Raw genomic sequence first — 57,671 nt, 5'->3', positions numbered from 1 at the left:
GGCGATACCGCCGCCCATGATGCCGGCGCCAAGCACCGCGGTTTCTTTAACAGGCACAGCCTTGAGTGCTGCTGCTTTTGACGCCTGTTTGACGCGCTGGCCGTTGATGAACAGGCCAACGAGGCTCTGGGTGCTGGTGGTGGCGCCGAGGCGCAGGAAGCTGTCCCTTTCCGCCGCCAGTGCGGCATCAAAGGTCAGTGACGCATGTCCTGCAACCAGCTCGATAATCTCGCCGGCGGCGGGATAGTTCGGGTTAAGGCTCTTCGCAAAGGTGGATTTCAGGGTCTCGAGATCAGCGCTGGCCACCGGCTGCTGCTTCCTGTCACGCAGCACAGGATAGTTAATTTCGCCGTCGATCATGCGCTTGAGCAGCGCCAGGGAGGCGTCACGCAGCCTATCACTCGGCACCGACTCGTCAGCCAGACCCAGTACCATCGCCTTTTCGGCATTTACCGGTTTGCCACTGATCATCAGTTCCAGGGCTGCTTCGACACCGGCCATGCGGCTTGCGCGCACAGTGCCACCCCAGCCAGGACAGAGGCCCAGGGTCACTTCCGGGAAGCCAACCTTGGCGGATTGGTCGATAACGCGTGCATCGCTGGTCAGCGCCAGTTCCAGACCGCCACCAAGCGCCAGCCCGTTGATGGCAGAGACGGTCGGGAACGGCAGCGCTTCCAGCCGATTGAACAGCTGATGCGCCTGCTCCATCCTGCGCTGAAACAGAGTGGAATCGCCTTCAAACAATGCGGGGAATTCAAACACATCGGCGCCGGCGACAAAGGTGGGTTTGGCACTCCTGATCAGCAGTCCCTGGATACCCGGCTCATTTTCCAGCAGATCACAGACATCGCTCAACTCGCTAAGGAAAGCACTACCGATCGAGTTCACCGAGCTCCCTTTGCGGTCAATCACCAGTTCGACCAGGCCCGGTACTGCATCACTTCGCAATAGCGTTAACGAATCACCGCTGAACATGAAAAACCTCCTCTTCGGGGTAAGCGCGCTTACGCCTCGTTTGTGTCGGGCTAGTTTTCCAACTCAGCGGTCGTTATCCAATGTTCGATGAAGCCGATAATTTAGCATTTTCGGACAGGAGACTTAGAATAGGGACTCAGCATCGATTACTCGCCCCGGAACAGCCCATGAGCTTCGAGAAACAGACCATTTCCATCCACTATGCCAAAGCGGTGGTGTCTGCCGCAGAGCAACGCGGCTACGACAGGCTCCAGCTGCTACGGGAGGCATCGATCAATCCAAATCTGCTGGCATCGGAGGAGATGCGGATCACGCCTGAGCAGCTTGCCCGCCTGATGCAGGCTGCCTGGAGACTGGAGGATGACGAGTTTCTGGGGATGTCACCGGGATGCTGTCGACATGGAATTTTCACATTAATGGCCAAGCAGGCTGTCTATTGCGGCAACCTGCGCGGGGTCTACCGCCACCTCACCCGGTTTTATAACCTGGTGACCGACAGCATCTCGCTGAGCTTTGATATGGAGGATGACCAAGCCAGCCTGAGCATGTCACTCAAGGAGCCTGCCGAGGACAGGGATCATATGCTGGTGGATTTCCTGCTGCTGCTCTGGCACCGATTTCCCGCCTGGCTGGCCGGTCAGCGCCTACCGTTAATCCGGGTGGAGCTGGCCTTTCCCAAACCGCGCCATGCGAAGGAGTATCGCCTGCTTTTTCCCTGCGATATCGAGTATGACTGCGACACCAACCGCCTGATCTTTTCAGCAGAGCTGCTCTCTCTGCCGGTGGTACAAACCCCGGAAACGCTGAGAAAGCACCTGGTCCGCGCGCCTCTGGACTGGTTCAAGCGCCAGAGCTATTACCCCACCTACACCCGCCGCGTGCTCGATGCACTGATGCCTGAAAATGAGTTTCTGAACCTGCAGATCGACGATATTGCCGCCAGCCTCGGTATCAATTCACGCACCCTGCGCCGCAAGCTCAGCGACGAGAACACCTCGTTCCAGGAGATCAAAAGCCTGGCCCGACGTGACACCGCGATCCACCTGCTGTCGCTGCGCCACATCCCCATTGCCGATATCGCCCACCGGCTCGGCTTCACCGAAACGGCGTCATTCTCCCGGGCATTCAAAAGCTGGACCGGCATAACCCCCCAGGGCTTCAAGCAGTAGTGGCGGGACCCTCGGCTACTCCCCCGGCTGCGGGGAGAGTCCTGGTCCGGTATAGATGCTCAAGACGATGCCATAGCGGCAACACCAGCCAACAGGCCAGCACAAAGGGCGCGGTCAGCACCGGCAAACCGCTTTGCTGCAGCCACCCGGTCAGGACAACGCTTAACAGAATCGCGGCGAAAAGCAGTAGCGCGCCCTGCTCGCTCCGCGCCGGAAGCGCCATGGCGACCAGTACCGCGTTATAGGCATAAAGGCCGCTAAAAACCGAGTCCCCGGACGCGCCGATAAGAAAAGCAAAACCGCTGCTGAGCACTATGGCAACAGCTGCACAACAGAGCGCACGGACGGAGGCGATCCCGATACCGACCATAATCAGCAGACATGAGAGCGGCTGATCCAGGAACAGCACCTGTCCGAACCCAAGCAGCAGGTTATCCCACCCTGTGCGGCTAACCTCCACCGCCGGCACAGGTTCTACGCCTACAACCGCAGTCACCAGCCAGACAGTAAGAATAAAGGGTGCCGTGTAGACCGGGCAGCCAAGCCGGTCGATCAGGAGCCTCATCAACAGGGTGCTGAGCGAAGCTGCCAGCCCAAGAATAATCAGCAGTTCAGTGCCAACGGGCCAGTACAGCGTGCAGGCCAGCCCCACCAGAGCGCCGTTATAGCCGTACAGCCCCTGATCGAGATGTTCTCTTTTGGCACCCGACACCGATGCAACAACATAAGCGACAAGGCTCCCGCCAATGGCACCCAGGCACATCGGCACCGAGTTCAGCGCGATCGCGGCGAGAAAAAACAGCCCCGTCAGGACATTTGAATGCAGCATGATCTGGCTGAGTCCGAGCAGAAGTGCGCGGCATAATTGATACTCTGCGGTCACCTGTTAGCTCCCACAAACTTGGCAGAACGCCACATGAATAGGCCAAACGAATAAAAAACAGCGCCAACCGGTGACTACATCCAGAGGGCGCTGGGGAAACTCACACCGGCACGGACTGAAAGGGGAAGCCGGGCCGGCGCTGTCGATCTGATCCGTTCAGAAGTGCCACTTCAGCAGCAGCGAGGGGTTGCGCTCATCAACACCCTTGATACCGAACTTGTTGTTCCAGTGGGCGTATTCAACACCGACATAGACCGGCGCCTTGGCACCGAACAGCTTGCCGGCGTTCCACTTGAGCTGAGAGGTGAAGTTCATCTCCGCGGCATGGTCCGACTCTGCCGTAGACCAGTCGAGGAAACCGTCATAAAGGAATTCGGCACGGCCCAGCTCGAACGGCAGGCCCCAGGTCAGGGTCAGCTGCTGATCGTCTTCTTTATTTTCGTTGTTAACCTGGTAGACGTTGGCGTTGAAGTAACGGAAACCGGGCAGATCCAGGCTGACGCCGACACCACCGAGGTAGTTATCAAACCCCTCGCCGCTCTCCCAGGTACCTGCCAGCAGCAGATCCTTCACGGGTCCAAAGGACAGGTCCCCACCCGTGAGACTTCCCAGGCTCAGACGCGGCGACAGCTCCATGTAGTTTTCGGTGTAGCCGTTGGATGATTTCAGACGGTCGAGGAAGAAGAAGTTATCGCCCCAGCTATGGCCGCTGGCGTGCTCGACGGTTACCACCTGGCGGTCATCGTCGCCCACTTCGTACTCGCTGCCGTTCAGGTAGCTCAGGCTGAACGAGCTCCAGAGCTGCTCGGCAGAAGCCGGCGCGGACAGCATGGCACCGGTCAGAATACAGGCGGCTGTTGTTTTTATTTTCATCGTAGTTTTCATCCTTTGTTTTTATTTTCAGATGCGTTTTTTGAAGAACAGATGAGTTCAGCCCTGCCGGCCCGCTACGGGCCAGCATCGCTGAAAATTTTCTTAGGGAATTGCGTCAGGCTAAGAGTGCGAGGGGCACTCCCATTGCCAACGGCCCGGAGGGCTCATCAGGCAGCCAGTTTCCGCGCCAGGTTCTTCTGGCGCTCGATCAACGCCTTGAGATCAAAGCCGTCGATGGCGCCGTCCGTGACCCGCCACTGTCCGGCCACCATGACCCGATCCGCCTGATGGGCACCGCACAACACCAGCGCCGCCAGTGGATCGCCGGCACCGGCAAAGCGCAGCTCATCCAGCTTGAACAGGGCGATATCCGCCTGCATGCCAACCTTCAGAGCGCCCAGATCGTCGCGACCGAGGCAGCGTGCCGAGCCTTCGGTGGCCCAGGAGAGCACTTTCTGGTGGGTTATTTCAGAGGCGTCGTAGCGCAGTCGACCGAGCAGGAACGCCTGGCGCACCTCCTGAATCATGTTGGAGCCATCGTTGGACGCGGAGCCGTCCACACCCAATCCCACCGGACTGCCGGCACGCTCCAGATCCAGCGTCGGGCAGAGGCCGGAGGCCAGCAGCATGTTGGATGATGGGCAGTGACCGATACCGGTACCGGCCGCACCCAGACGACGGATCTCGTCGTCGTTGAAGTGGATGCCGTGGGCCAGCCAGACCCGGTCGCTGAGCCAGCCAACCTTTTCCAGGTAGTCGAGCGGGCGCAGACCGAACATCTTTTCGCAGAAGGCGGTCTCGTCATGGGTCTCGGCCAGATGGGTGTGCAGGCGCACATCGTGTTTTTCCGCCAGCTTCGCACTGGCTTTCATCAGACTTTCACTGACAGAGAACGGCGAACAGGGTGCCAGCGCTACCCGGCTCATGGCACCGGGTTCGGCCTGATGGTAGCGCGCAATCAACCGCTCGCTGTCGGCCATAATGGCGTCTTCATCCTGCACCGTGCTCTGCGGGGGCAGACCGCCGTCCTCTTCGCCCAGGCTCATGGAGCCGCGCGTCAGGTGCACACGCATGCCCATTTTTTCTGCCTGCGCCATCTGGATATCGATGGCATTTTCCAGCCCCTGCGGAAACAGGTAGTGATGATCGCTCGCCGTGGTGCAACCGGAGAGCAGCAGCTCCGCCAGTGCCACCTGGGTCGACACCTCGACCATCTCCTCGCCGAGTTTCGCCCATACCGGGTAGAGGCTTTTCAGCCAGCTGAACAGGGACTTGTTCAACGCTGCCGGAAAGGCCCGCGTCAGCGTCTGGTAAAAGTGGTGGTGGCTGTTGATCAGCCCCGGCAACATCACGTGTTCACGGGCATCGAACTGTTCATCGACCGACGCGGCCGGCACCTCGCCCGCGGCCAGCGCCTCGACGATGCGCTGCCCTTCTATCACCACACCACCGGCAGATGCCTCATCCAGGGTCGCCAGCGGCGTTTTAATCCAGATACGTCGGGATGCGTTCACTCGGTTACTCCAATTTTTCACTTAGGTTTGATTAGCTGTTTGCCGGGCTGGATACCGCAGAGCTGGAGAGCGTGCGGGAGCTCTCGTGCGCAACGTCGCTTTGTGCCTCGGTCGTTTCCGCAGCTGCTTCCGGCGCTGCATCCAGGTCATGCGGCAGCACAAAGTTGAGAATGATCGCGGACAGCGCACCGATGGTCAGCGGCGAGCCGATAATGTTCTTCAGATCCTGCGGCATGGCGGAGAGCACTTCAGGCACGCCGGCAACCCCCAGTCCCATACCGATGGAGATCGCGCAGATCAGCATATTGCGACGATTCAGACCCGCTTCAGCAATGATCTTGATCCCCGCCATCGCCACGGTACCGAACATGATCAGCGTGGCACCGCCCAGCACCGGCTTGGGCATCTGCTGCAGCACACCGCCGATAATCGGGAACAGACCCAGCAGCGCGAGGATGGCGGCAATGAAGATCGCCACGTGGCGGCTGGCCACGCCGGTCAGCTGAATCACACCGTTGTTCTGGCTGAAGGTGGTCATCGGCAGGCTGTTCAGAGTAGAAGCGATGGCAGAGTTCACGCCGTCAGCCAATACGCCGGCCTTGATGCGCTTGATATAGACGGGACCGTCCACCGGCTGCTTGGAGACCATGCTGTTGGCGGTCAGGTCACCGGTGGTTTCCAGCGCGGTAATCACGTAGATAATCGCAATCGGCAGGAAGGCGGCGAAGTCGAAGCTGAAGCCGTATTTAAACGGCACCGGAATCGCAATCAGGGACAGCTCGCTCAAGCCGCTGAAATCCACCTTGCCGATCGACCAGGCGGCCACGAACCCCAGGGTCAGACCGATGATCACCGCGCTCAGGCGCAGCATATGGATCTGAAAACGGTTGAAAATGACGATGGTGATCAGCACCAGGCCGGCAAGACCCAGGTTGACCGGAGCGCCCATATCCGGGGCGTTAAAGCCGCCTGCGATATCGGTCATCGATACCTTGATCAGGGAGAGACCGATCAGGGTGATGATGGTACCGGTGACCACCGGCGTGATCACCCGGCGCAGCTTATTGATAAAGCGGCTGAGGAAGATCTCGACAAATGCGGCCAGGAAGCAGACTCCGAAGATGGTCGAGAGTATCTCCTCCGGCCCGCCGCCATTGCCTTTGACGATAAAGCCCGCAGCCAGAATGGAGCTGAGAAATGCAAAGCTGGTGCCCTGCACACATAACAGCCCGGAGCCGACCGGTCCGATCTGGCGCGCCTGGATAAAGGTGCCGATACCGGAGACGATCAGCGCCATGCTGACCAGGTAGGGCACTTCACTGCCTAACCCCAGTACGCCGCCGACGATCAGGGTTGGGGTAATGATACCGATAAAGCTCGCCAGCACATGCTGGAGCGCAGCGAACACCGATACCGAGAAGCGTGGTTTGTCATCCAGCCCGAAGACCAGATCGATCGTAGAGTCGTGCTTTGCCATTGTGAAAATACCCTAGTTATTTTTTTTGGTCTTTCTCTCGCCGTATTCAGGCTGAAGCGCCTCCACGGTTGAGCGCTTTCACGGAGGAGCGCTTTCACGACGAGACAGTCACAAGCGTTGCAAGCAGGCTTTCAACCCGCAGGGTTAAAACCTAATCGACCGGCCAGGTATTGTCCACAATTTACACCCATAGTTGTATTCACTATATGAAAGCCGACGCTCCTTCCGGCACACCCCCAAAAAAAGCACTTATTTTTCAATCAATAACAAATTAGCAGGGCCGGTTTGCCCAACACGGGGATGTGGCACAGAAACCGTAAAAGCGAGACGCCTGCTGCGTAAACCTGGGCAAAACCCAGGCATTACCGGCACCAATCGTGTACACAAACCACCATGAAAAAAAGTATACGAAACACACTTCAAGGCACTAAATCAGAACTATTTCCCGCCAGAAATTAAATAAACCTGTGATTTATCCACAGAAAACACCGATGGCATTTTTTTTAATGGCAAACAAAGGCAGATAGCTGACTCAAAGGTCAATTTTAAAGTTGACTCATGAGTCAGCTTTTACTTTAATCGAGCCAAACCCAACGAGCCCCGCAACAACACGGCTCCGCAATAAACATAAGAAAAGGAGGCCCTCCTTGATCAGGTTCTTACTCAACAAAGCGCTGCGGGTCGAAGAACAGCTCGACCCCAATATGACGGTGCTGAACTACCTGCGCACCCAGGCCCGCAAAACCGGCACCAAGGAGGGCTGCGCCTCGGGTGACTGCGGCGCCTGTACCGTTGTGCTGGGCGAGCTGGACGGCGACCGCATCCGCTATAAAAGCGTCAACTCCTGCCTGACCTTCGTCTCCGCCCTGAACGGCAAACAGCTGATCACGGTGGAAGACCTGAAACAGGGAGACCGCCTGCACCCTGCCCAGCAGGCGATGGTGGACTGCCACGGCAGCCAGTGCGGCTTCTGCACACCCGGCATCGTCATGTCGATGTTTGCGCTCGGCAAAAACGTGGGACAGCCGGAGAAAGAGGAGATCCACGAGGCGCTGGCCGGCAATCTCTGCCGCTGCACCGGCTACCGCCCCATAGTCGAGGCCACCGAAAAGATGTACGAAGAGGTCACGCCCGACAGCTTCGATACCGAACAGGCCGCCACTGTCGCCCGCTTGCGCGAGATCCAGCCACAGGCCCAGGTCGAACTGAGCGACGGCAACAAGACTGCCTTCAACCCGGCCTCGCTGTCGGAGCTCGCTAGCCTGCTGGAACAGCACCCGGATGCCCGCCTGGTCGCCGGTGGTACCGATCTGGCGCTGGAGGTTACCCAGTTCCACCGCGAGCTCCCCACACTTATTTACGTCGGCGATATCGCCGAGATGAAACAGGTCCGTGTGCTCGATGAGCAGATCGAACTGGGCGCTGCCGCCCCGCTGACCGACTGCTACCAGGCCCTGAGCCAGGACTATCCCGATTTCGGCGCCCTGCTCCACAGGTTCGCCTCCCTGCAGATCCGCAACCAGGGCACCCTGGGCGGCAATATCGGTAATGCCTCTCCGATTGGTGACTCACCGCCCGCCCTGATTGCGCTGGGTGCAAAGCTTGTCCTGCGCAAGGGCGAGCAGACCCGGACCCTTGATCTGCAGGATTATTTTATCGACTACAAGGTCACCGCCCAGCAGCCGGGCGAGTTTATCGAGAAGGTGATCGTGCCGAGAGCGGCCGCTAACGGCGAGTTCCGCAGCTACAAGATCTCCAAGCGGATCGATGACGACATCTCCGCGGTGCTCGGCTGCTTCAACCTCGTGATCCGGGAGGGCCGCGTCGAATCGGCAAAGATCGCTTTCGGCGGCATGGCTGCCATTCCGAAGCGCGCCAGCCTGTGCGAACAGGCGCTGACCGGCTCTGCATGGAATCGCGACACCATCGACAAGGCCAGGCAGGCACTGGCGCTGGACTTCGCGCCGATCTCCGATTTCCGCGCCTCGCGCGAGTACCGGCAGATGACCGCCGTCAACCTGCTGACCCGGTACTTTGTCGAGCTTGAATCCCCAGAACTGGAAACACGGGTGACCGCATATGTCTAATCACAACAAGAACAAAAAAACCTACGCCGAAATGCTGGAGCTGACCAAGCAGAGCCTGGTCACCGGCGTGGGCCGCAGCGTCAAACATGAAAGCGCGGCCAAGCAGGTCAGCGGCGAAGCGATCTACGTCGACGACCGCCTGGAGTTTCCCAACCAGCTGCACGTTTACGCCCGTATGTCGGAGAAGGCGCACGCCCGCATCACCAAATTGGATGTGAGCCCCTGCTACAACTTCCCCGGTGTTGCCATCGCCATCACCGCCCGGGATGTGCCGGGCCAGCTCGATATCGGCGCCGTGGCGCCGGGTGATCCGCTGCTGGCAGACGGCGTTGTCGAGTACTTCGGCCAGCCGGTACTGGCGGTGGCCGCCAACGATCTGGAAACCGCCCGCAAGGCGGCCATGGCGGCCATCGTCGAGTACGAAGAGCTCGAACCGGTGCTCTCTGTCGAGCAGGCGCTGGAGCAGGAAAGGTTCGTCACCGAACCGCACACCCATAAGCGCGGCGATTCCACGACTGCCCTGGCATCGGCCAAGCACCGCACTTCGGCCAGTGTGCATATCGGCGGCCAGGAGCATTTCTACCTGGAGACCCAGATCTCCTCGGTGGTGCCCACCGAAGATGGCGGCATGATCGTGTTTACCTCCAGCCAGAACCCCACCGAGATCCAGAAGCTGGTGGCCGAGGTACTGGGCGTCTCGTTCAATAACGTGCAGATCGACATGCGCCGCATGGGCGGCGGCTTCGGCGGCAAAGAAACCCAGGCGGCGATGCCCGCCTGCCTCGCCGCGGTTGTCGCTCACCTCACCCGCCGACCGGCGAAGATGCGCCTGCCGCGCATGGAAGACATGATGATGACCGGCAAGCGCCACCCCTTCTTCAACCAGTATGAGGTGGGCTTTGACGACAACGGCCGCATCACCGGCTGCGAGATGAAACTGGCCGGCAACTGCGGTTACTCACCGGACCTGTCCAACTCCATCGTCGACCGCGCCATGTTCCACAGCGATAACGGCTACTATCTCGGCGATGCCACCATTACCGGTTACCGCTGCAAGACCAACCTGGCCTCCAACACCGCCTACCGCGGTTTCGGCGGCCCCCAGGGGCTGATCATGCCGGAGATTATTCTCGATGATATCGCCCGCCGCCTGGGCAAGGATCCGCTGGAGGTGCGCAAGCACAACCTTTACGGTGGCGAGGGCCGCGACACCACCCACTACTTCCAGAAAGTAGAGGACAACGCCCTGCCGGAGATGATCGACGACCTGGAGCAAAGCTGCGATTACCAGGCCCGTCGCCAGGCGATCCGCGAGTACAACCGCAAGAGCCCGATCCTGAAAAAGGGTCTGGCACTGACGCCGGTGAAGTTCGGCATCTCCTTTACCGCCACCCATCTCAACCAGGCCGGCGCGCTGATCCATATCTACACCGACGGCAGTATCCACCTGAACCACGGCGGTACCGAGATGGGTCAGGGGCTGAACACCAAGGTGGCCCAGGTCGTCGCCGAAGAGTTCCAGGTGGACTTCGATACCATCCAGATCACCGCCACCAACACCGACAAGGTCCCGAACACCTCGCCCACCGCAGCCTCGTCCGGTGCCGACCTGAACGGTAAAGCGGCCCAGAACGCTGCCCGCACCATCAAGCAGCGCCTGGTCGAGTTCGCCGCCCGCCACTTCAATGTGACCGAAGAGGATGTGGAGTTCCGCAACAACCACGTGGTGGTCCGCGACGAGGTACTGCCGTTTGCCGAGTTTATCCAGCTGGCGTACTTCAACCAGATCTCGCTGTCGAGCACCGGTTTTTACCGCACGCCGAAGATCTACTACGACCGCGACAACGCCCGCGGCCGGCCGTTCTACTACTTCGCCTACGGCGTGGCCTGCAGCGAGGTGGTGGTCGATACCCTGACCGGAGAATACAAGATCCTTCGCGCCGACATCCTTCACGACGTGGGCGCCTCCCTGAACCCGGCCATCGATATCGGCCAGGTCGAAGGCGCCTTCGTCCAGGGCGCCGGCTGGCTCACCTCGGAAGAGCTGGTCTGGAACGACCAGGGCCGGCTAATGACCTCGGGCCCGGCCAGCTACAAGATCCCGGCGGTGACCGATATGCCGATCGACTTCCGCGTGCGGCTGGTGGAGAACCGCAAAAACGCCGAGGACACCGTCTACCACTCCAAGGCGGTGGGCGAGCCGCCGTTCATGCTGGGTATCTCCGTGTACTGCGCCATCAAGGATGCGATCGCCAGTGTCGCCGACTACCGGGTCAGCCCGGCCATCGACGCACCGGCCACACCCGAGCGGGTGCTCTGGGCGATCCGCGCGATGGAAGAGTCTACTCAGCGAACCGATAGTGACGCCGTCACCGAACTGGCCTGAGAGCCCCGTAACGCTAAAGACAACAACAAAAACTGGGGAGCTGAACTATGAACAGCGAGTGGATCAAGGCCCTGAGCCAGCTTGAAGCCGACGCCACCCCGGCGGTGATGATCACCGTCGTGGACGAGCGCGGCTCAACACCGCGCAATGCCGGCGCCAAGATGCTGGTCAGCGCCAACGAACGGTTCGATACCATCGGTGGCGGCCACCTGGAGCACAAATCGATCAAGATCGCCCGTGCCATGCTGGAGGAGAAACAGAGCCAGCCGCGTCTGGAGCGTTTCTCCCTCGGCGCGAGCCTCGGCCAGTGCTGCGGCGGGGCCACCACTCTGCTGTTTGAACCGCTCAACACCGGCATCGTGCAGATCGTTCTGTTCGGCGCCGGCCACGTCGGCCGGGCTCTGGTGCCGATCCTGGCCACCCTGCCCTGCCGCATCCGCTGGGTCGATGCCCGGGAGGAAGAGTTCCCGGCCACGCTGCCGGAGGGTGTGGAAAAAGTGGTCAACGAGTTCCCCGTGGACGAAATCGCGCAGCAACCGGCCGACAGCTACTTCATCGTGATGACCCATAACCACCAGCTGGACCAGGAGCTCAGCGAAGCGATCCTGAAGCGCAACGACTTCAAGTACTTCGGTCTGATCGGCTCCGAGACCAAACGGAAAAAGTTCGAGCACCGATTGAAGGCCAAGGGCTTCGACGACACCCTGCTGGAGCGGATGACCTGCCCCATGGGCATCCCGGAGGTGAAGGGCAAACTGCCGGCGGAGATCGCTGTCTCCGTGGCCGGCGAGGTGATCGCCCAGTACAACGCGGCATTCGGCGCCGAGTCCAAGCCCCCTATCGAAACAGCAGCGGTGGAACGGCTTGCGATTTAACAGGCTGCTTCCCCTCAATACGCAATACCGGAAAAAACCACATGACAGATACAGCCACCCATGCCAGCGGTACCACAGCCTACCGTGCCGCCATACTCCACAGCCTCGGCGACCCGGCCGAGCTCGGTCTTGAGAACAGCTACCGCTACTTTGAAGACGGCATGCTGGTCGTCGAGAACGGTCGCATCACCGCACTGGGTGACGCGGCAGAAATCGCGAAAACCCTGGGTTCAGGCACCAGCATCCACCATTACCGGGATGCCCTGATCACCCCGGGCTTTATCGACACCCATATCCATTATCCCCAGACCGGCATGATCGCCTCCTACGGCGAACAGTTGCTGGACTGGCTGGAAAATTACACCTTCCCCGCCGAACAACAGTTCGCCGACCCGGCCCATGCCGCTGAGGTCTCCGAAATTTTCGTTAACGAGCTGCTACGCAACGGCACCACCACCGCGCTGGTGTTCGGTACCGTCCATCCACAGTCGGTGGATGCCTTCTTCAGCACGGCGGAGAAACGCAATCTGCGCATGATCGCCGGCAAGGTGATGATGGACCGCAATGCACCGGAGGCGCTGACCGACACCCCGGAAACCGGTTACCGGGACAGCAAGGCGCTGATTGAGCGCTGGCACGGCAAAGGCCGCCTGCACTACGCGGTAACTCCCCGCTTTGCGCCGACCAGCAGCCCGGAACAGCTGGCCACCGCCGGACAGCTCCTGCGTGAACATGAAGGGTTGTACCTGCACACGCATTTGTCGGAAAACCGCAATGAGATCGAGTGGGTCAAGGAACTGTTCCCTGAGCAGAACGGCTATCTGGATGTGTACGACCACCACAACCTGCTCGGCAAGCGCTCGGTGTTCGCCCACGGCGTACACCTGTGTGACGAGGAGTGCCAGCGCCTGGCCGAGACCGACTCTGCCATCGCCTTCTGCCCCACCTCCAACCTGTTCCTTGGCAGCGGCCTGTTCAATCTGCCCCAGGCGGAGCAGCACAAGATCAAGGTCGGGCTGGGTACCGATGTGGGCGCCGGCACCAGCTTCTCGATGCTGCAGACTCTCAATGAGGCGTACAAGGTGATGCAGCTACAGGGCACCAAGCTGCACCCATTCAAATCGTTCTACCTGGCCACCCTGGGCGGCGCCCGCGCGCTGGAGCTGGACCAGCAGGTCGGCACCCTGGAACCGGGCAGCGAAGCGGACTTCGTGGTGCTGGATTACAACGCCACGCCACTGATGAGTTATCGCATGCAGCAGGCCAAATCGCTGGAGGAGCGCCTGTTTGTGTTGATGACGCTGGGTGATGACCGGGCGGTAAAGGAAACCTTTGCGATGGGTGAGAAGGTCTATAACCGAGATTAGCCCGGCGCCACAGTAAAGCGCCAAGAATTGCGTGGCCGCGTTGCTCCCGCTTCCCGGCGGAGAACAAAGATGCTGTAGCGCTCTAAATGCTTGCTGTCTGCCTCATCAAGATTGATGCACTCCCTTATGCCGCTTTCGCCTGCAGGCGAGTTAAGGCGCTTGTGCGGACAAGCGCCTTAACAATCCCAAACCGCCCCTGCCGCTTGATCGGCTGCGCCGATTTCCCTGTGCTTCTCGACTGAAAGAGCGGGACAGGAAACTCGGCTACGCCTCAAACAGCCTGTCCCTTGTTTCTCTTTCAGCCTGCGATGCTCGGCTGCGCAGAAGGGGAAACCTTGCTGCACTTAGCGAATTGGGCAGTAAGACTTATAAAAGGTGATTTAGATACGGCCATAAAAAAACGCCCTAGCTAGGGCGTTTTCTTGCGACCAACCGGATCGATTAGCTGGTTTTGCGACTCATCACATTGGAAAAGATCGACTTAAGATCATTCTCTTCCTTTTCATCGCCCAGGTTCAGCTTGTCCTCGATGTGATCCAGGTGATGCATCATCAGCGCGACCGACTTTTCCTTGTCACGCTGTGCGAAGGCGTCGATCAGCTCGAAGTGCTCATCATAGGAGCAGTGGGACTTGGTCTCGCCCTTTTCATACTGGGCGATGATCAGCGAGCAGAGTGAGACCAGGCTGCGCTGGAAGCTCAGCAGCGGCGGGTTCTTCGCGATTTCAGCCAGGAATAGATGAAACTCGCCGGATAAACGGATGCCCGCGCCCAGGTCGCCACGGTCAAAGCAGGCCTGCTCGTCGCGCACCATCTGCTTCAACTGTTCAATCTGGCTCGCGTCGGCGTTCTCACACACCAGTTCGGTAACCGCTTTTTCCACCACGCGGCGGGCAAAGACAATCTGCCGGGCTTCATCAAGGGTTGGGCTGGCAACGACTGCCCCCCGGTTCGGCCGCAAAACCACAACCTGTTCATAGCCGAGCCGGGCCAGTGCGCGCCGTATGATGGTACGGCTGACACCAAAAATCTCACCCAACGACTCTTCGTTCAGCTTGGTCCCCGGCGCCAGCCGCTGTTCCAGGATGGCGTCGAAGATATGTTCGTAAACGATATCGTCCTGGGTTTTCTTCTCTCCCTTCATGGGATCACTTTTCCTTACTTCCGTTAACCGACTCATAAGGCTTCATTCGCTATCTAGTCACGGCACCGAACCGGGAAAGGCCGCCGGCCGGGATATATGGGCAAATCGTACACTTTGGCTCATTTTTTGTACACATTAATCCCTGCATCTATCCCAACAAGTGATCACAACCTTTTCCTCCAGGATTGGCTCAATCCACAAAGCCCCGTCCGCAATAAGTAATTGCCCCCCGATTCCGCTCAATATCGATCTCATTCATCGATTTTAGATTTCGCTGTACGAAAAAACCTGACTCCGGGGTTGAATTTTATGTATACAATTTTAAGATCAAATAAAGCACAATTGAGCATAGCTCGATCAAGGACAGTGCCGAGGGAGGTTACGCCGAATGAAAGATCACTTCGCAGCAAAGCGCTGCCAGATCCCTGAACACTCAGGGTCACGCCAAGAAGGTAAGGATCTGTTCACCGCCTCCCGAGTTCCAGGGAATGAAACACAACATCCCGGCGAGCAGAATTAGCTGCCGTCATTTATAAAAATAAAATTGGGCCCAGAAATCCCCCTCCAGGAGATAACGTTGTGGAACGCATAGAGCAAGAAATAGCACAGGACACGACTCCGCCGGATAGCCGCCGGTTTCTAGACCGTTTTTTCAAACTTCACGAACATAAAACCGATGTACGGACCGAGGTGATCGCGGGTCTGACCACCTTTATCACCATGTCTTACATCATCTTTCTGAATCCAATCATCATGTCCAAAACGGGCATGCCGTTCGACGGACTGTTTCTGGCCACCTGTATCGGCGCCGCCATCGCCACTATTTTTATGGGTGTCTATGCCAACTGGCCGATCGGCCTGGCACCGGGCATGGGCCTTAACGCCTTCTTCACCTTTACCGTTGTCATGGAGATGGATTACAGCTGGCAGATCGCCCTGGGGGCGGTGTTCCTCTCCGGTATCCTGTTTGTGCTAATGAGTGTGACCCGGCTGCGTGAGTGGATGCTCAACAGTATTCCTCTCAGCCTGCGTCTGGCGATGACCGCCGGTGTCGGCCTGTTCCTCGGCTTTATCGGTCTGCGCTTCACCGGCCTGGTCGTGCCGAACCCGGACAACGTGGTCGCCCTGGCTGACCTGACCCACTTCGGCTTCGGCCAGTTCGGCCCGGAAGCACCGGCACTTGGCCTGCTGAGCTTTCTGCTGATCAGCATCCTCAGCTACCGCGGCGTATTCGGCTCGGTTATTCTCGGCATCGGCATCACCACCGCCATCGCTTTCATCATGGCTGCCGTACTGCCTTATGAATTCTTTACCGTCAGTGTCGACTGGGCGCCGGCTTCAGGCTTTGTGGCCTGGCCGGAGGGCGGACTGGTTGCCGTGCCGAACTTTGCCGACCTGGCCCCGGTGTTTATGCAGCTGGATATCGCCGGTGCGTTTGAAGTCGCCCTGATTCCGGTGATCATCACCTTCCTGTTCGTGAACATCTTTGACACCGCCGGCACCCTGATGGGCGTTGCCCAGCGCGCCAACCTGCAGGATGAAAACGGCAAGATCGAGGGGCTGGACAAGTCGCTGAAGGCGGACTCCATCTCCTCTGTGATCGGTACCGCCTTTGGCTGCCCGCCGGTGACCTCCTACGTGGAGTCGGCCGCCGGGGTATCAGCAGGCGGTCGTACCGGCCTCACCGCGGTGGTGATTGGCGTGATGTTCCTGTTCGGCCTGTTTCTGCTGCCGCTGGCACAGATGCTGCCCGCCTTCGCGGTGGATGGCGCCCTGATCTACGTTGCCATGCTGATGATGGGCTCACTGGCGAAAATCGACTGGGAGGATATGACCGAGTTTACGCCGGCCATTCTGACTACGATCATGATGCCGCTGACCTTCTCCATCGCCAACGGCATCGCGGTGGGCTTTGTCTCCTACACGGCGTTGAAGCTGTGCACCGGCAAAGCCGCATCGATCAGCGCAGGTGTCTGGGCGCTGACAGCGATATTTATCGCCAAGTTTATCTTCCTGCCCTGATGGCACGTTGAATGACTAAACCCTGAAACCCTGATGTGGGCCCCGGATGGTGGCCCACTTTATTTGAGTAATCCTGTTATGAGTTTTGAAAGCTGGTCCCTGTTCTGCCTGGCCTCCCTGCTGGTGATCCTGATCCCCGGCCCGCTGTCGCTGTTGATGGTGGCCAACAGCCTTAACCACGGCATCCGACGCAGTCTGCCAGCTTTCGTCGGCGGCACCCTCGCCTCACTGACCCTGCTGACAGCCTCGGCAACCGGACTTGGCGCCCTGCTGGCCGCCTCCGAGACACTGTTCTCGGTGATCCGCTATGCCGGCGCCTGCTACCTGATCTGGCTCGGTTACAAGGCCTGGCGGGAAGCGGCACAGGGCACTCAGGCCGCAGACGCCCAACCGGCCAAGCCACTGGCATCGCGGATGTTTGTGCGGGCTTTTACGCTGGGGATCAGTAACCCGAAGGATATTCTGTTCTTCGTCGCCTTCCTGCCGCAGTTCATCTCACCGGATACGGCGCTGCTGCCGCAGCTGCTGGTGATGTGCCTGAGCTGGTGTGTGCTCGACCTGATCTGCAAGCTGGCCTATGGCGGCGGTGCGCGTCTGCTGACGCCGGTGTTGAAGAACGGTCGTAACCTGGAGCACTTCAATCGTGCCAGTGCGGGATTGTTTGTGGGGATTGGGAGTGTGGTGTTGATTAAGTAACACCTTGGCTACTTGTTTGACTGGTCGGGCTTAGCCAACGAAATCATATATGACTAGCCTGGCGTCTTGGCTGGACGCGGGTTTCGCCTGCTGGCGAGTTAACGTTCTGTTACCTATGTCCCCGGTCCATACATGCGGACAAGTACCTTAACAATCCGAAGCCGCCCCTGCCGCTTGATCGGTTACGCCGATTTCCCTGTGCTTTTCGACTGAAAGAGCGGGATCTCAAACTCGCTCCTACGTCGCTCAGACAGTCGATCCCTTGTTTCTCTTTCAGTCTGTGATGCTCGGCTGCGCAGAAGGGGAAATCTCGCTGCGCTAAGCAAGATCTACTTGAACGTGCCCTGTTATTTTTCTATGCCAGTAATGCCTCAGTACTGACTGAACGATCTTTACTTCCATAGGCGCGTTTGTGAACAGCACTAAAAAAGCCGCTCGGTCTCCCGGGCGGCTTTTTACTAATTGGCGCCGACTCAGCTGCCGCGATAAGTCGAGTAGCTGTACGGGGAGATCAGCAGCGGCACATGGTAGTGTTCTTCTTCGTCGGCGATGCCGAAGCGCAGGACCACTTCATCGAGGAAGGCCGGTTCCGGCAGTTCGACGCCGCGTGCGCGGTAATAAGCGCCGACGCTGAACTGGAGCTCGTAAACACCTTTAACGAAATCCTCAGCGGCGAGTACCGGTTGGTCGCAACGGCCGTCGTCGTTGGTCACTGTCTGCTTGATCAGCTCCCGGCTCTGGTCACTGCCGATTCGGTACAGTGAAACCGGGATGTTTTCGCCGGGACAGCCGTGAGCGGAATCCAGCACATGAGTCGTCAGGTAGCCCATCGTTCGTTCTTCCTCTGTTTACTGTTTTCGGTTTAGCCAGAACTGCTCAAACGCTCTCCAGCCAATTCACACCACTATAGATCATCGGCAGACAAAAACACACAACAGAACATTTATTGTATACATTTTAAGAATTCACTTTGTGAAAACGGCCCAATGCACCGCGTAAGCGCTGGTATATCAAGGAATAACACCCTATCCAGGGTAATGGATCGTGTATTTTTTGACCATAAAGGCAAATTCCGGGTTGTAGAAATCAGAAATTTTTGTATACAATCAATGCACACTAAAAAAGAGCTCCATTGCAACCTGCTCTATCGCCACCTCTACCCTCTATAAGGAGTTGAGCCGTGAACAAAAATTACCCGCGCGACCTGATCGGATACGGCCAGAACCCGCCCCACGCACAATGGCCCAACGACGCCCGTATCGCTGTCTCTTTTGTACTGAACTACGAAGAGGGCGGCGAGCGCTGCACCCTGCACGGCGATAAAGAATCTGAAGCCTTCCTGTCCGAGATGCCTGGTGCGCAGCCGCTTGAAGGCGTGCGCCACATGAGCATGGAATCCTGCTACGAGTACGGCAGCCGTGCCGGTGTATGGCGTCTGCTGAAGCTGTTCAAGAAGCACGATATCCCGCTGACCATTTTCGCCGTCGCCATGGCCGTGGAGCGTCACCCCGAGGTGGCCCAGGCAATGGCTCAGGCCGGACACGAGATCTGCAGCCACGGCTACCGCTGGATCGACTACCAGTACACCGATGAGTCGGAAGAGCGCGACCACCTGATCCGCGCCATCGACATCATCAAGGAAGTTACTGGCGAGCGTCCGCTGGGCTGGTACACCGGTCGCACCGGCCCCAACACCCGTAACCTGGTGATGGAAGAAGGCGGCTTCATGTACGACTCCGACTCCTACGATGACGACCTGCCCTACTGGGTCGACAACAACGGCAAGGGCCACCTGGTGATCCCCTACACCCTGGATGTGAATGACATGCGCTTTGCCACCGCGCAGGGCTTCAACAGCGGTGAGCAGTTCTACCAGTACCTGAAGGACAGCTTCGACACCCTGTATGAAGAAGGCGCCGAAGCACCGAAGATGCTCTCCATCGGTCTGCACTGCCGTCTGGCCGGCCGCCCGGGCCGAATCGCCGCCCTGGCCCGCTTTATCGAGTACGTGCGCAGCCACGACAAGGTCTGGTTCTGCCGCCGTATCGATATCGCCAAACACTGGCATGAACACCATCCGTACAACCCGGAGGCGGCCAAGTGAGCGATATGACCTTTAAAACCTGCAAGCCGAGCGAAATGACCCGCGACGCGTTCGTCAGCCATTTCGGCGACATCTATGAGCACTCCGCCTGGGTAGCCGAGCAGGCGTTCGATCAGGGCAGCGACAGCTCAATCGACAGCATCGATACCCTGCAGCAGCGCATGGCCGACATCCTGCTGCAGGCCGACAGGCAGGCGCAGCTCGACCTGATCAATGCCCACCCGGACCTGGCCGGTAAGGCCGCCGTCGCCGGGGAGCTGACCGAGTCCTCCACCGCCGAGCAGGCCGGCGCAGGCATCAGCGAATGCACGCCGGAGGAGTTTGAGCGCTTCACCACCCTGAACAACGCCTACAAGGAGAAGTTCGGCTTCCCGTTCATCATGGCGGTTAAAGGCAGCAACCGGCACCAGATTCTGGCCGCCTTCGAAGAGCGTATCCACAACACGCCGGACGAAGAGTTCGAACGGGCGCTGCAGGAGATCAACAAGATCGCCCGCTTCCGTTTAGAGATTATGTAAGCGCTTAGAAATCATGTAAGCGTTTAAAAATATATAAAAATCGGGCGTCAGACCCGGATTCGCAATGCCCCTCACGTGCCCTTATTAAGCTTTAGGTAGAACAATAATGAGCAACACGAATTTCGAAAAAATGATCAACCTGGCCGACGCCCGTCTCGGCACCGAGTCCATCTTTGTTACCGATGACTGGTTTGCCGACGTGAACCGCATGTTTCAGCCGGAAGCGGCAGTCTGGAAAGAGGGCGTCTTCGATGACAACGGCAAGTGGATGGATGGCTGGGAATCACGCCGCAAGCGTTTTGAAGGCTACGACTACACCATCATCCGCCTCGGCGTACCGGGCGTGATCAGCGGTGTGGATATCGACACCTCGCACTTCACCGGTAACTTCCCGCCGTCGGCATCGCTGGAAGCCTGCTACAGCCCGGACGGCGACCCGGCCGACGATGCAGAATGGACCGAGCTGCTCGGCGCCGTCAGCCTGCAGGGTAACAGCCACCACCTGCACGCCATCGATAATGACCGCCCCTGGACTCACCTGCGCTTCAACATCTACCCGGATGGCGGCGTTGCGCGTCTGCGCGTTTACGGCACCCCGTACCTGGACTGGAAAAACGTCGCCGGCGAAGAGATCGATCTGGCCGCAGCCCTTAACGGCGGTCGCGCCCTCGCCTGCAGCGATGAGCACTTCGGCAAGATGGGCAACATCCTCAACCCGGGCCGTGGCGTGAACATGGGCGATGGCTGGGAAACCGCCCGCCGCCGTACGCCGGGTAACGACTGGGTGATCGTCGCACTGGGTCATCCAGGCGAAGTCAGCCGTATCGTTGTCGACACCTTGCACTTCAAGGGCAACTACCCGGACAGCTGCTCCATCCAGGCCTCTTACGTGAAAGGCGGTACCGATGCGCAGATCGAAACCCAGAGCCTGTTCTGGAAAGAGCTGCTGCCGCAGCAGAAGCTGGAGATGCACCAGGAGCATGAGTTCAGCTCCGAGATCAACGATATCGGCGCGATCACCCATATCCGCATCAACATCTTCCCGGATGGCGGTATCAGCCGACTGCGCCTGTTCGGCAAGATCTCAGACTGAGCGGAGCCCGGCATGTTGATCATTCGACCGGAACCCCTGACCGCCGAAGCGTTCAAGCCCTTCGGCGATGTGATCGAAACCCGTGATCGTGACTTTTTCATGATCAACAACGGCTCGACCCAGCGCTTTCACCGCCTTGCCGAGGTAATGCTCGGCCAGGCGGGGGATCGCGGCATCATCAGCATCTTCAGGGCCCAGCATACGCCCATGCCGATGCCAGTGAAGATGCTGGAGCGCCACCCGCAGGGCAGCCAGGCGTTTGTGCCGCTGAAACAGAACCCGTTCCTGGTGCTGGTGGCACCGGCCGGTGAGACGCCCGATCCCGCGTCGATCCGTGCCTTCATCACCGATGGTACTCAGGGCGTCAACTACCACACCGGCGTGTGGCACCACCCGGTGCTCACCTGCGTGGAAGAAGATGACTTCCTGGTCGTTGACCGGGAAGGCGAAGGCAACAACTGCGACGAATACTTTTTCGCAGACGAAACACAGATCCTGCTGCAGACCCCGTAAGGCTAAGGCAGGGGAAGCTAGGGGCTTGGCTCCAGCTTCCCCAACGCCCGCAAATCTAAGGCACGTCGTAGGACTTCACATAAAAAGAAAGTGTTGGCTTAAGGTGAGATCGCCAGGGCCAACCGACTATGAGGAGTAGACAATGGATCCGCATATCACTGAATGGCTCAACCTGGCCGTGCGCTGGGTTCATATGATCACCGGTATCGCCTGGATCGGTGCATCTTTCTATTTTGTCTGGCTGGAAAACCACCTGGACCGCCGCAACCCGCGTGACGGCTTGTCCGGCGACCTCTGGGCCATTCACGGCGGTGGTATCTACCACCTGGAAAAATACAAGCTGGCCCCGCCGAAGATGCCGGAGCAGCTGCACTGGTTCAAATGGGAAGCCTACGCCACCTTCCTTTCCGGTTTCGCGCTGCTGAGCGTGGTGTACTACCTCAACGCCCAGCTCTACCTGGTCGCTCCAGGTTCTGACCTGAGCTCCGCCGCCGCCATCGCCATCGGCGTGGGCAGCCTGGTTGTGGGCTGGCTGGTTTACACCACCCTGTGTGACTCTCCACTGGGTAAAACCCCTGCCCTGCTCGGTGCTGTACTCTTTGCCCTGCTGGTGTTCGCCGCCTGGGGACTGTCACAGGTATTCAGCGGCCGTGGTGCGTTTATCCATGTGGGCGCCATCATCGGCACCATCATGGTCGGTAACGTATTCCGCGTGATCATGCCGGCCCAGCGCGCGCTGGTGAAAGCGATCGAAGAAGGCCGCGAACCGGATCCGCAGCTGCCAGCCAAAGGCCTGCTACGCTCACGCCACAACAACTACTTCACGCTGCCGGTGCTGTTCATCATGATCAGCAACCACTTCCCGAGCACCTACGGCGCCGAACTCAACTGGGCCGTACTGGCGGGCATCGCAGCGCTGAGCGTACTGGTGCGTCACTACTTCAACACCCGTCACGAGTCTCAGAAATACGCCTGGACCCTACCCGCTGCCGCACTCGGCATGGTGACCCTGGCCTTTGTGGTTGCCCCGCAGAAAAACACCAGCGCGGCGCAGCCCCAGCAGGTCAGCTTCAACCAGGTATCGGAAGTGATCCACGAACGCTGCACCGTCTGCCACTCCTCCAGCCCAAGCTTCGCCGGCTTCGCCACCGCCCCGGCCGGCATCAAACTCGACAGTGCAGAAGAGATCAAACTGATGGCAGAAAAAATCCACGCCCAGGCCATCGCCACCCAGACCATGCCGCTCGGCAACGTCACCCAGATGACCCTGGAAGAGCGCGACCTGGTAGGCATGTGGATCGCCGACGGCGCCCATATCGACTGAACAATTCCCCCGCACCTTTCGCAGCCCTGTGTAAAAAGCAGGGCTTTTTTTATTGCCATCAAACCAACTGGAACGAAGTAGTTAAAACAGGGCTCGTTTTCACAAAACTACCTGAGCGCACCCAGATTCCCCTTCGACGCAGCCGAGCATCACAGCCTGAAAGAGAAACAAGGGACGTGCTGTCTGAGCCGCGAAGCGGTGAGTTTCGCGTCCCGCTCTTTCAGGCGAGAAGCACAGGGCAGTCGGCGCAGCCGACCAAGTCGTAGATACTCAGTTGAGGGTCAACCTTTCAAATGCTCATCACTGAACAATAAGGTTGAGTTGAATGCGGTTTTTGTCTGTATACAGGCCCATAGCCCAGTCAGGTACTTTCTCATGACCGCGCAAAGGGCCTGGATTTTCTTCTTGCCGCGCGATATCAGTGCTTCGTAGAAGTGCTTTGCCCTCGGGTCATGCCTCACGGCACATAAAGCAGGCATAAATAGTGCCGCGCGTAAGTATGTATTACCTGCTTTTCCCAGGCGGGAAGGTTTGTTCGCACTACTGCCGGACTGCGTTATTCGTACATCTAAACCTGCAAAACGGCTCACCTGCGGTGCTTTCAGATGCTGCGGTAATACACAGAGTTCAGCCAGTATGGCGATAGCTGATGCTTCACCGATACCTTTGGCGGCACGGATGTTCGCCAAGCTTTCTGAAAGCGCAGGGTTCTCGGCGATCAGCACCAAAGCAGCCTTACTTAACCGCTCAATACGTTGGTCCAGCAAGTCGATACCGTCCTGTTCATCCTCAAGTAGAAGCGGCATTGTGGCGCTTTTAGATTGAAGGGCATGCAGCCGGTTTTTAGCTTGTGTACGTGTAGCTGTTAGTCGATTGATTTGCCGGCCAAGATCTCTCAAGCCTAAACAGGCAGGGTCAGGAGGCGTCCAGAGCCTTGGGCTCATGCGCTCACCGTATTCAGCGAGTAGGGCAGCATCAACCGCGTCAGTCTTGCTACCCGTCAGCGTAAGCTTCGCGAAATTGTGGAAACTTTTTGGGTTGATAACCGCTACTGGAAGCCCAGCATGCGCTAGCGCTACTGCTAAATCCAAGTAGTAGATGCCAGTGGCTTCTAGCACGATTAGCTTCGGTTGAAGTAGCAGGAGCGCATCTACCGCTCTCGCATGGCCATCGGATGTTTGCTGGAACTGCTTAGCCCTAGAGGCTCGTCCGTCCACTCGACTGACGAGGTCAAATTTTTTGGCTGAGATATCGATGCCGACAAACACGCTCATTGGCTTTTACACCCCGCTACGCTTAGATCACAATGTTCACCGGTTTCCCGAACTCGTACTTGATGCTGCCTCTTCCTTGTCATACGAAGTCCAGTTTCACTGGCTTCCTGATACTCTTCGAGGTGGGCAATGAGGCAGGGAGCCTCTCTACGGACGAGGTCAGTTTGAACTGCCTCTAGGGGCGGACGGCCTCCCCGGTTACTAGTGAATGAGCTTAACGGTTCCTTGAGATCGAACATACAAGGGGCGGCTTCGGATTGTTAAGGTACTTGTCCGTACAAGTACCTTGACTCGCCAGCAGGCGAAACCTGCATCTATAAGAACCAAGAGATATCCGGCGCTACCGATAGAAAACAAGCAACCCAGCTCCATATAGCTCCGGCCTTGAGGCAACTTTTCCCCAAGTGCTAACATGCGAAAAAAAATAAACCCCAAAGTCAAAAACCGGGAAGCCACCATTTGATGTCGAGAATCAGTGAACACAATCGAGAACTGATCATCCAGGCAGCCAGCGAAATCTTCGCCGACCAGGGCTATGCCGCCACCAAAATCATCGACATCGCCAAGCGCGCCGGGCTGCCCAAGCCCAACATCTACTACTACTTCAAGAGCAAGGAAAACCTCTACCGCAGCGTTATCGAAAGCGTCATCGACCCACTGCTGCAGGCCGCCCAGCCCTTCTATGAAAACGGCGACCCCGCCACCGTATTGGCGCAATATATCCGCGCCAAGATCAAAGTCTCCCAGCAGCACCCCCACGCCTCCAAGGTATTCGCCAGCGAGATCATGCACGGCGCCCCTCACCTGCCCGAGGATATCGCCGAAAAGATGATGGAGCAGACGCTCCAGAGCAGCACCAAGATCCAGGACTGGATCGACCAGCGCCTGATGGACCCAGTCGATCCCCAGCACCTGCTGTTTACCCTCTGGGCATCCACCCAGACCTACGCCGATTTCGACTGGCAGATCTCCAAGGTGACCGGTAAAGAGCAGATGTCCCAGAGCGATTACGATCTGGCGGCAGAGCAGTTGACACAGGTGATATTGAAAGGGTGTGGGGTGAAAGCACCTTGAGCTCGTAACCGTTTACTACAGTCAGGTGAAAATACCAGCCGTTCACACCGCTTCCCTCAAAGTCATTCCCCTTTGAAACTTGGACTTTTGCGTAGGGGTAGCTAAACTCTTTTTAGCGTCAGACAGGCAGTAGACGCAAAACAAAGCACGCAAAAGATCCAAAGGGACTGATTGATGGATATTTGCAACTCACACCCGTTGCTGGCGGGAATTCCAACTCCTTTCGATAGAAGTTCCGAACCGGGCCTTTACACACCTTGCTCAAGTGCGAATAGTAATAACCTTTCACCTGTCTGCCTGTCGGGACGAGTACCCTTTATTCGACTGCCACTGAGCAGCATGTCTTTTTCAAAATCAATTTCAAACAGTTACAGATGATTCGATCATAACCACTGGATTAGAAGGTATTCCCGCTAATAATTATTATTAGGTCATAGACCTCATTAACGGGCTGCTAATCACTTTAAAAAGGAGTTTATCATGCCTACGGTAACCAGTTTTACAATTGATTTTGACAGCCCCGAAATTCGTGAATTTACCCGCTCTACTGAAACTACGTTAAAAGATCCGAGCTATGGCAAACAGCGCGACTATCTGATCCACGAGGGCTATGCAGAGACAGCGCTAACCCGCCAAGGCCCACCTTTTAACCCCGCCGACCACGTTCCCCTGGATCAAACAACTGGGACGAACGGCGTTCTTGGTGTGATGCAAGCTGAGATTCGCACTTATGATCTAGTTGAAATCGCCACCCTCGCCATTCATTCCCAGGTCGAAACCCAGATCATTCATTCTCAAGCTGTCGAGGTGGTTGTTTGGCACGAGCTCTTTCTAGCCCCAGGTCTTAGCGCACAAGAAGCACAAAATATTCGTGACGCCTTTTCCGCTTATGTTGACGGGCCAGGAACTAACCCGGACGACTTTGCCACGGACAACGGAATCCCGGCAGGTAATTATGAGGCAATGGTCTACTTTGAACTACGCAAAAGCGGTCAACCCCACGTGGACGATCGCCAGGACCGTTCCATAGTCGGGTATTACGTGCAGGATGAGGTTTTTCAGTTGAAGTACCGAAACAGCCGTTATGAAGACGTGCGCGAGCGCGATGATGGGGCAGTTGAGGTTGACGACCCCGAGGATACTGTTGGCGCGATCGATATTATCCGGGACATTGTCGAAGACAGCCCAGCAATGAATTGCGAGCATATAGATTACAAACAGGAACGTATTGCAACACTGATCCAATATCCCGAGTTCAAGATCGTCTGGCGACGTGTGGTAATCAAGGTCGGCTGTGTGCGAATTTCTCTCAAGCTACCCCAGCTGTATTATCGCAATACTAAACGCGTTCTTTATGCAGTGCTCGCCCACCGCGCCGATGTTGATCAGATCGTGATTGATGTTATCGTCTATTGCCTAAAAAGATCAGCCCTTGCAGCCACAATTGCGGGACTTGTAACGGCCAATGTGGGCGTGGCGGCCGCGGCCTTTAAGGCGCTGTTTCTCGAATGTATTAAGCAGCAACTACACACATATATGAAATGCTTGTTGCCCGATTTGACCTTACTCAAGAAAAAAAGCGACTGGCACCCGGTCTAAAAAGGCGTCGCGAGGGGTTTAGTAGCGAAACTGGGGCGGGCCAAAAATGGCCCTTTAGAGCTCTAAGCTGATGGATCAGAGAAAGGGCATGCGTAGCAGGCCTACACAGTTGACAGCCTGAGCATTTCTTTCCAAAGGTTAACATTCACATGCACTCGACCTTCGGGTCGCTACCGCTTCCCTCTGCCTGGTAAGGTGAGGCGTTAGATTCACAAGGAGATTAAGTTGAGCCACGAAGAGTATGACGAGGATGAAATTGCTGAGGCTGAACGTGCCGAAAGTTTGGTTAATGCGGTAATTGAGCGTTGTAAAGAAGCAGAAATTGAATATAAGGATCTTTGTGAACGTGAAGAGTTTGGGGTGACAGATGTCAGCCTGTCTATTTACTTGCCATCTGGCCGAATGAAACGTGATATTTCACTGTGGGATATTGATGATCTTGAGCAGCTACTTTCTATCGAGTTTGAGAAATACACAATTGTAGAAATAGGGGTCAGAGCCCTATTTCCTGCTAACCATCGCTTATAACGCTAGGACTCAGGAGTAAGAATGGATTCAGTAAAGCTTCGACATTTATTGTCGGAAAAGATAAGCACTCTTGACAATGAACAAGTCGCATACCTTTTAAGCGTCGCATTTCTGCTCTTAGTTCCTTTGATTGCTAAGTTTAGTGACTTCCCTGCCTATTGGCTTAGCTTCGGGGCTTGCATATGTGGGTTAGCGTTATACGTAATAGATCTCGCTGAGACATTCACAAATAATATCTTTGGAAAATCTATTGCCAGCGTCTTCATAGTTGGTTGTACTACCTTCAACTTGGGTATGGCTCATGCGTTCGTAAATGGTGCATTGGAAGCACCAGTCAGCCCTTTTGGATACACAATTACATTGAGTGCAATCTTATCGATACCTTATACTGCAGCTTTGTTTCTAGCATTTACTTTTGCTTTCTGGATGTTGTTATTGATTTTAGTGTCGTGCCTATCACTAAATAAATTTTCGTTAAAAAAACTATTGAGCTTATCGCACGTCAAAGAGTTATTCGCAAATAATCCAATTACATTATTTGGTCGTGTATTCAGTGCAATTGTTTTGTTTTCCGTGTCTCTTAACTTTCTTCAAAATAACGAAGGTTACATGAATGCGACATCAGACTTTATCCGATGGTTTGCATATAGCTTTGAAATGGAAATGTACTCATATTGTGACGTCAGCGCTGACCAAAAAGTAGCATACCTTAGCGGCAATAAGATTGTCCTCGCTACAGAAAAAGAAGATTCTTATACGTTTACAGTAGGTGATTGCGAAGTTGATTTATAACAAACGAATAATAGGGTCAGAGCCCTATTTTTGATATGCCCTACCCGGGCTGTTTACCTCCACCTGGCGTTACCTGTGCGTAGGGTCACTCTGCTGCTCAATCCAACAAGCCAACGCCTGATAAATAAAAAGGCCTAGCGCATCAGCACCAGCCCTTCTTTATAAACCACTCTGTCCGTTATTATCCTTTCAGTTTCTCATCAAAAAACTGCAGCGTACGGCTCCAGGCCAGTTCGGCGCTTTCCTCGTTATAGCGGGACGTCGAATCGTTATGGAAGCCATGGTTCACGTCAGGATAAACATACGCCGTGTAGTCAACGTCCGCCTGCTTTAACGCCGCTTCATAATCAGGCCAGTAACCGTTCACCCGCGTATCCAGACCGGCAAAATGAAGTAGCAGAGGCGCTTTAATAGCCGCAACATCAGAACTCGGCGGTGTACCATAAAAAGGTGCCCCTGCGTCGATGACATCGGGCAGCGTTGCAGCCAATTCGTTCGTCAGATAACCGCCGAAGCAGAATCCCACCATCCCGACCTTCCCCGTACTCATTTCGTGAGTTTTCAGCAGCCGAGCACCAGCTTTAAAGTCCTCTTCAATTTTGCCGCGGTCAAGTTCCTTCTGCATCGCCCGCCCCTCGTCATCGTTACCGGGATAGCCTCCCAGCGAGAACAATGCATCCGGCGCCAGCGCAATATAGCCGGCCTTGGCAAGACGCCGCGCCACATCCTCGATGTACGGGTTAAGACCTCGGTTCTCATGGGCTACCAACACAGCAGATGCGGGTTGATCAGCGCTGACACCGGTGGGGACGACCAGATATCCTCCGGCCCGCCCATATCCATCGGGCGAATCGAACTCGACGTATGTCGCCTTAATATCGGGATCATTGAACGACACCTGTTCGGCCAATGCGTAGTTGGGTAACAAACCTTTTGCCAAGCTAGCCGCGCTCAGCCCTGCAATCCCCAGCGTTCCAAGTCGCTGCAAAAAGGTACGGCGGTCTATGTCGCCATGCGCATATTCGTCGTACCAATCAAACGCCTCCTGCGGAATTTCCGGTTGTCCGATCTTTCCCACGCCGTGCATGCCTGTCATCGTTTTCTCCCCTGAAAAAGTGCATCCAACTGAGTGTAGACACTTTATGGGAATCAGACAGTTGCTCAGCTCGTCTGCGACTGCCCCTACTGAGGACACTCTCGGCAAGGGCTTTACCAAGCTCGTTTGAAAATAGGAGTCAGAGCCCTGTTTCCCAATCCAGCCAAAAGATCGGCTATGGTTTCTGCCTTACGACTTTTAAGGCCAAAGATTACCCCGCACCATCCACCAAGCCCGCGGTCTGAATACCTTCCAGCAAACCACCTTCATTCTTCCTGCAGTACCTGCATTACCGTGTCACGAATGTTCTCGACCAGTCCCTGAAACTTGCCGTCGCGACGATGCCAGAGGTAGAGATGGCGATAGCCGAAGTCGGCATCGATCGGCAAGCGTTTGAGGCCGTAATCCTGCTGCGCCTGCCGGGTCAGCCTCACGGGCATCAGACTCAGGTAGTGCCCCATCGTCATGGAATTAAAGCAGATCATGACATCGCCACTGAGCGCGATCGCTGTGTTAAAGCGCTGAATACCCGCTCTGAGTAACGGCTCGACCGGGGATTCATCCAGGAAGGCGTAGGTCGCCAGGTTTATCCAGTCATAACCATCTAGATCGGATGCATCTAACTTGTCGGCCTGCGCCAGCGGATGGGAGGCTGACGCGAAGACGGCCACTTCGTCCTCGAACAGGCGTATGCGCTCAATCTCAGGCCGGGCAGTCGGCACCGCTGGCCCTATCACCACATCGAGCTGCCCCCGGTTGAGCTGGTCAATGGCGGTCCACGGCGTTCCCACCTGGATCATCAGCGACAGCTCTGGCATCTGAGCTTTAAGGCTTGCAGTCACCCGGTGCATAAGCAGCGCTGCCACCAGGGGGCCGACACTCATGCGAATTTCCGACTCCATGCCAAGGCCATGGCGCACCGCTATCTGCTGTACATTTCGCACCGCATCAGCAATGACTCGCCCTTCCCGCGCCAGTGCTTCACCGAGTTCGGTCTGACGCACACCGTGCCGGCTGCGGCTAAACAGACTGGCACCGACCTGCATCTCCAGCGTCTGCATGTTTTTTGTCAGTGTCGGCTGGGTGATGTTGAGCTGCTGTGCTGCCAGGTTGATCGAACCGCAATCCAGCACGGCCGCCAGTTGAACTAAATGCTTGGGCTCCATAGTGACTCCGGGGAGGTACCTTGTATCAGGGCGGCACCTTATATTCTTTTTTTTATGTTTAAGAGTTTAAAAACCCATTATACGAATTTATCTCCATGACGCAGACTTGATTCACGACAATGCACTAATAAAAAAATAAGAGGTGTTCATGAAAAAAACAGTCGCCGTTCTCGGTACACTCTGCGCTCTTTCTGTTTCGATGTCTCCGGCCGGCGCCGAAACCCTGCGCCTGGATGCCGGCAGCGCCTCCTCGGTTACCGGCATCCTCCCGCAGGCGATCGCCCAGTACACCGCCAAGGAAGATATCAACCTGGAGGTCATACTGGGCCAGACCCTGACCAAGTCGATCATGAAGCTGGCTGCAAACCGCCTCGATGCATCCCTGGTACCGCCACCCGCCTTCAGCGCCATGAGCAAGGGTGTTGGTCCCTACGCCCAGCAGGCTGAACCGGCCAAAAAGCTGGCCGGCGAGGTTCGCTCTCTGACCGGGCTCCCGGGCAGCACCTACCACGCCATCACCTGGGCAGATTCAGGTATCGAGGACTGGGATGATGTGCGCGGCAAGCGTGTATTCGTCGGCCCACCGGCAGGTGCCGCCAACATGCAGATTATCGGCATGATTGAAGTGGCCTCCGGGCTTGAGCCGGAAAGCGACTACGAGGCGGTCCGCGCGCCCTGGAATATCGCTATCCAGGGATTCCAGGACGGCCAGTACGATGTATTGGTAACCAGCGCCCCCGTCGGGCAGCAGTCGATTAACGAACTGAGCCTGCAACGTGAGATCCGTATTCTCGGTATCCCCAAAAGCGTCCTCGGCACTGAGGCGTGGAAGGACTACAGCGACACAGCCTACATGACCAGCTCAGTGATCCCGGCCAACACCTACGCCGGCCAGGTGAACAGTGATGAAGATATCCTGACCGGTTCGAACATCATGTACCTGGCGGTTAACCGCAAGATGGATGACGATATCGCCTACCGCTTTACCAAGGCCTATTGGCAAAACATCGACGCCATCAAGACCTCTAACGCTCTGTTGGGCGACACCAACACCAGCGACCCCTTCGCCGGCATCAATGCGCCGCTTCACCCCGGCGCAGTCAAGTACTACCAGGAAGCCGGTATCGAGATCCCGGAGACACTGCTGGTCAAGCAGTAATCCCGGTCGGTATTGCCGTTTGAGCGCCTGTTAAGGCGCACTCAGCCCGGGCCAGAGCGGCCTGGGCAACTCTCACGCGCAAATGAGTATCACCATGTCCAATTGCACTAATAAACTGCAGTACCTGATCTGGGTACTGGGGGGCCTGCTGGCCTTTCTGGGCCTGGCCAATGTCATGCCGGGCTACGCCTCCATACCCCGTATTGGGCCCTTCGGCCTAGAATGGTTCCGGCCCCTGTTTTTCTTCCTCTGCGTGGCCATTGGCGTCGTTTACGGCTGGCAGCGTACCCTGACCGTGGGACGGTCGCTGCCGATCTGGCGTATTCTGCTGGACCTCATCGCGCTGGTAATCGTTGCCTACTGCTGCATGCGTTACTACGAGGTCGGCGTGCAGATGATCAAGTCGATTGTATTCTTCGATGTTGCCGACGCCCTGGTTGCCGTCGCTGCAGTCGCCGTAGCTACCCTGCTGTGCTGGCGTCTCTGGGGTGCGCCTATCGCCATTATCGGCCTGCTGGCATTTGCCTATCTGAGCACCGGCGATTACTGGCCGGGCATTCTCGGTACGTCCGGCGGGGACCCGATCGACAACCTCGCCGAGAACCTCTGGTTCAGTGCCGATAATGGCCTGATGGGCAGCATCTTCGGGATCATCCTCAGCACAGTCCTGCCGTTTATCATTCTCGGTGCGGTACTCGACGGCTGTGGCGCGGGCGATTCGATGATTCGTATCTCCTTCGCGCTGATGCATCGCTTCCGCGGCGGACCCGCCTACTCCGCGATTCTTGCATCTGCCATGTTCGGTACCGTTTCGGGCAGTGCGGTGGCCAATGTTGTGGGCACCGGCGTTGTCACTATTCCGATGATCCGCAAGCGCGGTTTCTCCGGCAACTTTGCCGGCGCACTTGAAGCGACCGCTTCAACAGGCGGGCAGATTCTGCCGCCGATCATGGGTGCTGCAGCACTGGTCATGGCTGACTATATCGGCGTCAGCTACCTGACCATCATCGTCGCGGTATTGATTCCGGCACTGGCCTACTACGCCAGCCTTTTCCTGGCGGTCTACTTCGAGGCACGCAAACTGGGTGTCGAGGCCAACGAACAGGACATGCCAGATCCGGTAACCCGCCAGGACTGGATCAACCTGCTGCTGATCGTCGCCCCCCTGGCGATCATCGTCGTGCTGCTGATTCAGGGCGCCTCTCCTGCAGGTGCGTCGATCACCGCTATTTTCGCGCTGCTGCCGCTGAGCCTGATCAATCCGCAGATCCGGCGCCAACCCTACCGACTCCTGTGCGCTCTGGCCGAGGGTGGCATCACGGTTGGACGCCTGGGTATCGCAATTGCGATCGTGGGCATCATCGTCGCCTCGATGTCATCCACCGGCATTCCGACCAAGTTTGCGGTGCTGCTGTCCAGTGCTTCGGAATATTCGCTTCTGGTGGCACTGATGATCACCGCGATCGGCTGCATCATACTAGGCATGGGCATGCCGACGCTGCCGGCCTATATCGCCATCATCGTCGTCATGGGCCCCACGTTGCAGGCGTTCGGCCTGGAGATGATCACCGCTCACATGTTCGTGTTCTTCTTCGGTGTCGCCTCGGCCATCACCCCGCCGGTAGCGATCGCAGCCTTTGCCGCAGCGTCGATATCCCAGGGCTCGCCGATGGCCACCGCCGTGACCAGTACCCGCATCGCCGCGATGATCTTCCTGATTCCGTTCGCGTTCGTTTACAACCCGCTGATGCTGACGGTGCCCGAAGCCGGTGGCGTATTCAGCCTGGGCGCCTATCTGTGGATGCTGGCACAGCTGGCACTGGCCCTCTATCTGGCCGGCAGTGCCCTGGCCCGCTTTGATCAGCACGCACTGGGACACCTGTCGGTTCTGACCCGTTTCGCCCTGGCGATACTGCTGCTTTCGCCCTTCCAGATTCCAAGCATTGCGGCTGCTGTACTGGGCCTTGGCATGCTGGTCCTACACCGTACCAAACAAGTAAAACTGCAAGAGGCGCTTAGCTGATGTCTGTGAAAAACATCCTCTTCATCATGATCGACCAGCTGCGCTGGGATGCCCTCTCCTGCTATGGCAACCAGGTGGTCAACACGCCCAATATCGACCGGCTAGCCTCAAAAGGGGTTCGTTTCACCAACGCCTACACCCAGGGCACCAGCTGCGGTAATTCGCGGGCCTCGATATACACAGGGCGCCACGTTCGCTCCCACGGCGCGACCTGGAACGACTGGCCCTTCCGCCTCGACGAGTGGACCCTGGCCGATTACATGCGTGAGCAAGAGCGCCAGGTTGTTCTGCTCGGCAAGACCCACATGAAACCGGACCGTGACGGCATGGCGCGCCTGGGCATCGATCCGCAATCGGACCAGGGCCGTGCTCTCACCAACGCCGGCTTCATTGAAGGCGAGCACGACGACGGCATTCATCCGGAGGGGCCGGCGGGCCCCTACTCAAGCCGGGAGCCGCGCTACAACGATTACCTGCGCGAGCAGGGTTTCAACGGCCGCAACCCCTGGCTCGAGTGGGCCAACGCCGCCGATAGCGATGAGGGCACGCCGTTATCCGGCTTCTACATGGAGAACGCGCACCGCCCGGCCCGGGTACCTGCGGAGCACTCGGAAACCGCCTACCTGACGGGACGGGCTATCGAAACCATTGATGCGCTCGGCGATAATCCCTGGTGCCTGCACTTATCCTATATCAAGCCGCACTGGCCCTATCTGGCGCCAGCGCCCTACCACGACCTTTACCGGGGCTGCGAGCTGCCGGCACCGGTACGTTCGAAAAGCGAGTTGGAGAATCCGCACCCGCTGGTACAGGCGTTCATGCAGCTTGGCGTCGCCCGCACCTTCCAGGATGTCGAAAAACGCAATCACGTACTGCCTGCCTACTACGGCCTGATCAAGGAACTGGACGATCAGATCGGACGGCTGTTTGCGTACCTTGAGAGCAGTGGCCAGGCCGGACATACGCTGATTGCCCTGACCGCTGACCACGGCGACTACTTCGGCGACCACTGGCTCGGCGAGAAGGACCTGTTCCACCAGCCGTCAGTGAAGATCCCGCTGATCATCCATGATCCCAGCGCGGCCGCTGACAGTACCCGGGGCCAGACCTGTGACGCCCTGACCGGTGCCATCGATCTGCTGCCTACCTTTATCGAGGCCGTTGGTGGTAAACCGCCGGAACACCGCCTGGAGGGCCATTCGCTGCAGCCCTGGCTCCACAGCGAAGCCAACTTGCCGGCGCGCTCGGTCATCTTTTCCGAAGGTGACTACGGACGCCTGCCGGTGGCAAACCAACTCGGCGTCGATCCGCTGAAAGCTCGCACGACCATGGCATTTGACGGCCGTTACAAGCTGGTGCACTGCCTGGGTCTGCCGGACATGCTGTTCGATCTGCACAACGATCCGAACGAGTTCATCGATCTGGGCCGCGACCCCGGATACGCGGCTATCCGCCAGCAACTGCGCGAGCAGATGCTCGACTGGAGCGCGTGCCTGCGTAACCGCTCTACCGTCAGCCGGGAGAAGGAGCAGTCCCTGACCGGCCTGTCCCGTCGCCAGGGGATTCTGGTTGGAGTCTGGTCTGGCAGCGAGTTGCCAGACTCGGTCCGCCCGCCAGCCGAGGTCGGCGTGTTTTAACCAGATCAAACGGACTATCCAGGCAGATATCACTTAACAAGCGCCGGGCGCGAAAGCGCCAACGTTCTAGCCCTCCACAACATAATAAAGGAGATAAAAATGGGAATATCAACGGATAACCGAGGCGTCGTATACAAGGAACCGGGCACGGTTGCCGTCGAGTCTATCGCCTTCCCGGAACTGGCTCTGGGCAAGCGCAAGTGTGATCACGGTGTCATCCTGAAAGTCGTCACAACCAACATCTGCGGCTCTGACCAGCACATGGTGCGTGGCCGTACCACAGCCCCCTCTGGCCTGGTTCTGGGTCACGAAATCACCGGACAGATCATCGAATGCGGACGCGACGTGGAATTCCTCAGCGTCGGCGATATCGTATCCGTACCGTTCAACATCGCGTGCGGCCGCTGCCGTAACTGTAAAGAAGGCAACACCGGCATCTGCCTGAACGTAAACCCGGCCCGTCCGGGCGCCGCATACGGCTACGTCGACATGGGCGGCTGGGTCGGTGGCCAGGCGGAATACGTCATGGTGCCTTACGCTGACTTCAACCTGCTGAAATTCCCGGACAAGGATCAGGCACTGGAGAAGATCAAGGATCTGACCCTGCTGTCTGACATTCTACCCACCGGCTTTCACGGCTGCGTCACTGCGGGCGTAGGTCCGGGTTCCACCGTTTACATCGCCGGCGCCGGCCCTGTTGGCCTGGCAGCAGCAGCGTCTGCCCACCTGCTTGGCGCTGCCTGCGTCATCGTCGGTGACATGAACATGGAACGCCTGAAGCAGGCTGAGAGCTTTGGCTGCGAAACCATCGACCTGACCGAAGATGGCGATATGGCTGACAAGCTGGAAGCGATCCTTGGCGAGCGTGAAGTGGATGCATTCGTTGACTGCGTCGGCTTTGAAGCACACGCCTGTGGCTGTAACCACGGCAAGGAAGCGCCGGCTACCGTACTGAACTCTGCCATGCAGCACACCCGTGCCGGCGGTCAGATCGGTATTCCGGGTCTGTACGTGACTGAAGACCCGGGTGCGGTTGACGATGCGGCCAAGCATGGCGCACTGAGCATGCGCTTTGGCCTGGGCTGGGCGAAGTCCCACTCCTTCCACACCGGCCAGTGCCCGGTCATGAAGTACCACCGTCCGCTGATGCAGGCGATCCTGTTCGACAAGATCAAGATTGCTGACGCGGTCAACGTACAGATGATCAACCTGGACCAGGCGCCGAACGGCTACGCCGATTTCGACGGTGGCGCCGCAAAGAAATTCGTTATCGATCCGCACGGAACCGTCGCGGCCTAGTAAGACCGGCGACAGTGCTCCCCTTCGCACTGTCGCCAGCTCGGCCCGAACACTGCCCCCGATCGCTACCGGAGTGGACAGGTTTTTGCCGCCCGAAGAAAACCTAAAAAGTGTTTGGGTATTTCCATTGGGGATATACAGGAGAAAAAGCACTTACTACGTCGTGAATAAAATCAATGTAAATATTTTATCAATTAGCGACCTGAAAAATAAAAACAAAATAGTCGCCTCTTAAAATAAAACTATAACAGGTAATAATATGAAGCTTCGTCATGACATTTTGTTGGCAGCCGCCATCGCAGCATCTACAACCGCAAACGTACAGGCAGATTCTTTTCGCGAAGCACTGACCGGGGGGAAAGTCAGTGGTGAGATACGCAATACTTATGCGGGCAGCTCCTATTCGGATGCCAAGCCAGAGGCCGGCGCACTCAATAATGCCAACGTACTTGGTTCCGCCCTCGACCTGAATTATGAGACCGGCAGCTTCAACGGTTTCAAGGCCGTGGTAGGTTTCCAGGCTGGCCGGGACTGGGGCATTCAGGATGAGGACAGCGGCCTGACCGTGGCCGGCGGTGAAGATGATGCCCGTGTCACCATCGATGCAACAGACCTTCGCCTGGCTTACCTGGAATACGCCTTCAACAAAGAGATGACCGCGACCAGCGTGCGTATCGGTCGTCAGAAGATCGTCAGCCCGCTGCTGATGAACAGCGGTGCATTCCCGATGCAGGACTCCTTCGACGCCCTTGTCATCGACAACCGCGACCTGCCCGATACCACGCTGAAACTGATGGTGGTTGACCGCTGGAATATGCGTTACGGCGACGATTCAAACGGCGGCATTACCCAGGAAGACAAGCAGTACGATGATCTCATCTACTCGCTCTATCTGAGCAACAACAGCTTCACAGGCCTCAATATCGAAGCCCAGTGGCTGTCGAATGACAATGATGACCCCGCAGGTGATCCGCCCGCCGCGGCGGTGACTGCAGATCCCTACGATACCGGCTTCCTGGGGCTGACCTACAAGGTACCGAACTCAAGCTGGGTACTGGGTGCCAAGGCTATGACCGCCGACTATGAAAACCGCGACGATACCGGCTATTGGGGCGTCAAGGCGCAAACTCAGATCAAGGGTGTCGAAGTTCAGCTGGGCTACACCTCCGTGCAGGATGACGGCAACTTCCCGGGATCCCTGGGCCATGTGCCGATGTTCCGCAGCTACAAATCCGGCTTTATCGACGAGATCTTCGCCGGACTGGACACCACCTCCCTGCGCGTCAGTTACGGTTTTGGCGTCCCGGGTTTGAAAGCAGATCTGGTGTACTCCGGCTGGAAACAGAGTGACGCGGGTATCGCTGCCAGTGGCAAGGACCTTGACGGTGGCTATGAGGCCGGAATCGACATCCGCTACAAGTTCCAGACTGTCGAAGGCCTGAGCGCACGAGTCAAGTCATCCTATATGGACTTCGATCGTGAGGCCGTCGGAAACGACGACCTTTTCACGACTCGCGTATCAGTTAATTACAGGTTCTAAAAAGCATAGCTGCCCCGGTTTTACGAATTTATATCGGCAGAATATTTTCGAGCTGATAATCGTTTAAGCCGGATTTGATCAACGGCCAGTCGGACCGTTAATAACGGACTCGGCTGGCCAGGCAGCTTTTCCAACGCATTGGTACACCGGGTATAACTCAGCGTTTGCCGCGGCCTATTCCAGTCACTGGAATCTGTTTGGTCCTACAATAATTCGCGGCGTCCCCTTACCTTTGAGTATCAACAGGGTAAGGGGATCTTTTTTAACAGATACACATTTTTGCAGGCCCTGATTGCCGGTTTGTCGGCTCTCTGTCTCCCTCTCCTCACCTGGCTTCCTGGCTGTTTATAACTTTTAGATTTTATCCCTATCAGCCGTAAGACCCGCCGACTCGATAGCGAAGATTGCACACCGCTCATCCAGATCTGACAGACCACCGCTGATACCCTCCGCAGCAACAACCTCGTTCTCACTGTTATGCACCAGTACCCACCGGCAACCGGGACGATATTGTCCGGCGCCAGCAGGCAGGATGACCTAACCCGGGCAACGGCCCCCCAGGCTTTGGCGATATCCGGTTACACAAGTGATAGCGGCGCAGATCTGCTCCGACGTCCATTCCCTTATCGAAGCACTCACTGATCGAGCCCCCAGAACTTGCCAATAAAGTAGCTGGCACAGATATCGGTATCGAGAATATGTCCGCCCGGCACACCGCACTGGTCTTCGCCTGCCCCCGGATCGACTGGCGTACCATGCCCCGTACCGGTGATCAGGTAGGTCTCGATCAATGCGTTGCCCGCATCATCCTGATAAAACTTATGTGGATAACCCTTCACGCTATCTTCAATGTCGGGGGTGGTATCTATACCCTGGACATTGGCCCACTGCTCCAGCAACTCTCTGGCATTGTCCGGGATCACTCGCTTGTCCGCATCGCCCTGCCAGATCGATAGCCGGGGCCAGGGGCCGGTGTGGTCGCTGGCATCACGAACCAGATCCCCCCACTCTTCTGGTGGTAGGTCCTTGATAGGTACGGACCCTGCGCTGTCCGCATCGACTCCGCAATCAGTCAGCGCCGTGATGGAATAACGTGCACATTTATAGGGAACACCGGCGATAATCCCGCCGCCCGCAAAAAGCTCCGGATAAGTGGAAAGCATTACCGCTGTCATAGCGCCGCCCGCTGAGAGACCCGTCACATAAACACGGCGGGTATCCACCTGCTGTTTATCCGCCAGGTGATCGATCATCTGCTTGATGGAGAGCGCTTCCCCTTCGCCTCGATCAATATCATTACCCCAATCGGTCCACCAGAAGATCCAGTCCATATAATGGCTGCCGTTGAACCAGTTGAAGCAGAAAGAGCTGTTATTGATCTTCTGCTGTTCTGGCAGCAGCAGGGAAAACTGCCAGCGATCGGCAAGGCTGACCCAGCCGGTCTCATCGTCATAAGCGGAGGCACTCTGACTGCATCCGTGCAATGCCACCACCAGCGGGCGGCCTTCCGGCAGGTCATCCGGGATGTATTCATACATCCGCAGATCGCCGGGGTTGGACCCAAAATCACTCACTTCAGTGAGCGTAGCCGCACTAACCGGACTCAAGCCGATCAGCAATAAGGCTGTCAGTAACATCGGCACTAAAGCTTTTAAGCCCGGTTTCTGGATCGCTTCCGCATTCAAACAAGTACCTAATCGATTGAGCATTTCCGTCTGCCTTCCAATTATTTGGGCTTTTTAGATGTGCCAGGCTGCAACTTCATAAAAGGTTACCGGGAACCAATAAATACGGAGCTGGGGCCAGAGCCCTGTTTCCTGACAAGACAAGCCAATCGTTCGTCCCTACGTACTTAAAACGTACATTTCTGAACAACACTTGAACACAATAAAGGTGCGTCATGACTGTAATTACTGCAACAGGGGCGTGCAGCAAGCTTTACCGGTTGATTGATGAGACCGCCGAATCCCACCTCCCTCATGGGTAAGCGGGACAAAGCTGTGTACTGGTATCGGAAGAAGACCGGTCGGCTATTCAGCCGACACTTTACCTGCTATCTGTTCCAGGTATGCGGGAGTCTATTCGTGGGGGGATGGATACCCAGGATCGGAGCATCGGAGCATCGGAGCATCGGAGCAACAGTATAAACCCGGAGCGGGAGGCCTGCCTCTTGATAGGGACAGGCCTCCCGCTCCGGTTAAGGCTGTTTTGCCCCCAGTCCCGACAAGAACGGGGGGCAGTCACAGCCTCAGGTTGAACCTTCCAGCTCTGACGCTGGCCAGGACTTGCTGCTAGAGGCCTGTGCCGGATCCGCAGATTCGAAATTACGCCGGTAAAACAACCGAACCAGAGCCGGCAGCAGAACCAGTGCGCCCACCATATTCCACAGGAACATGAAGATCAGCAGTACGCCCATGTCGGCCTGGAAGCGAATCGGGGAGAAGATCCAGGTCGCCACACCAACGGCCAGGGTGATACCGGTAAAGGACACTGCCCTGCCGGTCGATCTCAGGGTGTTGCGATAGGCCAGGCGCAGCGGTTCCCCTTGGTTCAGGTGGATACGCAGTCGCTCATAGATGTAGATGCCATAATCGACACCGATCCCGACTCCCAGCGCAATTACCGGCAATGTAGCCACCTTCACCCCCATACCCAGCAGGGCCATCAATGCCTGACAGAGTATGGATGTCAGCGCCAACGGCAACAGGATGCAGACCACCGCCTTCAGCGAGCGGAACATCAGCAAGCACATCAGCCCGACAACCACATAGATGTAAACAAGGGTCTCGTATTGGGCTTTGGCAATCACCTCATTCGTGGCGGCTTCAAAGGTGGCGTTGCCTGAGCCCAGCATAATGTTGATTGCAGCATCGTTATTGTCGCGGGCGAAGTCCTGCACAGCGTTAACCACGGTCAGCAGGGTTTCCTGACGATGATCGGCCAACTCAAGCTGTATATCCTGGTGGTCACAGCTTGCCGCATCATAGTCCAGAGTCAGGCTGCTTCCGCCCACACGTTCGATGGAACGCATCAGGACTCGCTCGTCACGCGGTATGGAATGAAACTTAGGGTTGCCTTCGTTAGCCACGAAGCGACTGAACTTGGCGGTTTCTGCGGCCGAGTCGACCGATTGGACACCCGCTGTATTGCGCAGTTTCCAGCCCAGACGATCAACAATATCGATGGTTTTGTAGCTACCGCACTCCCCCTTGGGTACCTGAACGAACACCGTCATCAAATCGGTACTGGTGCTGTATTGACCGGTAATGTAGCTGTTGTCCAGGTTGTAACGGGAGTCGGGTCTTAGCTCGGGTGCCCCCTTGTCCAGATCGCCGATGCGCAGATCCTTGCCCAGATAGAAGCCGCCCACTGCCAGCACCAGCGCTGCCGCTATCGCCAGCTTCGCCGGCCCCGGCTCAGAGAAGTGTGCAACCAGATCCCAGAAGCGATTTTCATCCTGCTGCTTGGCCTCCGAGCGCTTGATACCCACAGCACCAACACCGATATAGGACATCAGCAGCGGCAGCAGAATCAGGTTGGTGAAAATCACCAGCGCCACACCGATGCTGGCGACCATTGCCAGATCCTTGATTGCGCCTATATCGATGACAAACAGCATCGCAAAACCGATGCCGTCACTGATCAGGGCAAGCAGGCCCGGACGGTAGAGCCGGTGAAAGCTCAATCGCGCCGCATCCAGTTTGCTGGCCCCGGCAGCGGCTTCATGAGCAATGCTGTTAATCATCTGTACGCCATGGCTGACCGCAATTGCAAACACCAGGAAGGGTACAAGAACCGAAAACACACCCAGATTGGCGCCGATCAGGTTCAATGCACCCAGCTGCCAGATCACGGCAACGACGGAACAGGCCAGCGGTACCAGAGTGGCACGCAGGCATCGTGCATACTGGTACAGAAGCCCTGCAGTAATCAGAAAAGCGATCAGGAAAAACAGTACGATCTGGCTGAAACCATCGACCAGATCAGCCACCTTCTTGATATCACCGATCACCTGGATCTTCAGGTTGTCGTTTTCATAGCGGGCACGAATATCTTCAATGCGCTGCGACAACAGGTTGTAATCCGTTGCTTCGCCGGTCGCGGCATTAATCGGCAGTACCTGAAAGTCGATCATCGATGAACGGCCATCGTTGGACACATAGCTGCCCACCAGGCCGGCACGCAGTACATTATTGCGAATGGCCTCTACTCCCTTGGCGCTAATATCGAAATCATCGCTGCTGATAATCGGCCCACTTTCGAACCCCTCGGGGGTGATAGCAAGCCAGAGCATGCCGGGAGACCAGAGCGAGTTAAGGCTGCCGGTATCCACACCCGGCAGTAATGACAGCTCGTCGCTGATTTTTTGCAGATCCAGGAGGTAATCGTAATCATAGATAGTGCCTTCTGAGCGGCTGACGGCAACACGGATGACACTACTGCCTGCCGCCGACACTTCGCCCAGCGTTCCCCTGGCATTTTCAACGAATTCATGGCTGCTTGGAATCAGCCGTTCCAGACGGGTATCCGGGACCAGGAAGGTGGCGCGGTAAGCCAGAAAGATCGTGACCAGCAAACTGAGTACAAGAATGGGGGCACGCATCTTAAACAGGGCATTTTCCAAGCGGGAAAATGACACCTCATGATAGCTTTTTGTCATGATGTTCTACCTTGGATTTACTTCCGACTGCACAGCAGCTGTGATGCTGGGACGGGATGCGTGATTACTGGAAGTTAAAGGAGTGCAAACCACCGAAACCGACCAGCAACGCCTCATTGGAATCGAGCTGAACCAGCGCGCTGAGAGACTCACCGTTTTGGGTATAACGGGTGTCTGCCTGTTGCAGGTTGGGCAGCAGTCGTACCAGAACACCACCGGCACCGGCAGCCAGCAAACCGCCATCATCAAGCCAGGTTACCGATGCCAACCCCAGATCGGTGCCTGAATCGATCCTGGCCCAGGTTTCACCGCCATCAGTTGAGGTGTAGATGACACCGCCGACGCCCACCATCACGATTCGATCCTCACCATCGGCACCGCGACGCGCCGCGATCGCATGAAAAGTGCCCTGATGACCTGTTTCGATCGCCTCAAAGCTCTCGCCCTGGTCGGTCGAACGGAATACGAGCCCCTTTTCTGAGGCGATATAGATTCGATCACGCGAGGGACCGGTGGCAGCCATGGCCATCAGGTGCCATTCGTCGAGGTTATCGACATGCTCTCCCCAGTCGTCCCAGCTTTCGCCGCCATCATCGGTATGGAGCATCCTGTTGAAGACACCTACCGCAAAACCTTCCTGGTTGTTGCGAAACAGTACGTCGAGGAAAGGGCCCTCCAGGCCATCATCATACTGGCGCTGCCAGTTTTTGCCGCCGTCATCGGTGCGGATGATCAGCCCGCCTTCCCCGACAGCCCAGCCCACGCTGTCGTCAACGAAGGTGAGTGCGTTCAGCTGCATCCGTGAGGGAGACTGCCCCTGAATCCAGGTTGCGCCGTGATCGTCGGACAGCAGGACATGTCCGCGCTCACCCACCGTTATGATGCGATCACCGACCCTGGTGATATCGAGGAGCAGTGATTGCGTTGCGGCCTCTGTCTGTAACGCCGGAAGCTCGATGGCGTCGAGATATTCCGCCTGAGCAACCGACTGGGCACTCAGCAACGCAAAGGCGAGTAGAAACTTGGTCAGTCTGTTGGGATTCATGGTGTCTTGCCATTCAAATCAAACGACACCCAGCACCTGGAAGTCAGTGCCTGGACGTCAAAACCTGGAAGTAAAGGCTGCGGCGATAATCGGGCACGGGTGCCGGCGAAGGGGGAGCCGACACCCATGCTGGGTGCTTCAGCGGAACTTATCGACCGCGGCGACGCATGGCGGCCGGGGTGTAGAAGGAGGATTCAGGCGGCTGACCGTCGAAGATCTGAGAGCTCTCCTGCCCTTGCACGCCCATTAGCGAGTAATACGCACCGACCTTGAGATCATAATGAACCCACATACCGCCGGCCGTGACAGGCACCTCCGGTGCTGTAATCGGGTAATAGTAAGCAACGCGCCACAGACTGCCGTTGTTGTCGTACTTGTCGGTCGCCAGGATGGTCCAGGTATCTTCGTCCACGTAGAAAACACGCTTGGAATAGATATGGCGCTCTTCCGGCTTCACGTTTGCCTCGACCACCCACACACGGTGCAGTTCGTACCGGGTCAGATCCGGGTTGAGTACCGGAAGCGTATAGGTTTCCTCGATTGAATGTGTGGTCTTGTTGAGGCCATTGTTGTTATACGGTACGTAGATCTCACGTTTGCCGAGCAGCTTGAAGTCGTAGCGCTCCAGCGAGCCGCTGATCATGTCGTAGTCGTCAATCGTATTGACCGGGCGATCCGGGGTATCGAAAGCAAAGTTAGGCGCACGGCGCACACGCCGTTCACCAGGGTCATAGGTCCAGGCCTGACGTGGATTGAGGGTCGGGTTCAGCCCCTCCAGCAGCAGGATGCCCTCGCCGGAGTCGCGGGACGGTGTCAGCATGGTGCTGACATATTTCCACATCACTCCCTGCTCTTTATCCTCGGCCGAAGCATTCTGATCATAGTAGGTAAAGTGGACGTTGTTGGAGTAAGTCCACTCCAGACGCTGACCGTTGTTGTACAGGGTATTTTCCACCGCGCTGGGCACCTCTCGATAGGTACCGACAAAGCGTGTCTGATGGTTACGGATCACTTCCTTGCCATCCTGGGGAACCGGGAACGGAATCGCCCCCCATACGTTTTTAATCGCATCGCCATCTTCAGCGAAGACCGCTTCAGTGGCGTAGTTGCGAATATTTTCATACACATATTCGGGCCATGCCGCCGTCCGGTGTGTCGGATAAACCGGAATACTGAACTCCGGATACTGTTTGAGCATCGCCTTCATGCCTTCGGTGAGCTTGTCGGCATGATCCGCCATGTTGGCCGCTGTGATCACCACCAGCGGCTTTTCATCGGCGAAAAAGTCAGGTCGATCCTGGCCACGCTCCCAGCCGGCAGGCACCTGGGTCAGGCCTCCGGTCCATTCCGGGATGGTACCCTCAGCATTACCCGCGCGCTCTGCGCCCACCGGCGTCAGGTCTGCGCCCAGGCGAGCGACCTGGTCAGCGGTAATGACTGCGTGAGCACTGGCCGCGCTCAGGGCGAGGGATAGCAGGCTTACTGCCATACAGCTTTTTTTGCAGTTTTTGATCATGTTGCACCTATCGTTCGCGCGCAGCGAATTAGAATTTGTAGTTGACGGACAGGTTGACGACATCCTGAGTGTCGTACTGAGAGTTATCCTGATCCGTCCAGGAGTAACCGATGCTGGCCTCGATATCTGTGCCGATAGCGGCGGTCGCCGACACCGCCCCGAGGGTACGGCCTTCAGCGAAGTTGCCCCAGAAGTGGGAGTTACCCTCGATATCGTGTTGCAGATAGATATCCAGTGACAGGTCGGTGCCTGGATAGATACCCTGCCAGGTGCCAGTCCACTCGACGGCCGCACCGTAGGCCAGATCATCGACACTGGCGGCGTCGGTAATTGAGTTATGCGCGGCTAGATTCGTGAGGTTACCGCTGACATAGTCCGCCCCCACCTGTACCAGTACCACTTGGGAATCCATGCCTAGCACAGACGGGCCGCCCAGCCAGATACCATGGACAGATGCAGTCACAGTGTCGTGCTCTTCGGAGTTGGTTAGCTCAGCATTAGTAAAGACATCAGGCGAGCCAAAGGACATGAACAGGGGACGGTTGGGACGGTAGGCAACTTCACCGTTAAATGACCAGCTGCCCAGCGTGGTGGCAAAACTGGCGCCGAACATGTCGATTTCTTCAGGCCAATACTGCGCCAGCATGGTCGCCGAGGTACCCGGGGTGTTGGCGGTAAAGAACGGGAAGGTCTCATGATAACGCGAGTAATAGAAACCGATTTCGGCATTGTCCAGCGCAGTACGGAAAGCTACACCCCACTGACCAGCACTGTCAGCCTCCTGGTCCGGATCACGTAACGCTACCCCCAGAAGCGGATCGACTTCATCACCACCGCGAAACGCAAAATCGTCACCGTAGAAGGTGCCGCGAGGAGGTAACTCTGTGCGGCGCCAGTTGGTCTGCACATACGCTTCCAGCGAGGAGTAGTCACCAATCCCTAGCTGACCGTAGAGTGACTCAACGCCAATATAGCCTTCTTTCAGCTCAGAGCCGGGGGTTACCAGGTTATTGATATTGAGCGGTACCTGGGTAGCGACACCGTCGCCAAAGAACAGGCCCTCGCCCCAGTTGATTACCTGCTTACCGGCACGGAGCTCCAGAGGACTGCTGCCGACATCAAAAGTGCCATACACATACGCGTCCAGCAGCTCGAGCTTATTACCGGCATAATCTTTTGCACCGTCACTCCAGCCAGCGGAGTTGCCCGCAAAGTCTACCGAATCTTCATCCATGATTTCGGTATCGTATTGCTGGCTGACCGAGCCAACAATACCGTAGTTACGCCAGCTCATTTCCGCTTCGGTAACCACTTTGAAGACATTGGAGATACGGTCACCCGCGTCTGGGAAGCGTGCCTCAGACAGGTAGTTGACCGTAGAGCCGCCATTGGCAAAGTTATTTGCTGGATCCAGCGCCGCTTTATTGGCATCGGTCGCACGATAGGACGTGGCGTAACCGAGGGTGAAGTTAAGGCTACCGGACAACTCTGAGTCTTTACCGAAGTCGAGTTCGACAGCTTGCGCCACGCTCTGGTTCGCAATCCCGACCACAGCCGCCAGCACAGCCTGGCTTATTTTATTCCGGTAGAAAGGTAATCTAGGTTTCATCATGTATTGCCCTGTATTTGTTTATCGCGCTGATGCGATGCATATAAAGGATTTATTTATTCAGGCTATTACCAGGCAAAGTCAAAACCACTATATACAAGCGGGAATTAGTTCCTATAGGTTCCTTACGGCCAAGCTATGGGTCGATTTCGGACAAAGATTAAAAACCTAATGTATCCTCAATTCACATAGATCTATAATCTTTTCACAATAGGTAACATCTATTTACATTTAAAACATGTTATTTACTATTTGGATATAAGGACGCTGCGATATAAAGTCTGACATAGTTGAAAAAAGAAATGCGGCATGAAAACGTCAGACCTGCATGACCGAAATGAACCCCCTGCCCGTCCCAATCAAACGTACTGCTTCGTTCTACTTATGTGACAATAATGTTCATCAGCTTCATCCCTTGAATTAGTCATAATCTCCCTAAATCTAAGGAGACTGTTCATGCAGAACACCCTGGATATTAGTGCCGGCGGCTATCCGCACCCGGCAGAGAGCCTTCATCTGAACAAAGCGAGCCTTTGGAGTGCGATCGTTTTTGGCACAGTTGCAATGCTCGTTTTTCTGCTTATGCCAGCCTACGTTGGCATCCTGGCTTCTCTGGGATTCAATGATGCCCAGCTAGGTAACCTGGCCTCCATGGATCTTGCCGGCATCACGGTGGCATCAGTCCTAGCGATGCTGTGGATCAAGACAGCTAACTGGCGGGTTGCTGCCATCCTTTCCATGCTGGGCCTGATCGGCGCCAACCTGCTTTGTCTGGGTACCACCGACTACATGACATTGATGGCGTTGCGATTAATCGCCGGACTGGCAGCTGGTACCGGTATTGTGCTGGCCTTTACGATTATCGCCAACAGCGACTCTCCCGACCGCTACACCGGCTTATTTGTCACCATACAGGTATTGGCACAAAGCTTGGGTTTTGTCTTCGCCCCCACACTCATCGAGTCTGCGGGCTCCGATAGTTTCTATTATCTTTTTGCCTTGCTGGCGCTCGCGTCCATCCCCCTGGTGGCGTTTATCCCAAGCCGCCATCAAAAGGCCAACGATGTAACTTCCACCGATGAGAGCAAGAAAGGCTCCAAACTCGCGGTTATTCTCGCGCTCACCTCAATGACGCTCTTTTTCCTGGGTCAGGGCGCCATCTGGGCATTTGGCGACCGCATCGGTGTTAGCGGTGGCCTTGACTCCCAGGCTGTCGCCAACGCCTTGGCATTGACCGCTTTCGCTTCCCTTTTTGGTGCGCTTCTTTCCGCATGGATGGATGTGAAATTTGGCCGGACCTGGCCCATTCTGATTGCAATTCTGGTTCAGCTGGCAGCCTTGACCCTGTTCTATGGGGAGATGAGTTCCATTTACTTCACGTTATTATTTTCAATCTTTGCGTTTTGCTGGAACTTCGGCATTGCATTCCAGGTTGGGGTCGTTGCAAGTATGGATCGTACAGGACGCTATACTGCGCTTATTCCCGCATTTCAGGGAGCTGGTCTTGCACTGGGTCCTTTTATTGCCGGTATATTTTTGGCCGGCGAAAGTTATATAAACATCAACATAGTTTCCGGATTCGCACTCGCCGCTTATCTTTTTATAATTCTTCCTTTAACAAAAAAGTGATACTTAATCGGACAATATATTAATTATCAAACCTTACCCAATTTAAATTATACGGTTTAACAATGGTTAGTTTTTTAACAGGGATTCAGGAAAGCGGTGTTATTGACGAGTCCCTCGGTATTAGCAATGCAAATTGGGACCACCCTTCCCACCTTGCATACAGTCAGCTGCACATGGACAGGATGATGCCGGTCGCTTATCTGGAACCGGGCAAGCGCAGTATTCCTCTGGAACGGGATACTAGGCCACTTTTACTGGATAAGGTTGAGTTCAGGGATCCACTTAACAACCGGCCTATCGGAATAGACCAGTTGCTCAATCGCCGCCTGTACAATGACGCACTTTTGGTGCTTCACCGTGGCAAGGTGATTCACGAATCGTACCGTAACGGCATGACTGCAGAAGACCACCATGTGCAGCATTCGACCACCAAGTCACTGGTAGCAATGCTGGTAGGTATTGCCATCGACGAAGGTAAAATGTCGGCTCAGGCCCCTATCACGCAATATATTCCGGAACTGGCTGATTACCCCGAGTGGGAAACCGTGCAGCTACAGCACGTGCTGGACATGTCGGTCGACAGTCCGTACACCGAGCATTATGACGAGCCAGACTGCGGTTACTTCCACTATGCACGTGCCGTAGGCTACTACCCTGAACTTGAAGGGCGCCAACCGCAGGGAGCCCGCGCCTGGCTAACCAACAAACGCATGCGCCCCGTGGGGACGCCGGGCCAACGCTTCAACTACACTTCACCGCTCACCAATGCGCTGATGATCGCCGTTGGTGAGGCCTACGGCGAATCCGCCCTGTCCTTGCTGGAGTCACGCATCTACCAGCGTATAGGTGCCGTGTCGCGTGGCTGGTTCAATACCGATCACTTGGGTGTTCCGATCGCTGAAGGACAGCTGAGCTTAAGGATGGATGACTTCGCTCGCTGGTCTGCATTGATGATCAACGACGGCTGCAACCTTGAAGGTGAACGGGTCATTCCGAAAAGCTTCATCGAGGATACCCTCGCCGTACGAGCATCGTCTCAGGCGGCATTCGCCCGCAGCGACTACGGTGAGGTGATGCCGGGAGCCCAGTATCGCAACCAGTTCTGGGTTGTGAATCCGCAGCAGAAGCAGTATGCCATGCAGGGTATTCATGGCCAGTTTGCCTGGTTCGATCATGACAGGGAATTGATGATTTGCGGATATGGGTCTTACCCGGTGCAGGTCGATGCAATCATGATAGGTACACTTCAGCAGCTGTGGAACCGCATAAGCTTGGCGTGTGACCAGCGCTGACCGGCGCTGTCGATTATTGTGAGGTGCAACGCCAGGCATTACACTGGCAGTTGCATCTCACAGAAACAACAATCAGATGAAGCAGCAAAATCGAAGTGTCGTAAACGCCAACTTACCTACTCAGGTCGTATCCATCATCGCTGACCTTCTCAGAGAGGAGGGCGTCAACGAATCATTATTGCTCGAAGGTTCCACGCTGACTCTCTCTGCGTTACGCAAACAGAGTACGTTCATTCGCTATACCCAGCTGCTGCAGATCCTTGAAAACGCTTTGAAGCTCTATCCGAAGCCCGGACTGGGACTGGCTATTGGCCGTCGAGAACACGTTGCCAGTTGGGGGCTTTTAGGCTTCGCGGTGATGTGTGCCGCGGACCTGAGAAGCGTTATGGAGATCGGCAACCGCTATTACCTTTCGGGACCTGCCTTATACGACTTGAAATCCTATGTCGAAGGCGGTAATTGCACCATACAAGCGATAGTACCTGAACCGATTGGTCGCCTCCTGCCTATCGTTGTAGAAGAGCTATTTGCAACCGTTTACACCGTTTTCCCTGAACTGATTGGCATGCCCTTCACACTGAAAGAGATTCAGGTCGTCTACGACCGTCCGGATTATAGCGCTCTTTACGACGACTTCTTTCAGTGCCCTATCACGTACAACGCGCACGCCAACCGCCTGATTTTCGACAGTGCCTACCTGGATATCCCCCTGGTCAATGCCAACCCGGTCAGTGCACGACTGAGCCAGGAGCTGTGCGAACAGGCCTTAAAGGCCCAGACCAGCGATAACGAACTGCGTCAGAGCATCAAGCTTATCCTCTTACGCACACCAGAGCGTTTTCCCAACATGGAAAGTATTGCCGAAGAACTTGAGATGAGCCCTCGCACACTGCGTCGCCGCCTTACCGAAGAAGATACCAGCTACCAATCGATAATGGATGAAGTACGCCGGGATCTGGCCATCGGATACATTCGTGACTCTCGCTTATCGATGGCGGAAATCGCCGAGCGAACCGGTTTCACCGAGTATGGCAACTTCCGCAAGGCGTTTAAGCGCTGGACTGGACAATCGCCCAGCTTCTACAGAACAGAAAGTGATTCAAATCAACAGGATGAAGACTGATAGGTAGCGCGCCCCCATTGCTGGAGGCTTGTTTTCACCTAAAAGTTATATTCGCAGCTTCTATCACCCAGCTGCATCAGCAACCAACCCCGCCGCCTGAATACCTGAAACAGCACACTGCTCATCCACATCCGACAGGTCACCAGTAATACCTACCGCGCCAACAATCTCGTTGTCGCTGTTACGTACCAGAACACCACCAGCCACCGGGACAATATTCCCCCGCGCCAGCGTATTGATCGCGGAGATAAATGCAGGCCGCTCCTGGGCATCCTGCCCCAGCAGGCGGGATGGTTTGCCCAAGGCAACGGCGCCCCAGGCTTTGCCGATGGCGATATCCGGGCGCATCAGGCTGGCACCGTCCTGGCGTTGCAGTGAGATCACTGCGCCACCGCTATCGAGGATTGCTACGGTTAGGGGGGCGGTGTTGAGTTCTTTGCTTTTTTCGAAGGCAGCCTGGGTTATTTTTATCGAGCTTTCCAGATTGAGCTTTTCCATTTTTATCTCCTGTAGATTTTATTTTTTTGATCTAAAAATGTTGGTGTACGGCTTTTCAGCCGGAGTGCGTATGGGCATATTGGGGCCGGGCAATGTCTCTTATTACTCGTTTCTTTCTGGTGCAGGTTTCGCCTGCTGACGAATCAAGGATCTTGGACGGCCAAGATCCTTGATAATCCTAAGCCGCCCCTACGACTTGGTCGGCTGCGCCGACTGCCCTGTGCTTCTCGCCTGAAAGAGCGGGACGCGAAACTCGGCTTCGCCTCAGACAGCACGTCCCTTGTTTCTCTTTCAGGCTGTGATGCTCGGCTGCGTCGAAGGGGATGGAACACTCAGCTAGCCTGCGGAAAACGATTAGAACAGCGCCCTGATCAGACAGGATCAAATGCACTTCTATTGACTTGGGGTGCGCCGTTTCTAGTTCAGACCAGGCCTAGATAATCCTCACTCAGGGCTTTGAATTTTTGCTGTCCGGCAAAGCGGCCGATCAGCTGTTTGGCGTTTTGCTCGCTACCAATGTCAGAGCCGGTATCGCCACCGGTATGCAGTTCCAGCAGTGAGGTGTACGCCGCTTTCACTGCGTCTTCGTAGGCCCTGTGGCCGTTGAAGTGGATACGCACGCCGAGCTGGGTCATCTCTGCGAGGCTCATCTCCGGTGCGTTGTAGTCGATCAGCATCAGCGGCAGGTCAGTGGCGGTGCGTAGCTGCTCCAGCAGGTCTTTGGAGGTCTTACCAAAAATACATATGCCGTCGACGCCGGTCTGGCTGTATGCGCCCACCCTCTCCAGTATTTTTTCCAGCGGCTGCTGTGCGTGGGTGCGGGCAACGATGGCGAGGTTGGGGTCGCGGCGTGCTCTCAGGGCCGCGTCCAGTTTGCTGCACCCCTCTTCGATGCTGCTGAGGTTAAGCTCCGGCTGTTTGTACGGCCGTGGGATGATGGTGTCTTCGATGGTAATGACCGAGGCGCCGGCATGTTCGAGCTCGGCGACGGTGCGCATCACATTGAGCGAGTTGCCGTAGCCGTTGTCGCCATCGACGATCACCGGCAGGTCAGATGCCTGGCACACCCGGCGGGCCTGCTCGGCCAGTTCGCTCAGTGTCAGCAGGTAGATATCCGGTACACCCAGAGCCATCAGCGAGGTCACGGAGCCGCCGAGTATCCCCACCGAGAAGCCGATATCCTCGGCCATGCGGGAAGACAGGGGATCGAAAACCGAAGCGCAGCGGACACACTGCTGAGTTTCCAGCAGTTCGCGGAGTCTCATTCGTGCGGCAGAACTCATGGGTCAGTACCTGTATCTGTTGATGAAAAGTTGATAGAGAGGCGTTTGGGGTAACACCCTCACCCGTCGGGCAAGGGTGTTGTTTGCCGTTACCGATCAGGGTGGTAACGGACTTCAGGGGCGGCTGGAGTCAAGGGCATCTCCGCCGCGGCGCGGTGCCGATGCATTCGTCTTAAAGACGAATCTGCATCGACAGAGCTTTCTGGTCGGCCAGTTCGGCTGCCGCCGAGGCCACTGCAAGATCCTGCAGTCCGACACCGGTGCCGTCGAACAGGGTGATCTCCTGATCGTCCCGGCGGCCCACATGAGTGCCGTTAATCACCTTGCCGATCGGGGTGATATCGGCTTCGGCGATCAGGCCGGAGGCCACCGCATGCTGCGCTTCGCCCAGCAGCACTGACTGGGCCACTTCATCGGTAAACACGCTGGCTGCGGCCAGCAGGGCCGGATCGACCTCCTGCTTGCCCTTGGTATCGGTGCCCATGCAGGCGATGTGGGTGCCCGGCTTGATCCATTCTTTCAGCAGCAGCGGTTCAAACGCCGAGGTGATGGTGATAATCACATCCGCCTGCGCCCCCAGTTCCTGCTGGGTCACGGCCTCGAACGGCACACGCAGTTCATCGCAGACCGCGGCCAGGCGCGGCAGGTGTTCCGGGTGCGGGTTCCAGGCCACCACCTTCTCAAAGTCACGCTGCTCCAGTGCGGCGCGCAGCTGGAAGGTGGACTGGTGCCCAGCCCCAACCATGCCCAGCACCTTGGCATCCTTACGCGCCAGGTGCGCGATCGATACGGCCGAGGCTGCTGCGGTACGTACCGCGGTCAGGTAGTTACCACCCACCAACGCCTTCAGCTGGCCGGTATCAGGATCGAACAGGATCACCGTGGACTGGTGGTTGGTCAGGTTCTTGTCCACGTTGCCCGGCCAGTAACCGCCGGACTTGACGCCAAGCGCCATGCCGGCGCGGTCGAAGCCTGACTTGAAGCCGTACAGGGCATCTGCGTGGCCGATCGCCTCGCGCACCACCGGGAAGTTATAGGCATCGCCACGGGCCATCGCGGCGAAGACGTTTTCAACCGCCTTGAACGCTTCGGGACGGCCGACGATCTGTTCGCACACCGCTTCCGATACGATCGAAACCGGGTTGCCTGCTCCACTTTCGGGAGTTGTCATATAAAATCTCCTCTACTCTTTGTGCAACGCCGCCCTGCCCCGCAGAGCGGCGGATACCGGTATCAGTACGCCTTGCCGCGGGCAGATACCGGCCACAGGGTTTCGACCTTGCCGTTGCGAACGCCAACGTAGTAATCGTGCACGTTGCAGGTCGGATCGCAGTGACCCGGCACCAGGCGCAGCTTGTCGTTGACCTTCAACGCGCCGTTCGGATCAGAGATCACGCCGTGCTCGTCGGAGCATTTGATGTACTCCACGTCATCGCGACCGAAGATAAACGGCAGGCCGCTGTCCACGGACTGGGCCTTGAGGCCGGCATCGCAGATCGCCTTGTCGGTCTTGGCGTGGCTCATCACGCTGGTGAGGATAAACAGGGCGTTGTCCCACTCCCCCTTGTCGATACGCTTGCCGTCCTTATCGAGAATGCGGCCGTAGTCGGCATCCATGAAGGCGTAGGATCCGCACTGCAGCTCGTTGTAAACGCCGGAGTTGCTCTCAAAGTAGTAAGAGCCGGTGCCACCGCCGGAGACCAGCTCCGGCTCCAGACCCACTGCCTTCAGGCCATCCACAGCGTCCTGAACCTGGGCGATGGCGATATCCAACTTCTCCTTGCGCGCCTCATAGCTGTCGAGGTGCTGCATGGCGCCCTGGTAGGCCTGGATACCGGTGAACTTCAGGTTGGCAGCCGCATCGATAGCCTGGGCGATCTGGACTACTGCCTCGGTAGTGGTGACACCGCAGCGGCCCGCGCCACAGTCGATCTCCACGAAGCACTCAATCTCGGTGCCGTGCTTCTGGGCAGCGGCGGACAGCTCGGCCACGTTGTCGATGTCATCGACACAGACGATGGTGCGCGCACCCAGTTTCGGCAGCTGTGCCAGGCGGTCCAGTTTCTGCGGATCGCGCACCTGGTTGGATACCAGTACATCCTTGATGCCGCCGCGGGCGAACACCTCGGCTTCGGAGACCTTCTGGCAGCAGACGCCGATGGCGCCGCCCAGCTCTTCCTGCAGCTTGGCCACATCCACGGACTTGTGCATCTTGCCGTGCACGCGGTGGCGCATGCCGTGGGCTTTGGCGTAGTCGCCCATCTTCTTGATGTTGCGCTCCAGGGCGTCCAGATCGAGGATCAGGCAAGGGGTCTGGATATCGGCTTCGTCCATGCCCGGAACGGCCGGAACGTCGTAGCCAACTTCTAAGTTATTCAGATCGGTTTTCGCGTTCATTCATAATCTCCTCTAATTCGTTATCAGCCGTTCAGCCCTGCGCCTTCATCCAGGGCAGTTTGTCCAGATCCACGTTGCCGCCGGTGATGATCACGCCCACGCGCTTGCCGCGGAAAACCTCCGGGTTCTTCAGGATGGTCGCCAGCGGTACGGCGCTGCTGGGCTCCATCACGATCTTCATCCGCTTCCAGATCAGCTTCATCGCATCGACAATCTCCTCTTCCGTCGCGGTGAGGATGTCGGTGACATGGTTGCTGACGAAGTGCCAGGTCAGATCTTTCAGCGGCACTTTCAGGCCGTCGGCCACGGTGTCCGGCGCATCGTCGGCGATGATGTGACCGGCGCGGAAGGAGCGTGCGGCATCATCGGCGTTAAGTGGCTCGGCGGCGTAAATCTTCACCTCGGGCGCAATGTTGGAGAGCGTCAGGCAAGTGCCCGAGATCATGCCGCCACCACCGATCGGAGCGATCACTGCATCCAGGTCTTTCACCTGTTCGTGAAGCTCCTTCGAGCAGGTCGCCTGACCCGCGATAACGCGCGGGTCGTTGTAGGGGTGCACAAACTCGGCACCGGTCTCGGCCACCACCTCGGCGAAAGTCGCCTCACGGGAGCTGGTGGACGGCTCGCACTCGACGATCTTGCCGCCGTAACCGATCACCGCATCTTTCTTTGCCTGAGGTGCCGTACGCGGCATCACCACGGTGACCGGAATGCCGCGCTGGCCCGCCGCATAGGAGAGCGACAGCGCGTGGTTGCCGGAGGAGTGTGTGGCCACTCCGAGCTTCGCCTTCTCTTCGCTCAGCCCGAACACCGCGTTGCTGGCTCCGCGCACCTTGAACGCGCCGGCTTTCTGGAAGTTCTCGCACTTGAAGAACAGCTCCGCACCGGTCAGCTCATTCAGAAAACGCGAGGTCAGCACCGGCGTTTCGTGGATGTAGGGCTTGATCCGCTCATGGGCGATCAGCACATCGTCATAGGTCGGGATGGTCATCGTTGTTTCGCTCATGACATTCCTCCGTTACTGATTGGCGGCTGCGGTGGCGCGGTAATACTCCTGCGCGGCACGCACGCCGGAGCCCAGCTCGATCGGGTAGTTCAGATCCGCCATCGCCATTTCGATGGTGGCCAGACCCGACAGCACCATTACATCGGTCAGGGAACCCAGATGGCCGATACGGAACGCCCTGCCGTTCATCTCGCCGAGACCAATCCCGAAAGATACGCCGTAGGCATTGAAGGCATGCTCGGTCAGTTCATTGCTGTCGAAGCCTTCCGGTACGTAGATCGCGCTGACGGTATCGGAGTACAGCTCCGGTGACTGGGCACACAGCTCCAGGCCCCAGGCCGCAACCGCTTTACGAACCCCTTCTGCCAGACGGTAGTGACGTGCGTAAACGTTCTCCAGCCCCTCTTCCAGCAGCATCTTCAGGCTCTCGCGCATGCCGTAGATCAGCTGCAGCGGAGGGGTATAAGGGAAGCCGCCGCTGGCGTTGGCAGCCATCATGTCGCGGAAGTCAAAGAAGGTCCGCGGCAGGGTTGCGGTTTCCATCGCCGCCAGCGCCTTCTGGCTGACACCGAGGATCGCCATACCGGTGGCCAGCATGAAGCCTTTCTGCGAACCAGAAACCGCGATATCAACGCCCCAGTCGTCCATATGGAACGGCATGGAAGCCAGGGAACTTACGCAGTCAACAAACAGCATCGCCGGATGGTTGGCGGCATCCATGGCGGCACGGACAGCCTCGATATCGCTTTTAACGCCGGTAGCGGTTTCGTTGTGGGTAACCAGAACCGCCTTGATGGTCTTGTCGGTATCGGCTTTCAATGCCGCTTCGAACAGGTCAGCCGGTGCACCGGAACCCCATTCGCAATCGATAACCTGAACCTCCAGGTTGTGGCGCTGGCACAGGTCGATCCAGCGATGGGAAAACATGCCGTAGCGGGCAACCAGAACGGTGTCGCCGGCAGACAGGGTGTTGCAGATGGAGGCTTCCCAACCACCGGTACCGCTTGCCGGGAACGTGATCACCTGTCCTGTCTCAGTCCCGAATACACGCTTGCAGTCCTCAAGGACGGGCGCAAAGGTTTCCACGAAATCCGGTGCGCGGTGATCGCGGGTCTGGATATGCATGGCGTTACGCAACCGATCCGGAATATTGGTCGGGCCTGGGATAAAAACGGGGTTCTGGTCTGACATGGTGATTCGCCCTTTATTGTGTAGTTGGCACTGTTTCCGCCTCAGCGACTTGCCGGGGCTTTATTTCTTGGCTCAGTTCTTAAACCGCTCTTGGTTCAGCGCTTAAGTTGAGATTCACCATAAGTAGCGGATCTAATTTCCGCAATACGCAACAACATTCACATTATGAAAACTGACCATTTAATCAGCTTTAGGCGTTTAAGTTTTTGTTTTTAA

General features: G+C 56.9%; 45 protein-coding genes (1 of these 45 running past the window's edge). 24 read left to right on the top strand and 21 right to left on the bottom strand.

Features of this window, described 5'->3' with window-relative positions:
- On the bottom strand, nucleotides 1-975 hold the start of the coding sequence (gene fadB / locus ACQUQP_RS07190) for a fatty acid oxidation complex subunit alpha FadB (RefSeq protein WP_432698119.1). Its footprint begins 1,146 nt before the window's first position; only the first 975 of its 2,121 coding nucleotides appear in the window; the start codon lies at nucleotides 973-975; its stop codon lies beyond the left edge, outside the window.
- 167 nt (nucleotides 976-1,142) lie between these two features.
- Between fadB and ACQUQP_RS07185 the strand changes: the two genes are divergently transcribed.
- Nucleotides 1,143-2,144 (top strand): AraC family transcriptional regulator, encoded by a 1,002-nt coding sequence (locus ACQUQP_RS07185; protein ID WP_432698118.1) that lies wholly within the window; start codon nucleotides 1,143-1,145, stop codon nucleotides 2,142-2,144.
- Here the strand turns inward: ACQUQP_RS07185 and ACQUQP_RS07180 are convergent.
- The 4 genes from ACQUQP_RS07180 to ACQUQP_RS07165 all read right to left on the bottom strand — a co-directional run bounded on the left by ACQUQP_RS07180 (nucleotide 2,134) and on the right by ACQUQP_RS07165 (nucleotide 6,891).
- Nucleotides 2,134-2,973, bottom strand: a complete 840-nt coding sequence (locus tag ACQUQP_RS07180) for an urea transporter (protein WP_432698117.1) — start codon at nucleotides 2,971-2,973, stop codon at nucleotides 2,134-2,136. The genes ACQUQP_RS07185 and ACQUQP_RS07180 overlap by 11 nt on opposite strands.
- Nucleotides 2,974-3,183: 210 nt before the next feature.
- Nucleotides 3,184-3,900: an outer membrane protein OmpK gene (locus ACQUQP_RS07175; RefSeq protein WP_432698116.1), complete on the bottom strand. Its 717-nt coding sequence runs from the start codon at nucleotides 3,898-3,900 to the stop codon at nucleotides 3,184-3,186.
- Between the two features lie 167 nt (nucleotides 3,901-4,067).
- Nucleotides 4,068-5,414 carry an 8-oxoguanine deaminase gene (locus tag ACQUQP_RS07170; protein WP_432698115.1) on the bottom strand — a complete coding sequence of 449 codons (1,347 nt, stop codon included), beginning with the start codon at nucleotides 5,412-5,414 and terminating at the stop codon, nucleotides 4,068-4,070.
- Nucleotides 5,415-5,445: 31 nt separating this feature from the next.
- Nucleotides 5,446-6,891, bottom strand: coding sequence for a nucleobase:cation symporter-2 family protein (locus ACQUQP_RS07165; protein ID WP_432698114.1), 1,446 nt, complete (start codon nucleotides 6,889-6,891; stop codon nucleotides 5,446-5,448).
- Nucleotides 6,892-7,538: 647 nt separating this feature from the next.
- Here ACQUQP_RS07165 and xdhA point away from each other — a divergent pair.
- Genes xdhA through guaD form a run of 4 tightly spaced genes read left to right on the top strand, consistent with a single transcriptional unit; the run spans nucleotide 7,539 to nucleotide 13,606 of the window.
- Complete coding sequence (gene xdhA / locus ACQUQP_RS07160) at nucleotides 7,539-8,978, top strand: xanthine dehydrogenase small subunit (protein WP_432698113.1); 1,440 nt, start codon at nucleotides 7,539-7,541, stop codon at nucleotides 8,976-8,978.
- Complete coding sequence (xdhB, locus tag ACQUQP_RS07155) at nucleotides 8,971-11,364, top strand: xanthine dehydrogenase molybdopterin binding subunit (RefSeq protein WP_432698112.1); 2,394 nt, start codon at nucleotides 8,971-8,973, stop codon at nucleotides 11,362-11,364. Before xdhA ends, xdhB begins: the two co-directional genes overlap by 8 nt.
- A gap of 47 nt (nucleotides 11,365-11,411) precedes the next feature.
- On the top strand, nucleotides 11,412-12,239 hold the full coding sequence (xdhC, locus tag ACQUQP_RS07150; protein WP_432698111.1) for a xanthine dehydrogenase accessory protein XdhC: 828 nt from the start codon (nucleotides 11,412-11,414) through the stop codon (nucleotides 12,237-12,239).
- Nucleotides 12,240-12,280: 41 nt separating this feature from the next.
- Nucleotides 12,281-13,606 carry a guanine deaminase gene (gene guaD / locus ACQUQP_RS07145; RefSeq protein ID WP_432698110.1) on the top strand — a complete coding sequence of 442 codons (1,326 nt, stop codon included), beginning with the start codon at nucleotides 12,281-12,283 and terminating at the stop codon, nucleotides 13,604-13,606.
- A 441-nt stretch (nucleotides 13,607-14,047) separates the two neighbouring features.
- Here guaD and ACQUQP_RS07140 read toward each other — a convergent pair whose 3' ends face one another.
- Complete coding sequence (locus tag ACQUQP_RS07140; RefSeq protein ID WP_432698109.1) at nucleotides 14,048-14,749, bottom strand: GntR family transcriptional regulator; 702 nt, start codon at nucleotides 14,747-14,749, stop codon at nucleotides 14,048-14,050.
- Nucleotides 14,750-15,328: 579 nt separating this feature from the next.
- Here ACQUQP_RS07140 and ACQUQP_RS07135 point away from each other — a divergent pair.
- Together ACQUQP_RS07135 and ACQUQP_RS07130 are read left to right on the top strand one after the other, a co-directional pair.
- Complete coding sequence (locus tag ACQUQP_RS07135; RefSeq protein WP_432698108.1) at nucleotides 15,329-16,771, top strand: NCS2 family permease; 1,443 nt, start codon at nucleotides 15,329-15,331, stop codon at nucleotides 16,769-16,771.
- Between the two features lie 78 nt (nucleotides 16,772-16,849).
- Complete coding sequence (locus ACQUQP_RS07130; protein ID WP_432698107.1) at nucleotides 16,850-17,467, top strand: LysE family translocator; 618 nt, start codon at nucleotides 16,850-16,852, stop codon at nucleotides 17,465-17,467.
- A gap of 473 nt (nucleotides 17,468-17,940) precedes the next feature.
- On the opposite strand, the gene uraH is transcribed toward ACQUQP_RS07130, so the two are convergent.
- A complete protein-coding gene (gene uraH / locus ACQUQP_RS07125; RefSeq protein ID WP_432698106.1) occupies nucleotides 17,941-18,297 on the bottom strand; it encodes a hydroxyisourate hydrolase in 357 nt (118 codons plus the stop codon).
- Between the two features lie 350 nt (nucleotides 18,298-18,647).
- Here uraH and puuE point away from each other — a divergent pair, with 350 nt between their 5' ends.
- From puuE to ACQUQP_RS07100, 5 genes are all read left to right on the top strand, one after another.
- Nucleotides 18,648-19,571: an allantoinase PuuE gene (gene puuE, locus ACQUQP_RS07120; RefSeq protein ID WP_432698105.1), complete on the top strand. Its 924-nt coding sequence runs from the start codon at nucleotides 18,648-18,650 to the stop codon at nucleotides 19,569-19,571.
- A gap of 5 nt (nucleotides 19,572-19,576) precedes the next feature.
- Entirely contained in the window at nucleotides 19,577-20,089 is a 513-nt protein-coding gene (gene uraD, locus ACQUQP_RS07115) for a 2-oxo-4-hydroxy-4-carboxy-5-ureidoimidazoline decarboxylase (protein ID WP_432698104.1), read from the top strand.
- 106 nt (nucleotides 20,090-20,195) lie between these two features.
- On the top strand, nucleotides 20,196-21,182 hold the full coding sequence (alc, locus tag ACQUQP_RS07110) for an allantoicase (protein WP_432698103.1): 987 nt from the start codon (nucleotides 20,196-20,198) through the stop codon (nucleotides 21,180-21,182).
- Nucleotides 21,183-21,194: 12 nt separating this feature from the next.
- On the top strand, nucleotides 21,195-21,695 hold the full coding sequence (locus tag ACQUQP_RS07105; protein WP_432698102.1) for an ureidoglycolate lyase: 501 nt from the start codon (nucleotides 21,195-21,197) through the stop codon (nucleotides 21,693-21,695).
- Between the two features lie 142 nt (nucleotides 21,696-21,837).
- Nucleotides 21,838-23,019 (top strand): urate hydroxylase PuuD, encoded by a 1,182-nt coding sequence (locus tag ACQUQP_RS07100; protein ID WP_432698101.1) that lies wholly within the window; start codon nucleotides 21,838-21,840, stop codon nucleotides 23,017-23,019.
- A gap of 281 nt (nucleotides 23,020-23,300) precedes the next feature.
- Here ACQUQP_RS07100 and ACQUQP_RS07095 read toward each other — a convergent pair whose 3' ends face one another.
- Nucleotides 23,301-24,293, bottom strand: a complete 993-nt coding sequence (locus ACQUQP_RS07095) for an IS110 family transposase (RefSeq protein ID WP_432695830.1) — start codon at nucleotides 24,291-24,293, stop codon at nucleotides 23,301-23,303.
- Between the two features lie 462 nt (nucleotides 24,294-24,755).
- Here ACQUQP_RS07095 and ACQUQP_RS07090 point away from each other — a divergent pair, with 462 nt between their 5' ends.
- The 4 genes from ACQUQP_RS07090 (at nucleotide 24,756) to ACQUQP_RS07075 (ending at nucleotide 28,286) form a co-directional block, all read left to right on the top strand.
- On the top strand, nucleotides 24,756-25,367 hold the full coding sequence (locus tag ACQUQP_RS07090) for a TetR family transcriptional regulator C-terminal domain-containing protein (RefSeq protein WP_432698100.1): 612 nt from the start codon (nucleotides 24,756-24,758) through the stop codon (nucleotides 25,365-25,367).
- 480 nt (nucleotides 25,368-25,847) lie between these two features.
- The gene (locus ACQUQP_RS07085) at nucleotides 25,848-26,966 is read left to right on the top strand and encodes a hypothetical protein (protein ID WP_432698099.1); all 1,119 of its coding nucleotides are present in this window, start codon (nucleotides 25,848-25,850) and stop codon (nucleotides 26,964-26,966) included.
- 225 nt (nucleotides 26,967-27,191) lie between these two features.
- On the top strand, nucleotides 27,192-27,494 hold the full coding sequence (locus ACQUQP_RS07080; RefSeq protein ID WP_432698098.1) for a hypothetical protein: 303 nt from the start codon (nucleotides 27,192-27,194) through the stop codon (nucleotides 27,492-27,494).
- A 21-nt stretch (nucleotides 27,495-27,515) separates the two neighbouring features.
- Nucleotides 27,516-28,286: a hypothetical protein gene (locus ACQUQP_RS07075; RefSeq protein WP_432698097.1), complete on the top strand. Its 771-nt coding sequence runs from the start codon at nucleotides 27,516-27,518 to the stop codon at nucleotides 28,284-28,286.
- A gap of 181 nt (nucleotides 28,287-28,467) precedes the next feature.
- Here ACQUQP_RS07075 and ACQUQP_RS07070 read toward each other — a convergent pair whose 3' ends face one another.
- Both ACQUQP_RS07070 and ACQUQP_RS07065 read right to left on the bottom strand, forming a co-directional pair.
- Nucleotides 28,468-29,373 (bottom strand): dienelactone hydrolase family protein, encoded by a 906-nt coding sequence (locus ACQUQP_RS07070; protein ID WP_432698687.1) that lies wholly within the window; start codon nucleotides 29,371-29,373, stop codon nucleotides 28,468-28,470.
- Nucleotides 29,374-29,648: 275 nt separating this feature from the next.
- Complete coding sequence (locus tag ACQUQP_RS07065) at nucleotides 29,649-30,548, bottom strand: LysR family transcriptional regulator (RefSeq protein WP_432698096.1); 900 nt, start codon at nucleotides 30,546-30,548, stop codon at nucleotides 29,649-29,651.
- Nucleotides 30,549-30,696: 148 nt separating this feature from the next.
- Between ACQUQP_RS07065 and ACQUQP_RS07060 the strand changes: the two genes are divergently transcribed.
- From ACQUQP_RS07060 to ACQUQP_RS07040, 5 genes are all read left to right on the top strand, one after another.
- Entirely contained in the window at nucleotides 30,697-31,707 is a 1,011-nt protein-coding gene (locus ACQUQP_RS07060) for a TAXI family TRAP transporter solute-binding subunit (RefSeq protein ID WP_432698095.1), read from the top strand.
- Nucleotides 31,708-31,801: 94 nt separating this feature from the next.
- On the top strand, nucleotides 31,802-33,730 hold the full coding sequence (locus tag ACQUQP_RS07055; protein WP_432698094.1) for a TRAP transporter permease: 1,929 nt from the start codon (nucleotides 31,802-31,804) through the stop codon (nucleotides 33,728-33,730).
- Entirely contained in the window at nucleotides 33,730-35,367 is a 1,638-nt protein-coding gene (locus ACQUQP_RS07050; RefSeq protein ID WP_432698093.1) for a sulfatase-like hydrolase/transferase, read from the top strand. The genes ACQUQP_RS07055 and ACQUQP_RS07050 overlap by 1 nt, the downstream gene beginning before the upstream one ends.
- A 99-nt stretch (nucleotides 35,368-35,466) precedes the next feature.
- The gene (fdhA, locus tag ACQUQP_RS07045; protein ID WP_432698092.1) at nucleotides 35,467-36,666 is read left to right on the top strand and encodes a formaldehyde dehydrogenase, glutathione-independent; all 1,200 of its coding nucleotides are present in this window, start codon (nucleotides 35,467-35,469) and stop codon (nucleotides 36,664-36,666) included.
- 259 nt (nucleotides 36,667-36,925) lie between these two features.
- Nucleotides 36,926-38,206, top strand: a complete 1,281-nt coding sequence (locus ACQUQP_RS07040; protein ID WP_432698091.1) for an OprD family outer membrane porin — start codon at nucleotides 36,926-36,928, stop codon at nucleotides 38,204-38,206.
- A gap of 635 nt (nucleotides 38,207-38,841) precedes the next feature.
- Here the strand turns inward: ACQUQP_RS07040 and ACQUQP_RS07035 are convergent.
- The 5 genes from ACQUQP_RS07035 to ACQUQP_RS07015 form a co-directional block, all read right to left on the bottom strand.
- Nucleotides 38,842-39,843 (bottom strand): extracellular catalytic domain type 1 short-chain-length polyhydroxyalkanoate depolymerase, encoded by a 1,002-nt coding sequence (locus tag ACQUQP_RS07035; RefSeq protein WP_432698090.1) that lies wholly within the window; start codon nucleotides 39,841-39,843, stop codon nucleotides 38,842-38,844.
- Between the two features lie 611 nt (nucleotides 39,844-40,454).
- Entirely contained in the window at nucleotides 40,455-42,866 is a 2,412-nt protein-coding gene (locus ACQUQP_RS07030) for an efflux RND transporter permease subunit (protein ID WP_432698089.1), read from the bottom strand.
- A gap of 64 nt (nucleotides 42,867-42,930) precedes the next feature.
- On the bottom strand, nucleotides 42,931-43,911 hold the full coding sequence (locus ACQUQP_RS07025; RefSeq protein WP_432698088.1) for a YCF48-related protein: 981 nt from the start codon (nucleotides 43,909-43,911) through the stop codon (nucleotides 42,931-42,933).
- Nucleotides 43,912-44,059: 148 nt separating this feature from the next.
- Nucleotides 44,060-45,427, bottom strand: a complete 1,368-nt coding sequence (locus tag ACQUQP_RS07020) for a DUF1329 domain-containing protein (RefSeq protein ID WP_432698087.1) — start codon at nucleotides 45,425-45,427, stop codon at nucleotides 44,060-44,062.
- Nucleotides 45,428-45,455: 28 nt separating this feature from the next.
- Nucleotides 45,456-47,036, bottom strand: coding sequence for a DUF1302 domain-containing protein (locus ACQUQP_RS07015; protein WP_432698086.1), 1,581 nt, complete (start codon nucleotides 47,034-47,036; stop codon nucleotides 45,456-45,458).
- A 456-nt stretch (nucleotides 47,037-47,492) separates the two neighbouring features.
- Between ACQUQP_RS07015 and ACQUQP_RS07010 the strand changes: the two genes are divergently transcribed.
- The 3 genes from ACQUQP_RS07010 (at nucleotide 47,493) to ACQUQP_RS07000 (ending at nucleotide 51,080) form a co-directional block, all read left to right on the top strand.
- The gene (locus ACQUQP_RS07010) at nucleotides 47,493-48,665 is read left to right on the top strand and encodes an MFS transporter (RefSeq protein WP_432698085.1); all 1,173 of its coding nucleotides are present in this window, start codon (nucleotides 47,493-47,495) and stop codon (nucleotides 48,663-48,665) included.
- Nucleotides 48,666-48,850: 185 nt separating this feature from the next.
- Nucleotides 48,851-49,957, top strand: coding sequence for a serine hydrolase domain-containing protein (locus ACQUQP_RS07005; protein ID WP_432698084.1), 1,107 nt, complete (start codon nucleotides 48,851-48,853; stop codon nucleotides 49,955-49,957).
- 76 nt (nucleotides 49,958-50,033) lie between these two features.
- Nucleotides 50,034-51,080, top strand: coding sequence for an AraC family transcriptional regulator (locus ACQUQP_RS07000; protein WP_432698083.1), 1,047 nt, complete (start codon nucleotides 50,034-50,036; stop codon nucleotides 51,078-51,080).
- A gap of 63 nt (nucleotides 51,081-51,143) precedes the next feature.
- Here ACQUQP_RS07000 and ACQUQP_RS06995 read toward each other — a convergent pair whose 3' ends face one another.
- From ACQUQP_RS06995 to bhcA, 6 genes are all read right to left on the bottom strand, one after another.
- Complete coding sequence (locus ACQUQP_RS06995) at nucleotides 51,144-51,578, bottom strand: GlcG/HbpS family heme-binding protein (RefSeq protein ID WP_432698082.1); 435 nt, start codon at nucleotides 51,576-51,578, stop codon at nucleotides 51,144-51,146.
- 422 nt (nucleotides 51,579-52,000) lie between these two features.
- Nucleotides 52,001-52,843: an isocitrate lyase/PEP mutase family protein gene (locus tag ACQUQP_RS06990; RefSeq protein WP_432698081.1), complete on the bottom strand. Its 843-nt coding sequence runs from the start codon at nucleotides 52,841-52,843 to the stop codon at nucleotides 52,001-52,003.
- A 190-nt stretch (nucleotides 52,844-53,033) separates the two neighbouring features.
- A complete protein-coding gene (gene bhcD, locus ACQUQP_RS06985; protein ID WP_432698080.1) occupies nucleotides 53,034-54,032 on the bottom strand; it encodes an iminosuccinate reductase BhcD in 999 nt (332 codons plus the stop codon).
- A gap of 62 nt (nucleotides 54,033-54,094) precedes the next feature.
- Nucleotides 54,095-55,258 carry a 3-hydroxy-D-aspartate aldolase BhcC gene (gene bhcC, locus ACQUQP_RS06980; RefSeq protein WP_432698079.1) on the bottom strand — a complete coding sequence of 388 codons (1,164 nt, stop codon included), beginning with the start codon at nucleotides 55,256-55,258 and terminating at the stop codon, nucleotides 54,095-54,097.
- A 31-nt stretch (nucleotides 55,259-55,289) separates the two neighbouring features.
- Complete coding sequence (bhcB, locus tag ACQUQP_RS06975) at nucleotides 55,290-56,264, bottom strand: beta-hydroxyaspartate dehydratase BhcB (protein ID WP_432698078.1); 975 nt, start codon at nucleotides 56,262-56,264, stop codon at nucleotides 55,290-55,292.
- Nucleotides 56,265-56,276: 12 nt separating this feature from the next.
- Nucleotides 56,277-57,455 carry an L-aspartate--glyoxylate aminotransferase BhcA gene (gene bhcA / locus ACQUQP_RS06970; protein WP_432698077.1) on the bottom strand — a complete coding sequence of 393 codons (1,179 nt, stop codon included), beginning with the start codon at nucleotides 57,453-57,455 and terminating at the stop codon, nucleotides 56,277-56,279.
- Between the last annotated feature and the right edge of the window lie 216 nt (nucleotides 57,456-57,671).

Origin of the sequence: Marinobacterium sp. YM272, assembly GCF_050908845.1 — a bacterium.
Lineage (GTDB): Bacteria > Pseudomonadota > Gammaproteobacteria > Pseudomonadales > Balneatricaceae > Marinobacterium_D.
The sequence above is the reverse complement of the archived record's forward strand: the minus strand, read 5'-3'. Positions and strand labels throughout refer to the sequence as shown.

What these genes read in the sequence shown, in the direction of transcription:
- ACQUQP_RS07185 (WP_432698118.1), top strand. Translation starts at nt 1,143, where the DNA reads ATGAGCTTCGAGAAACAGACCATTTCCATCCACTATGCCAAAGCGGTG.
- ACQUQP_RS07180 (WP_432698117.1), bottom strand. Translation starts at nt 2,973, where the DNA reads ATGCTGCATTCAAATGTCCTGACGGGGCTGTTTTTTCTCGCCGCGATC.
- ACQUQP_RS07175 (WP_432698116.1), bottom strand. Translation starts at nt 3,900, where the DNA reads ATGAAAATAAAAACAACAGCCGCCTGTATTCTGACCGGTGCCATGCTG.
- ACQUQP_RS07165 (WP_432698114.1), bottom strand. Translation starts at nt 6,891, where the DNA reads ATGGCAAAGCACGACTCTACGATCGATCTGGTCTTCGGGCTGGATGAC.
- xdhB (WP_432698112.1), top strand. Translation starts at nt 8,971, where the DNA reads ATGTCTAATCACAACAAGAACAAAAAAACCTACGCCGAAATGCTGGAG.
- xdhC (WP_432698111.1), top strand. Translation starts at nt 11,412, where the DNA reads ATGAACAGCGAGTGGATCAAGGCCCTGAGCCAGCTTGAAGCCGACGCC.
- guaD (WP_432698110.1), top strand. Translation starts at nt 12,281, where the DNA reads ATGACAGATACAGCCACCCATGCCAGCGGTACCACAGCCTACCGTGCC.
- ACQUQP_RS07140 (WP_432698109.1), bottom strand. Translation starts at nt 14,749, where the DNA reads ATGAAGGGAGAGAAGAAAACCCAGGACGATATCGTTTACGAACATATC.
- ACQUQP_RS07130 (WP_432698107.1), top strand. Translation starts at nt 16,850, where the DNA reads ATGAGTTTTGAAAGCTGGTCCCTGTTCTGCCTGGCCTCCCTGCTGGTG.
- uraH (WP_432698106.1), bottom strand. Translation starts at nt 18,297, where the DNA reads ATGGGCTACCTGACGACTCATGTGCTGGATTCCGCTCACGGCTGTCCC.
- uraD (WP_432698104.1), top strand. Translation starts at nt 19,577, where the DNA reads ATGACCTTTAAAACCTGCAAGCCGAGCGAAATGACCCGCGACGCGTTC.
- alc (WP_432698103.1), top strand. Translation starts at nt 20,196, where the DNA reads ATGAGCAACACGAATTTCGAAAAAATGATCAACCTGGCCGACGCCCGT.
- ACQUQP_RS07105 (WP_432698102.1), top strand. Translation starts at nt 21,195, where the DNA reads ATGTTGATCATTCGACCGGAACCCCTGACCGCCGAAGCGTTCAAGCCC.
- ACQUQP_RS07100 (WP_432698101.1), top strand. Translation starts at nt 21,838, where the DNA reads ATGGATCCGCATATCACTGAATGGCTCAACCTGGCCGTGCGCTGGGTT.
- ACQUQP_RS07095 (WP_432695830.1), bottom strand. Translation starts at nt 24,293, where the DNA reads ATGAGCGTGTTTGTCGGCATCGATATCTCAGCCAAAAAATTTGACCTC.
- ACQUQP_RS07090 (WP_432698100.1), top strand. Translation starts at nt 24,756, where the DNA reads ATGTCGAGAATCAGTGAACACAATCGAGAACTGATCATCCAGGCAGCC.
- ACQUQP_RS07085 (WP_432698099.1), top strand. Translation starts at nt 25,848, where the DNA reads ATGCCTACGGTAACCAGTTTTACAATTGATTTTGACAGCCCCGAAATT.
- ACQUQP_RS07075 (WP_432698097.1), top strand. Translation starts at nt 27,516, where the DNA reads ATGGATTCAGTAAAGCTTCGACATTTATTGTCGGAAAAGATAAGCACT.
- ACQUQP_RS07070 (WP_432698687.1), bottom strand. Translation starts at nt 29,373, where the DNA reads ATGCACGGCGTGGGAAAGATCGGACAACCGGAAATTCCGCAGGAGGCG.
- ACQUQP_RS07065 (WP_432698096.1), bottom strand. Translation starts at nt 30,548, where the DNA reads ATGGAGCCCAAGCATTTAGTTCAACTGGCGGCCGTGCTGGATTGCGGT.
- ACQUQP_RS07060 (WP_432698095.1), top strand. Translation starts at nt 30,697, where the DNA reads ATGAAAAAAACAGTCGCCGTTCTCGGTACACTCTGCGCTCTTTCTGTT.
- ACQUQP_RS07055 (WP_432698094.1), top strand. Translation starts at nt 31,802, where the DNA reads ATGTCCAATTGCACTAATAAACTGCAGTACCTGATCTGGGTACTGGGG.
- ACQUQP_RS07050 (WP_432698093.1), top strand. Translation starts at nt 33,730, where the DNA reads ATGTCTGTGAAAAACATCCTCTTCATCATGATCGACCAGCTGCGCTGG.
- fdhA (WP_432698092.1), top strand. Translation starts at nt 35,467, where the DNA reads ATGGGAATATCAACGGATAACCGAGGCGTCGTATACAAGGAACCGGGC.
- ACQUQP_RS07040 (WP_432698091.1), top strand. Translation starts at nt 36,926, where the DNA reads ATGAAGCTTCGTCATGACATTTTGTTGGCAGCCGCCATCGCAGCATCT.
- ACQUQP_RS07035 (WP_432698090.1), bottom strand. Translation starts at nt 39,843, where the DNA reads ATGTTACTGACAGCCTTATTGCTGATCGGCTTGAGTCCGGTTAGTGCG.
- ACQUQP_RS07030 (WP_432698089.1), bottom strand. Translation starts at nt 42,866, where the DNA reads ATGACAAAAAGCTATCATGAGGTGTCATTTTCCCGCTTGGAAAATGCC.
- ACQUQP_RS07025 (WP_432698088.1), bottom strand. Translation starts at nt 43,911, where the DNA reads ATGAATCCCAACAGACTGACCAAGTTTCTACTCGCCTTTGCGTTGCTG.
- ACQUQP_RS07020 (WP_432698087.1), bottom strand. Translation starts at nt 45,427, where the DNA reads ATGATCAAAAACTGCAAAAAAAGCTGTATGGCAGTAAGCCTGCTATCC.
- ACQUQP_RS07015 (WP_432698086.1), bottom strand. Translation starts at nt 47,036, where the DNA reads ATGAAACCTAGATTACCTTTCTACCGGAATAAAATAAGCCAGGCTGTG.
- ACQUQP_RS07010 (WP_432698085.1), top strand. Translation starts at nt 47,493, where the DNA reads ATGCAGAACACCCTGGATATTAGTGCCGGCGGCTATCCGCACCCGGCA.
- ACQUQP_RS07005 (WP_432698084.1), top strand. Translation starts at nt 48,851, where the DNA reads ATGCCGGTCGCTTATCTGGAACCGGGCAAGCGCAGTATTCCTCTGGAA.
- ACQUQP_RS07000 (WP_432698083.1), top strand. Translation starts at nt 50,034, where the DNA reads ATGAAGCAGCAAAATCGAAGTGTCGTAAACGCCAACTTACCTACTCAG.
- ACQUQP_RS06995 (WP_432698082.1), bottom strand. Translation starts at nt 51,578, where the DNA reads ATGGAAAAGCTCAATCTGGAAAGCTCGATAAAAATAACCCAGGCTGCC.
- ACQUQP_RS06990 (WP_432698081.1), bottom strand. Translation starts at nt 52,843, where the DNA reads ATGAGACTCCGCGAACTGCTGGAAACTCAGCAGTGTGTCCGCTGCGCT.
- bhcD (WP_432698080.1), bottom strand. Translation starts at nt 54,032, where the DNA reads ATGACAACTCCCGAAAGTGGAGCAGGCAACCCGGTTTCGATCGTATCG.
- bhcC (WP_432698079.1), bottom strand. Translation starts at nt 55,258, where the DNA reads ATGAACGCGAAAACCGATCTGAATAACTTAGAAGTTGGCTACGACGTT.
- bhcB (WP_432698078.1), bottom strand. Translation starts at nt 56,264, where the DNA reads ATGAGCGAAACAACGATGACCATCCCGACCTATGACGATGTGCTGATC.
- bhcA (WP_432698077.1), bottom strand. Translation starts at nt 57,455, where the DNA reads ATGTCAGACCAGAACCCCGTTTTTATCCCAGGCCCGACCAATATTCCG.